Raw genomic sequence first — 52,759 nt, forward strand, 5'->3', positions numbered from 1 at the left:
GATCGCTAAGTGGAAAATGAGGTTGGCGACGGTTGCAGCCAAACTGGAAAATTAGGCTGGCGACGGGGGTGGAAAATTCGGTTGGCGACAACCCCCTTCAAACTGGCAAATTACCATGGCGCTCGACACCTTAGAGCAGTTTCAAGCCCCTTCAAGCTCCAAGTAGCTATTCGGGAATACTCCGAGATATCAACTTCAACACCCGGTTCCATGCCGAAGGGCTATAATAAGATGGTTGTTCGGTCCACCCCTTGAGAGGGAAAACCAAGCGACCTTCCTGACCGAGAATAAAAGGAGCCAGTGATGGCAGTTGGTTGGTCTAGAGACGGGGCGGTGCAGGAACAGATAGATGCCACTGTCGAATCCGCCGTCGCATTAGCTAAGAGCCGATTACCGGCTGGCGAGAGCCGGACTCATTGTGACGAATGTGAGGTTGCTATCCCGGAAGCGCGCCGAAAAGCCCTGCCGGGAGTGAGATATTGTGTTGCCTGCCAAGCAGAGCTCGAAAAGAAACTGAAGGCCGCCGCGCTCTACAATCGGAGAGGTAGCAAAGACAGTCAACTGAAGTAACAACGCGAGGTGTACAATCCCGGACGGCCCTCAAGTGTTACTTTCACATCCGCTGCCCCACTAACGTTACCTCATCTCGTCTTCTCTCAGCTAACGTGAGGGTTGCGGCGACACCAGAGCACTCCTGCAACATTAATAAGTTACATAAGTTACCAGCGTTGTCCCTCCCCGCAGTCTCTAGTACGTCCGCTTAGAAGCTCCCTTTGTCCATGTCCAGACCCTCAGTAGTCCTTTCAGGTGATGTCAAGTCCTGCCCTCTCGGAAGTTCGCGAGATGTCCGATTCCGGACCTGACCCCTCGGAAGGTTCAAGTGGCTTCGTTTTCGCAGAAGATCACGAATGGGCCGTTCCTCCTTCGGGTAAATATAACCTTCAGGGAGTATGTCGAGTCGCAGCATTTCGGCAAGCCAAAAGGCATCATGCTTATCGTCTGCATGCTTTAAACCTTTGTATTTCTGGATGGCAGATGGATTTGCCAGGTGTACGGCAAAGCCAGCTGCCATCAAACCATCAACGAGCCAATACCAGTTATAGGTCGACTCGACAACGACTCCTTGTAGGGTCCCACTGAACAACTCAAGCCGCTGAATGAGTCGGTAAGTCATTTGGCAGTTTCTCGTTGTAGATGCGTTTCCCTTTGCCATCAATGATGGCAAGATAACTGCTGGTTGAATGAAGATCGATTCCAGAGTACAGTTTCATCGGGCACCTCCTGAGGGTTACGAAATTGGCGTTTCGGTAACAGCATATCAGGAAGTTAACCGCCTCTTGCTATGCCAGGAGGTGCCTTTTAGATGATTATCAGGTCTTGCTTCTTGACCGGCTTCGGCTTCAGGATTAAGAAATATCAAGATTGAGCCCCCCCCCCAAGGCTCCCGTTAAAATGGGTCGAAGGAGAAAGGATCGCTTCCGCTACCGTCATCGTTTTCGTCATTTTCTTCGTCTTCGTCCTCGTCGTGGTCTGATTTATCGGTATCGAAATATTCCTCATCTTCGTCATCAAAATCGAAATACTTGTTGATATCCTCGTCAGAAGTGAAGATATCGTCGAGTTGGCCATTCGGATCTTTAAAATCAAAAATTGGCTTTAACTTAGCATGGATGTTGAAAAAAGAAATATTTTCAGAGAGAAGAGATGAAAAAAAAGGGTCGCTCTCTATATGTGACTGGTCTCCACCCCTTATCCATCCAGCCTTACCTGCTTCATAGGCTATCAACCAGTTATCCCCATACAAGGATTTTTGTGTTCCGTACTTATCAAAGAATCCACTTCTTATTAGCTTTAATCTATTTTTAGTTTTAAGCAGTGAAATTGCTAGAAGCAGGCAAACAGAGCTTGTATTATCTTCTAAGATGCGAAACGTATCATCATCAATATCAAGTGATAACTCTTTTAAAATCCAAAGGGCCCATGCCACCTCACTGTGTCCATCCAGAACGGAGTGCTTTTTAATCACCCCAGTACAAAACCTACTTATTGCTTTGTTGTCTATATCATAGTTGTGGTGTTTATAGGTAATCAGGATGTTAGCGATAACCTGGAGTGTGTTCGGGAATGTGTAGCCACATTTGAGTAAATATGCCTGAAATGTTTTCCAATTTTGTTTTTTGATGATTCGTGTGGACAAAACCTTAAGTGCATACTTGACTATGCTCTCATCACCTAGCTTTATTTCAAGACTGAATATGTTCTCAAAAAATTGATGAACATCATCTCTTTGAGATTTGACATCGTCTGAAATTGTTAGACCTTTTACTTTAAATTTCCACGATTCCCTGACTAGGTCCCTTATCTCTATGACCTTAGTTTTATTCGGATTGATTTGAAGTTCAAAAGAGCTAATTATTCTTGCAAGCTCGGTTAGAGCTTCCTCTGCCTCTTCACGTTTTTCAAAAAAGAAGCAGAAATCATCAACATACCTGAAACCAGCAAGCGAGCGTCCTAGCTTCTGTCTAAGTCCAATATCAATAGAAACACCGATAATTTCAGCGATAATATGAGAGGTATCTGGCCCGATAGGCAACCCAATGGTCTGAAAGTCTTGTATACGCATAGAACATACGTCAAGTACGTTGCCAAAGAAAGCGTCAGTGTAATTCTTTTGATTTTGTTTAGCAGCATCTTTACCGTGAATTGCCCATGGAATACTGTGGGTATAAATTGACGGGAAGAATCTCGAAATATCTGTCAATAACGCAAATCTGTAGCCTGTAGATTTAAGTATTTTTTGTTCATATAGTTCATTGAATTTGGTGATTTCTATAGATCTTAATCCACGTGCTAGCTTCGGACGACTAAGGGAAATCCTCCCTCTACTATAATGATTTTGTATTTTACTCCAATGCACAGCAATATTTTTCACCAAATAAATAAATGGTATAGGGTTTACGATTCCAGTTACTCTTCTGTTATAGTTGGACCTCGCTACTGAAAACGGTTCAATACGACACCTGCCTATCTTATTATAGGTAAGGTTTCTTGCTGACCATGCAGTCATAATTTCGGAATATTTATTGGCAAGGCTAGTCGTAATAAAGGCCGGAGGGAGTTGAACAGGGAAATATCCCCTTTCAAGAATGGTTTTAATTTTGTCCATGAGACCTTCTCAAATTGGTATTTAGGGTACTGTACACTTGGGAGGGGGCGAGGTGAAGGCCCAGGGTTCCCGGGCGTTTCCCTAGTAAGGATGTGACAAACGCCTTTGGGGTCCCCCCACAACCGCATCCGGAGAACACAGAGAAATCGACCGTTATGCTGGTAAATTACTCTTACTAACTCGCTCAACGTCGTGGCTAACAAGTTCAGACGCAACCTGCTGTATACTGCACGTTCGTTTCAAATTTCGGACTGGCCTTCTTTTTCATAGTGCCCTCAGCCTTCGCGTTTGCTACCGTAGCGCTAAACATCAACGTGCTACTGGATCGCTTTCTTTAAAATCTGTCCAACCGATTGCACCTTCAAATCGTTCTCTACAAGATTTAATTTGTGAAGACGAATTTCTATTGCAGTATCTGAAACACCAAACCACTTTGACAGTTGTTGTTTGAAGTCGATATAGGACCTTTGGTTGCGGAAGCTTAGATAAAACTTGCCATCTGGGTGGTGGCAGTTCATGGTCACCATCAAGCCTCGTGCGAGTTTTGTGAACTCCTCTCTTGGCAAAAGCAGTGAAGCGGCAAAAGCTTTAGCTTGTCGTTCAAGCCATGCTAGCCTTTGGTTGTGATGATTAAGGCTTCCCTCAACTTCTGCGTCGGTATCGATAATTTCACTGGCGTTTACCGACGGAACCTTGCGATGTAATACCCAATGGCCTAACTCGTGGGCTGCCGTCATTCGGAAAAGGTGTTCGTATTCTTCACTTGAGGCAAGTCCATGATCTATGAAGATTTTATTCTGTTTAGGTGACATCTTGCCGCGAATCTTCTTATCACCGATAAAACCAAGATTTTGGAGTTCGAGCTGAATGAGCCGTATCTCACTGAGGTGAGATAGTATTCCGAGGATCGGGACATTAGGACTGTGATAAGAGTAGCCGGGTTCCACCAATCGTACAATTGTCGAGGTAATACTCTCCATTCTCTCCGTTTTGATGATAGGCACACCCAGTCCATCATACTTGAATGTCGGCGTTACTGCTGCCCTCATTACTCCGCCCTCCTTGCCCCTCCACCAGTAACAGTTCCAGGTATGCTGCTGCTCACTTGTACGCCTATCTGTGGTGAGCACTCTGGTTTCGTAAAGCTCAGTGGTGCAGATTAGAACAAACCTATTGTTATTTGCAAGACAAAATGTAGGTGTAATCCCCAAGCAGTATTGGCACGCGAACAAAGTACGCAAAAAAAAGGGCGGCCTTTTGGGCCGCCCGTTTGGTTTAAGCGCTTATTTCTGCGAGAGTCGGTGGACGCAGTCTACCATGTAGATCGCGTTTTCGGGGGGGACTGTCGGGAGGATGCCGTGGCCCAGGTTGAAAATCAGGCCGGGGCGGCCGGCGTTTTCGTCGAGCACTCGCTTTACTTCGCGCTCGATGATTTCTTTCGGAGCGAACAATACGGTCGGGTCGAGGTTGCCCTGGACGGCCATGTCGCCGAGGATGTCACGGGCTTTGCCGAGGTTGATGTGCCAGTCGAGGCCCATGACGTCGCCTCCGGCTTGCTTCACGATCTCGAGCATGGTGCCGGCGCCTTTTACAAAGTGGATGACGGGGACGTTGGTCCGGTTCAGGCCATTGATCAGGCGCTGGGTATAGGGGAGGACGTAACGCTCGTAGTCGGCGGGGGAGAGCATGCCTCCCCAGGTGTCGAAGATCTGGATGGCCTGGGCACCGGCGGCGATCTGGGCGTTCAGGTACTCCATGTCCATGGTGGTGATCTTCTCCATCAGGGCGGCGTACACGTCGGGCTCGGCGTACATCATCTTCTTCAGGGCGGCGAAGTCTTTGGAGCCTTTGCCTTCAACCATGTAGCAGGCGAGGGTGAAAGGGGCGCCGCCGAAGCCGATCAGGGGAACCTTGGTGGCCAGGGCCTTGCGGATAAGCTTCACGGCCTCGAGCACGTAGGGGACGTCGGTCTCCATCTTCGGGATCTTGAGGGCTTCGACGTCGGCCATGGTGCGGATCGGCTTCTCGAAGACGGGGCCGGGGGTGAAGTCGAGTTTCATCCCCATCGGCTCGATCGGGGTCAGGATGTCGGAGAAGAGGATACCGGCATCGACGCCGAGGATGTCGACCGGCTGGACGGTTACTTCGCAGGCCAGCTCGGGGGTTTTGCAGAGTTCGAGGAAGGTGCAGGTGGAACGAACGCGCATGTAGTCGGGAAGGTAACGGCCAGCCTGACGCATCAGCCATACGGGTACTACGTCAACGGGCTTCCCCCAACAGGCGTCGAGAAATCTAGTATTCATTGAATCCTCCTTGGTAGAAACGATAACAGCGGATATAAACCAAATTCAAAACCGATAGAACACGGATGACACGGAAACTACGGATAAAGGCGGATCAAACTAACCGTAAAATCACAACCTGGAACGCGGATGACGCGGATTTTACGGATTTACGCGGATTAAACCAAGGCTTTGGGTTACACCAAAAGCTTGAGGGACAAACCTAAAGCTTTGGGGGTAACCAAAAAGCATTTAGGTTAATCCGCGTTGATCCGCTCAATCCGCGTCATCCGCGTTCTGAGTTGTTGTTTTTATTTATCCCCCTGCTCGCGCTGTACCTTGATGGGGACGTAGTTGCAGAACGGTTCTTCTTCCATGTAGTCGCCATGGACGGCATCGGCTCTCGCGCGGCAGCCGCCACAGACGTTGATGTACTCACACTGGCCACACTTGCCTTTGTAGGCTTTGAAGTTCCGCAGATCTTTGAAGATCTCGCTGTTTTCCCACAGCTCGCGGAACGGGGTGACTTTCACGTTCCCGGCGGTGCGGTGGAAGTAGCTGCAGGGCTTCAGGTTGCCGAAGCAGTCGATGAGGCAGATGGTCTGGGCGGCGATGCATCCTTTGCCGCCGCCGGTGCTGAAGGTCAAGGAGCGGCGCTCGAACTTCTCGCCTTCGGCTTTGGCTTTCTGCGGCACGATCCGGTAGTAGTGCGGCGCGCAGGTCGGACGCATGAGGATGTCGTCTTCCATCTTCTCCTGGTGGTAGTGCCAGTCGAGGATCTCTTCGTAGTCTTCCTTGGAGATCAGCTCGTTCATGATCTCTTCGCCGCGGCCGGTGGGGACGATCATGAACATGTACCAGGCGGTGGCACCGACGGACTTGGCCAGCTTGAAGGTGGCGGCGATGTCGTTCTGGTTTCTTTTGGTGAAGGAGGAGTTGATCAGGAACTTCTGGCCGTGCTTTCTGAAGAGTTCGGCGGCGCGCATGACGCCTTCGAAGGAGCCCGGGCTCTGGCGGAAGTTGTCGTGGCCCTCGGCGGTGGAGCCGTCCAGGGAGAGCGACACCATCTTGATGTCGGCTTTCTTCATCTTCTCGCAGACTTCGTCGGTGACGAGCGAGCCGTTGGTGGCCATGCACATGCGCAGGCCCAGGGAGGTGCCGTATTCGGCAAGTTCGAAGATGTCGGGTCTCATCAGCGGTTCGCCGCCGGAGAGGACCATGACGGGCTTGGAGAACTCGGAGATCTCCTTGATCAGCTTTTTGCCTTCTTCAGTGGTGAAATCCCCCTCGGACGAGGTCAGCTCGGAGGAGCAGCGGCAGTGGACGCATTTGAGGTTGCAGCGCTGGGTAGTTTCCCAGGCTATCCATTTGGGCACAAACTCTTCAGCCATCTATTTTCTCCAATGTCGTCCTGGATGGCGCGGCATGCGGCGGGGGGCTCATAGACTTGGGCAGGGAATGGTATTCACGCCAAAGGTTCTGGCTCTGCAACAGGAGCGCTCTCTCATCCGGCTCACCCCTTCTGGGTGGCTGATGACCAGGGTAGAAGTTTAAAGCAAAGATTACTATGAAAGGGGTTTATAACTCAAGAATAATCGCGGACTGGTGAGTTTACGGGTGGAAACGGGAGTATCAGGCTCTTTGAGATTGGTGGGGGAGGTGAGTGAAACTTCCCTCACCCGCCCCTTCGGGGCACCCTCTCCCCTAAAGGGGCGAGGGTATAGGTATAATTTCGTGGCTTTCGGCTATTCGGACATTTTGTCGTTGAAGGTGTACACGGCGACTGCGAAGAGGAGGGCGGCGGTTAGGACGAGGTTCAGCAGGTAGGGGAGGGGGACGGTGCCGAAGAGGAGGGCGTCGCGGGCGCCTTCGAAGATGGCGGTGGTCGGCAACAGCTTTATGAAGGGGAGGACCACTCCCGGATAGGAGGAGAGGGGGAAGAAGATGCCGGCCATGAAGATCAGGGGGACGATGATGACGGAGTTGACGCGGCCTATGTTCTCGGGCTTGTCGATGACGGTCCCGCAGATGGTGCCCAGGCAGGAGAAGGTCATGGAGGAGATGGCGATCACCAAAAGGTAGAGCGGGAGGTGGGCGTAGTCGATCCGGAAGGGGGTCATGAGGGCGATGACCAGGAAGACGACGGCGCCTTTGATGGAGCCCTGGGAGAAGCCGGAGAAGATCTTGCCGATGACGATGTCGTACACGGTGACCGGGGTGGTGCGGTATTCCTCGATGGTGCGCTGGACGCGGCGGTGGAACCACATGCTCCAGGCGGATTCGTCGAAGGCGGCGTTGACGGCGGTCATGGTGATGAGGCCGGGGGCGATGAAGAGGGAGTAGGGGACGCCGTTGACGGCGTTGATGTAGCCTTTGAGGCCGTAGCCGAAGGCGAGGTAGAGGGTGAGGGGGTAGGCGACGACGGCGATCAGCTCGGAGAGGATGCTCCGGCGTAGCACCAGCATGTCGCGGCCCCAGATTGAGATGGCTCCTTTGAACATATATCGCCTCGGTAAAACCTTTTGAACGCGGATGACGCGGATTGGGCGGATTTTCGCGGATAATGCTTTAAATCTTTCAGGGTTACCCCATCCTCACCCTGTCCCTCCCCTTGAAGGGGAGGGGACCTTGTCCCGGCTTGGTCTCTTTGGTTGTGGCTTTAACCTTAAATAGGTGTTGCAATATCCGCGTTGATCCGCTCAATCCGCGTCATCCGCGTTCTAATGCCTTTGACTTTGGGTTGAAACGAAAACCTCCCTCACCCGGCCTTCGGCCACCCTCTCCCGGAGGGCGAGGGTATATTTAATCCGCGTTCCATGGTTTTCACCTTACTCTCGTATCTTCTCTCCTGTGAGGGAGATGAAGACGTCTTCCAGGGTCGGTTCTTTTAGACAGATCTTCCGTATCTCGGCACCTGACAACGCGTCCATCAGCTGCTTTATGTAGCGCTCGCTCTCTAACGTTATCTTGTAGGTTTCTTCCACTTTTTCGACGGATCTCACGAAGGGGAGGGCGCGGATCACGGCTTCGTATTCTTCACTGTTCTCCCTGAACTCGACTTCGTACACGTGGGCCCTTGAGAAGGCTTCCTTCAGCTGGGCGGCGGTGCCGTCGGCTAAGGAGACGCCGTGGTCCATGATCATGATCCGGTCGCAGAGGCTGTCGGCTTCGTCCATGTAGTGGGTGGTCAAAAAGACGGTCATGGTCTTCCTAAGCCCCCGGATATAATCCCACACGCCGCGGCGGGATTGGGGATCGAGGCCGGTAGTGGGCTCGTCCAAAAAGAGGACGCGGGGCTCGTGCACGAGGGCGCGGGCGACGATCAGGCGGCGCTGCATCCCGCCGGAGAAGGTGTCGGGGAAGTCTTTCTGGCGCCCGGCGAGACCGGTCATCTCCAGGAGCTCGTCGATGCGCGGGTTGTACTGGGAGGAGGGCATCCCGTGCAGGCGCGCGTGGAGGATCAGGTTCTCACGGGCGGTCAGGTAGCGGTCGAGGTTGTTTTCCTGGGGGACGACGCCGATGACGCTGCGGACGTTTTTGCCGGCGGTGGTGACGCTGTGATCTTCGACGTAGGCGTCGCCTGAGCTCGGGCGCATGAGGGTGGTGAGGATCTTGATCAGGGTGGTTTTGCCGGCGCCGTTGGGGCCTAAGAGACCGAAGACGGTGCCGCGCTCGACTTCGAGGTTGAAGCGGTTGACGGCGGTGAAGTCGCCGTAGGTCTTGGTTATCTCATGAAGGCGGATGGCTGGGGGCATGGTTGAAGTTTACATGGAAATGGAGGACAAGGCGAATCGAACGCGGATGACGCGGATTGGGCGGATTTACGCGGATTAAACCTTAATCCTTTTAGGGGTACCCCATCCTCACCCTGTCCCTCCCCTTGAAGGGGAGGGGACCTTGTTCCCGGTTTTGCCTTCTTAGTTGTGGCTTTATCCTTAAAAGGTGTTGCAGTATCCGTGTAGATCCGCTCAATCCGCGTCATCCGCGTTCTAATGCCTTTGACTCTGGTTGAAACGAAAACCTCCCTCACCCGGCCTTCGGCCACCCTCTCCCGGAGGGCGAGGGGATTATTTTAATCCGCGTTCCATCGCCTTTGACTTTGCCTTTTCAGACGGGGAAGAGGAGGAAGAAGGTGCTCCCTTTCCCTTCTTCGCTTTCGACCCAGACGGCGCCCTGGTGGACTTCCATGATGCCGCGGACGATGGACAACCCCAGGCCGCTCCCTTTGCTCATGAAGGCGGTGGTGCCGGAGGTGTGGTGCTCGATCTCGCCCACGCCGTAAAACTTGTCGAAGATCCGCATCCGCTCTTCTTCGGGGATCCCGATCCCGGAGTCCTTCACCTGGAAAAGGTAGTAGTTGTCGGTCTGGGCCAGGTTGGCCGGGAAGTTGCCGTAGAAGTGCTTGAGGGTCTTCGCCATGCCCTTCACCTGGTTGGACTTGACCTGCTTCCCGCTCAAAACCACCGTCCCGCCGTCGGGGGTGAACTTGATGGCGTTCTCCAAAAGGTTCTTCACGGCCAATAACGCGAACGCCTCGTCGACCGGGACCGGGCTCTCGTCTCCGGATACGTTGACGGCGATGTGCCGCTCGGAGAGGGGAAGGATGAAGAGGTCGTGCGCCTCGCGGGCGAGCTGCACGAGGTTGACGGGGCGCTTCTGCGGGTTGCTCCCCTGGGTCTCGATCCGGGAGATGGAGAGGAGGTCCTCGACGAGCTTTCTGAGCTGCACGGCCCCTTCGTACACGGAGGCGAGGATGCTCTGCTGTTCCGGGGTCATCTGCAGGCCGGAGTACTTCAGCAGGAACTCGGCCCCCCCCATGATGGAGGTGATCGGCGTCTTCAGCTCGTGGGAGGCGATCCCGATGAAGTTGTTCTTGGCGGTGTTGAGCCTCCCGAGCTCGATGTTGGCCCTCTTCACCTTCTGCAGGTTGACCTTCAGCTCTTCCTTGCTCCGGTAGAGCTCGTCGGCCTTCTCCTTCATCTGGTCGTACAGGTTGTAGTTCTCCACGAGGACCGCGTACTGCCCGGCGATGGAGGAGAGGAGGAAGACTTCGCGGGGATTGAACACGCGCTCGGAGCGGGTCCCGACCGTCATGGCCCCGACCACTTCCTGGCCGACCATGATCGGCACGCAGCACCAGGAATGAACCCCCATCTCCTGCCCCTCGATCCGCGCCCTGGGTGGGAACCGGTCGTCGGCGCCGTTTCCTTCGAACGGCTTTCCCTTCTGGGTGAGAACGCTCCACTGGCTCGTCTTGGGAAGCGATCTCATGGCGGCGTCCATGCCGCCGGAGAGCCCCAGCGAGCCCTGCATGACCAGCCGCTCCTTGCGGTAGAGATGGATGAAGGAGAACTCCATCTGCAGCATGTTGTGCAGCTGGAAGAGGAGCTCGCCGGTCAGCTTGGCGAGCCCCTGGGTGTACTTGAGCTTGAAGGCGACCGCGTACATGGTGAGGAGCTCGCGGTCGGTGGTCCGCTTTTCCTCCTCGACCTCGCGCCTCTTGGTGATGTCCTTGATGATGAAGACGTAGCCGCTTCTGCCGTGCTCGAACTGCATCGGGTAGCTCGCCACGTTGTACCACCCCTTGAGGTTCGGGAAGGTGACGTCCTCCTCGATCTCGTTTCCCATCATGTGCACGAAGCGGAAGACCTTCTGCGCCGGTTCCCCCTCACCGAAGAAGATGGTGTCGATCCATCTCCCGAGCACCTGGCCGTAACCGCCGAAGTAGTCGCTCGCCCTGCGGTTGCACCGCTCGACGATCCCCTCGGAATCGGTGATGAAGATCAGGTCGGATACCGCGTTGAAGACCGCCTCCCACTCGGCCTTGGCCCGCACCACCTCTTCCTGGGTGATCCGGTGCACCCTCCGTTCGGACGCCTCCCTGAGTTCCCGCTCCACCACCGGGATGAGGCGGGTCAGGTTGTCCTTCATGAGGTAGTCGTGGGCGCCGGACTTCATGGCGGCGACCGCCAGGTCCTCGCCGATCTTGCCGGAGATGATGATGAAGGGGAGGTCGTGCCCGCTGTCGTGGAGCACGCGCAGGGCCCCGAGCGCGTCGAAGCCCGGGAGATGGTAATCGGAGAGGATGACGTCCCAGGTGTCCGCCTTCAGCGCTTCCCGCATCTGGGTGGAACTCTCGACCCGGCGGTGCTGGGGCTGGTATCCGCCGCGCTTGAGCTCGCGCAGAAGGAGCATGCCGTCTTCAGGGGAATCTTCGACCAGTAGGACCTTCAGGAGTTTGGACATCGTGCTGCCTTGTCTTCGTCAGTGCGGTGTGGGAAGGGTGAAATAGAAGGTGGCGCCTTGGCCGGGTGAGCTCTCCGCCCAGATCCTCCCGCCGTGGCGGCGGACGATCCGCTGGGCCACCGCAAGCCCCACGCCGCTTCCTTCGAACTCGTCGGCGCGGTGCAGCCGGTGGAACACGGAGAATAGCTTTTCCGCGTAGACCATGTCAAATCCTGCGCCGTTGTCGCGCACGAAACAGACCCTTTCCCCCTCCTTCACGGTGACCCCGAACTCGATCCGGGCGCGGTCGGTCTTGGAGGAGAACTTCCAGGCGTTGTCCAAAAGGATCTCCACCAGCTGGCGGGCGAGCCGCGGATCGGCCTGCACGTTCACCCCTTCCTCGACCTCGATCTCCACCGGGCGCTCGGGGAAGCGGTGCTTGAGCCCCAAGAGGAAGATCTGCGCCTGGACGCTCAGGTTCACCGGCTGCCGGTCGAGCTCGGCACGGGAGACCCGGGCGAGCTGCCCGACCGCCTCGAGGAGCTGCGACATCTTGGCGGCGGACTGCCCGATCCGGACCAGGTACTCGCGCGCCTGCGGGTCGAGCTGCTCCGAGAAGTCGTCCAGGATGGCCTTGGAAAAGCCGTCGATGTGGCGGATGGGGGCCTTGAGATCGTGGGAGAGGGAGTAGCAGAAGGTTTCCAGCTCGCGCTGGGAGGAGTTGAGCTCGGCGGCGCGCTCGGCCACCTGGCGCTCGAGGTCGGCGACCCGCTCCTTGCGTGCCTCGCCGATGGTGACCAGTTCTGCCGGTTCCCCGTCGAAGGTGGTGGAGTGCCAGCTGAGCTCGACGCCGAAGAGGGTGCCGTCTTTTTTCCGGTGGCGGTCCGAGGAGAAACGGTCGCCGCTACCGGGAGGAATGGCGCCGTCATCGGCGGTGAGCTGGCGCAGGGTGCGGTCCAGAAGTTCTTCGCGGCCATAGCCGTAAAGGGAGATGGCGGCGCGATTGGCAGTCAGCACCCTGCCGTTTCCCCCGCACAGTACCAGCATCGGCTGCGGGTTCCCGTCGAAAAGTTCCCTATAGCTTCCGTCGCTCTGCTTTGTCATGGTCGCCCCCGGCCATATCAGATAGAAACGATAACATGAAACACAGAGGAGGGGATCTGCCCGCCCTCAAGCGCTGTGAGCACCAGATTGCTACTCTGTCTGGAAGTTAACGTATCTGCCGTCTGCTAAAGCGTACCATAGATATTACTACACAAAGTGTGATTATGAGAATATTTTTTTAGAGGTCTCTATCTTTATGACAGAGGATGCTCTGGGGACCCCATCCTCACCCTGTCCCTCCCCTTGAAGGGGAGGGGACCTTTTGCCGGACGGGTTGGGGGAGGGGCGAGGGTATATTCTGCTTTTAGGGGTTAACTCTAAGAGCGTTATTCGCAGTCAGATCCGCGTGGGCACGGGGTGGCCACCCTACTGTTTTAAGGTTTGGCAGTATCCGCGTAGATCCGTTCAATCCGCGTCATCCGCGTTCTAATATCTTTGACTTTGGTCTCAGGCTTTTGCCCTGTAAATTTTTCGTCATCCGCGTTCTAATGCCTCTGACCTTGGTTTGGTTTATTCCTCCGGCTCCTCCGGCAGGGCGGGGAGGATGATGGTGAAGACGCTTCCCTCGCCGAGCTTGCTCTTGGCCCAGATGAAGCCGTTGTGGGCGTCCACCGCCTTGCGGCAGAAGGCCAGCCCCAGGCCGGTTCCCCGGGTCTTGCCGAGCCGCCGGTTCCTCGCCTGCACGAAACGGTCGAAGATGGTCCCCAGCGATTCCTCCGGGATCCCCACCCCGGTGTCCCGCACCTGCATCCGCACGAAGGCCCCTTCCTTCGGGAGCGCCCGCTCCTGGTAGCTCTCCGGCGGGATCTCGCCGACCACCGCCGCCACGTCTTCCACCAGATCGAGCGCCACTTCGATCTCGCCACGCTGCGGGGTGAACTTCACCGCGTTGGAGAGGAGGTTCCCCAGTACGCGGTTGATGGCGCTCCGGTCGACGGAGACCGAGGGGAGATCGACGGGCGCGGTGGCGAAGAGCTTGATCTCGCCGCGCTGGGCCACCGGCTGCGCCTTGGCCACCGCCTTGGCCGCCAGAAGGGAGAGGTTCTCCTCGCGGAACTGGAGCCGCATCTTGCCGGCCTCGAACTTGTGGATGCCGAGCAGGGTGTCGATCATCTCCACCATCTCCTCGCACGACTCCACCGCCGCCTCGAGGTACTCCACCTGCTCGCCGTTGACCGGCCCGAGCTTCGCCTCGCGCACGAGGTCGATGGAGCCGACCACCGCGGTGATGGGGGACTTGAGGTCGTGGGAGAGCATGGAGACGAAATCCTCCTTCTCCTGCTCGAGTTCCTTGAGCTTGGAGATGTCGCGGATGATCTCGACGCTCCCCACCACCTCGCCGGCGCTGTTTCGCAGGGGGGCCGCCGAGGAGAGGACCGGGATGTCCCTGGTCCCCGCCCTCATGGTGTAGGCCACGTCGAGGCAGGGCTCGCCGGTCCTGAGAACGGTCCGGCTCGGGAGCTCACCCCCCGCCACCTCGGCCCTCAGCACATCCTCGAGGATCTGGCCGGTGAGCACGCAGCCGCCGTCGCAGAGCACCTTGGCCGCCTGGCGGCTCGCGGTGATGATCCTCCCCTCGCAGTCCACCGCCAGAAGGAGGTCGGCCATCCCGTGGAGAACCGCCTGCATCTTGAGGCGCTCCTCGTCCAGCTGGCGGGCCAGGCTCTCCTTCTCCTTCCGGGTCCGGTCCTGGGCGATGGCGCGCTTGACCTTCTGGAGCATGTCCTCGGTCTCGAACGGCTTGGAGATGTAGTCGAGCGCCCCCTTCTTCATGGCGTCGACCGCGATGTCCTCGGAGCCGTGGGCGGTCATCATCACCACCGGGACCTTCTCCCCCCCGATCCTGCCGAGCACCTCGAGCCCGTCCATGCGGGGCATCTTGATGTCCAAAAGGATGAGCGAGAAGGCCTCCTTCTCCAGGGTCTCCAGCGCCTCCACCCCGTCGCGGGCCCTCACCGTCTGGTAACCCGCGTCCTCCAGCTGAAGTTTGAGGATGAGGGCGATGTCCGCCTCGTCATCCACGATGAGTATCCTATCCCTGTCCATCGGTTTCCCCCATGACCGGCACCGTGAAGCTGAAGGTGTTGCCAAACTCCTTGGCTGCCGTGTAGAAGATCCGCCCGTGATGGCGGTCCACGATTTCCTTGCAGATGGCGAGGCCCAGTCCGGTCCCCCCCTTCTGCCGCTCGGTTCCCCTGATCTGCTGGAATTTCTTGAAAAGCTTTTCGCGGTCTTTGGGCTCGATCACCTTGCCGCGGTCGGCCACCGATACCACCACGTAGTTCCCCTCCCGCTCGGCGGTCACCATCACCACCTTCCCCTCCGGCGAGAATTTCACCGCGTTGGAAAGGAGGTTGGTCATCACCTGGATGAGGCGGTCGCTGTCGCCGTAGACGTGCGGGAGGTGCTCGCCGACCGTGTTGACGATGGTGATCCCGCGGCTCATGGCGTAGGACTTGATCTCCTCGACCGCGTAGACCGCCACCTCGCCCAAGGCCAGCGGACGGAAGGTGAAGAGCATCCCGCCCGACTCGATCCCGGAGATGTCGAGGATGTCGCTGATGAGGCGGATAAGCCGCTGGGTGTTCCGGAAGCATACCGTCAAAAGCTGCCGCTCGGTATCGGTCAGCCACTTGCCGCGGTTCAAAAGGAGCTGGAGCGACCCCTTCATGGAGGTGAGCGGGGTCTTCAGCTCATGCGAGACGGTGGAGATGAAGTCGGTCTTCATCCGGTCCACCTGCTGCTCCACGCTCACGTCCCTCATGGAGATGACGATGCCGCCGAACCCCTCCTGGTCGTCGTTGAGGGAGCAGAGGTAGATCTTGAACGGTTTCCCCCGCACGGTGAGGTCCACGCTGCTCCCTCCCCATGCCTCGGGGTCGTGCAGCTCGCGGATCCTCCCGATCAGCCCCTCGAAACCGCCGAGCTGGCAGACCTTCTCGATCGCCTGCCCGATCACCCGGTGGGGGACCAGCCCGAACATCTCCTGGGCGGCCGGGTTGTAGAGCACCACCTGGTTGTCGCGGTCGGTCACCACGACCCCTTCGGCCAGGGAGGTCAGCACCGCCTCGAGCCTCCCCATCTCCATGGTGAGGGCGGAGGTACGGTCGGAGACCTTCTTCTCCAGCTGCTCGTTGAGATCCTGCAGGTCGCTGGTCTTCCTGGTGATGATCCGGTCCCGGTCCTGGAGGGCCTGGGCCATGGTGTTGAAGGAGGTGGCGAGCACCCCCACCTCGTCTGCCTGGGTCTCCTCGACCCGCTGGTCGAAATCGCCGTGCTCGATGCGGCGGGCCTTGGCGGCGAGCTCGCGAAGCGGCCCGGTCAGTTTGCGCGAGGCGATGAAGGCAAGGCCGAAGGAGGCGATGATCCCGAGGATGGCGGAGGCCATGATGTTGTCGAGGCTCTCCTGCCTGAGCTTCTTGAAGCGCTCCATGGAGACCGCCACCCCGAGCGATCCCACGAACTCGCCGCGCGAGTTGAGGAGCGGATCCACCGCGGTCTCGTACTGGACGCCGTCGATGTTGGTGTCGCCGCGGAAGATCTCCCCGCGCTCCAAGGCGTCCAGCACGCGGGGGTCGAGGTGGTAGGAGCTCGCCTGGCTCTGGGGAAGGGAGGAGGCGATCCTCATTCCCCGCTGGGTGATGGTCACCACCACGTCCGATCCGAAGACGTCCTTGAGCTCGGTGGGAAGGTTCGGATGCCGGTTCATGATGTCCCCGGTGACCACGCAACCGAGGACCTGGCCGCTGCGGTCGAGGATGGGAACCGTCACGGTGAGCACCATGGCCTCCCCCCCGGCCCGCTCGACGCCGCAAAACCCGCTCACCCCGGCCCGGCAGAGGAGGGGGGCGGGGAGGAGCTCCGTGGAAGTGATCACCTTCTTGGCCGCCATGGCCTGGTCGACCACCCCGGGGAATTCCATCGTCTGGCCGGCCGCCTTGCCGTCCATCCTGGCGAGGATCCGCTTGTTGCGGTCGAGCACCACCATGAGGTCGAGGAAAGGGAGGACGGTGTGCCATTTGTTCAGCCGCACGACCAGCGCCTGCTTATCGTGGCCGGCGAGGTGCTCCTGGAGCGTGTTGGAGAGCGAGGACTGCAAAAGGGTGTACTTGACGATGTCGGAGCGGTCGCTGAACTGGCTGCGGGCGAACTTCAGGTTGGCTTCGAGGCTCCGCTGCGACTCGTTGTGGAGCGAGGCGGAGAGGGTGTTCATGGTCGAGTAGAGGAGGGTGGAATAGGAGAGGAGAAGGATGGCGAGGATGGACAGGAGCAGCTTGGTTCGTATGCCAAAACGAGGTTGCATCGCCATCCTTTGCTTGTAAAAGAGATCGCCGAAGGCCGCCCTACATACCCTCGCCCTCCTTGTGAGAAAGGGTGGCCGAAGGCCCCTACCTTATCCCCTCGCCCCCTTGGGGGAGAGGGTGGCCGAAGGCCGGGTGAGGGCAGACTTTAGAACCTCCCTCACCCCTGCCCCTCTCCCCTAAAGGGGCGAGGGGATAGGAAAGGGCGGCCCCTCTCCCCTGGGAGAGGAAATACGGAAAGGGCCCCCCCTCTCCCGGAGGGAGAGGGAAATTGTCGAGAGGTACCGCTTTGTTACTCCGCCTTGAGGTTACGGGTCATCAGCTCCAGGACGGCTTCGCGGGCGGGCTTGTCCTCGTAGAGCATCTGGTACATCTTCTCGATGATCGGCATCTCCACCTTGAGCTTTCTCGCCAGGTTGTAGGCGGACTCGGTGGTCTTCACCCCTTCGGCCACCATCCGCATCTCGCCGAGGATCTCGGAGAGCTTTCTCCCCTGGCCGATCTGGATGCCGACGGAACGGTTACGGGAGAGGTCGCCGGTACAGGTCAGGACCAGGTCCCCCATGCCGGCCAGCCCCGCGAAGGTCGAGGCCTGGGCTCCCAGGGCGATCCCCATGCGGGTCATCTCGGCCAAGCCCCGGGTGATGAGGGCGGCCCGGGTGTTGCACCCGAAGCCCAGCCCGTCGGAGATGCCGGCGGCGATGGCGATCACGTTCTTGATGGCCCCGCCAAGCTCGACGCCGATCACGTCCTCGTTGCGGTAGACCCGGAAGAAGCTGGTGGTGAAGGCCTCCTGCACGCGGCGGGCGATCTCCTCGCTCCCGGCGGCGGCGGTCACCGCGGTCGGCATCTCCAGTGCCACCTCGCGCGCGAAGCTCGGGCCGGAAAGGGCGGCGAAGCGGGCGTAGAGCTCGGGGGGGAGGATCTCCTGGTAGATCTGCGAGACGGTGTCCAGGGTGTCGACCTCGATCCCCTTGGAGGCGGAGACGAAGACGGCGTCGGTGGGGATCAGGGAGACCGAGCCCCCCATCACCCGCCGGACCAGCTGGGAAGGGACCACGCAGAGCACCATGGTGCAGCCCAGGTACGCCTCGGCCAGCTCGTTGGTGAAGCTGAGCTTCTCGTGGAGCTTGATGCCGGGGAGGAACATGCTGTTCTCGCGGCTTGTCCGCATCTCCTCGACCAGCTCGGGCTCGTACGCCCAGAGCGTCACCTGGTGACCCTTCTTGGACAAAAGGTCGGCCAGGGTGGTCCCCCAGCTACCGGCCCCTATGACTGCTACTTTCTCGTGGTGGTGCATGGATGCCTGTCTTCTCCGAAAAAAGCTGACTGGATAAATGAAAAATCCTCCCGGTCCCCCCTTCCGCCTTCGCCGAGGCTTCAGCGGACACGTCGCAAAGGGGGCACTCCTTATCCCCTCAGGGGGGCAGGGGTGAGGGAGGTTTTAAACGCTACCCTCACCCGGCCTCCGGCCCCCCTCCCCCCCAAGGGGGCGATGGTGGGAACGGGGTCGAGTCGGAGGGGAAGGGAAGGAATCTTGTTACTGGCGCTCCTCGCGCGGCAGGAGGGTGAGCTCCTCCTGCTGGGCGAGCGCCTCGCGGGCGATCTCCAGGCTCTCGATGGCGAAGGCCCTCAGGAACGGATGGAGGTGATGGGGGAGGGGGTTGTTGTCCAGGCTCTCGGCCAGGGACACCATCCTCCCTACCAGGTTCGGCCTCCTCCCGCAGCGCTTCATCAGGTCGGCGGTCAAAAGCATCCGCTCGCGGATCAGCTCGACCTCCGGGCTCAGAAGTTCGCGGCAGAAACGCTCGAGCACCTTCTCCCGGTCGGCGCCCCCCTGGTACTCCTCGGCGTACGGCTGCACGCGCTCGCCGGCCAGGAACCAGCCGGAGAAGAAGGGGTCGCTGAAGATCTCGCGGCAGGTCTCCTCACCCTCGGCGAAGCTCAGCCGGCGGCCGTTTTCGGCGCGGCTGAAGGACGGGACGTAGGGGATCGGGGAGAGATCGGTGCCGGAGAACATCCCGCGCCTCATGTAGAAATCGGCCGGGAGGTAGCAGAGCTCCTTGCTCCAGAAGAGGGCGTCACGGATCAGGTCGATCACGTAGCCGGGATCCACCGGGTGCAGGTCGTCCTGCACGCTGAACCCTTCCACCTCGGCCTTGAATCCCTCCTCGTCGAGGTTGCCGGCCCCCCAGGCGGCCAAAAGGCCCCTTCTTTCGTGGACCTGCATGTAGAGGGCGCAGAGCTCGCCGTCGGCGGTCCAGCGGGAGATCATTAGCGAGCGGTAGCCGTCCCCGTCCGGGGGAGTGGCGTAGCCGGCGTGGTAGCCGCCGATCGGCTGGGAGGGCGGGGTCGGGATCCCGAGGAAGGAGAGCCTTCTTAAGTTTCTTTCGGTACGGTCGACGAACTGGGACGGGGCGTCGACGAGGTAGCGGGAAAGGGCGCCGGCCGCTTCCGGGTTGCGGATCCTCCCGAGGGCATCGAGCGCCGCCCGGACCAGCTCGGGGTCCTCGTGCCAGAGCACCGCCTCCAAGAGGCGGCAGGCGTGCGGGTCGCCGGAGTTGGCGAAGCGGGAGATCATTCCCCGCTGGACCTCCTCGGGGTAGGAGAGGAAGTCGTCCAGGGAGCTGACCACCCCCTCCTCGCCGGCCCGGACCGCTCCGTGGGAGGCGTTCTCGAGGGGATTGTTGATGCCGGTGAACTCGATGCCGCGGAAGGGGGGAGAGTGGACGTCGACGCCGTAACCTTCCAGCGCGATCAAGAGCGCCGTCTTCGCCTCGTCGCCCAGGTCCCGGCGCTTGATGGCGATCTGGATAAGCTCGTCGATCCAGGCGGAGGTATCGAAGAAGTCGAGCAGGAACGCGTACTTGGTGATCATCTCCCCGGAGGTCTCCCTCCAGATCTCACGCAGAAGCGGCCTCAAGGCCCGGTTACCGCCCTGACGCAGCCGGTGGCCGAACTGTTCCATCTCCTGCAGAGTCGCCCCGCATCCCCGGATCCGGTCCAGGATCTCCAGGATAGCCCGCCGCTCCCTGAGGGAGTCGTCAATCTTTGCAATCTGACCCATATCGCCCTTCAAAGACTTCATTGCATTGCTGCCGCCGTCCACTTGCCAAAAGGATCGCCCCGGTGCCGGGATAATCCGAAAAAACTTTTTACTGCCCTGCTTCTGCCGACGATGTCGCGTTTCGTTCCTCAACGCGACCTACGGTTCTCCCCTCTTTGCAAAAGGGATATTTCTAGGGATCTTTGGGTTACCCAATAAAGACTTTGTTTGATCCGCGTTCATCCGCTCAATCCGCGTCATCCGCGTTCCATTGCCTTTGACTTATTCCTCGTCGCCCGGCTCCTCCAGCGCGACGATCTCTTCCTCTTCTCCCTCGGTCTCCTCGACCTCTTCCTTCTCGGCCAGGCGGGCCACCGCGACCACCCGCTCGTCCGCCTCCATGACCATCAGGCGCACCCCCTGGGTGTTCCTGCCGATGATGGAGAAGCCGGCCACCGGCACCCTGAGGATCTTCCCCTGGTCGGTGATGAGCATGAGGTCGTTTTCGTCGGAGACCTGGTGGATGTCGACCACGTTGCCGTTACGCTCGGTGGTCTTGATGGTGATGACACCCTTGCCCCCCCTGGACTGGCAGCGGTACTCGCCGATCTCGGTCCTCTTGCCGTAGCCGTTTTCGGTGACGGTGAAGAGGGTGGAATCGGTGAAGTGCTCGTTCAGGATGGCCATCCCGATCACCACGTCGTCGTCCTCGAGCGTCATGCCGCGCACGCCGCGGGAGACGCGGCCGACCGTCCTGACCTCGTCCTCCTTGAAGCGGATCGACTTGCCGCTGGCCGAGGCGAGGAGCACGTCCTGCTTGCCGTCGGTCAAGGCCACCGAGATGAGCTTGTCCCCCTCGTCGAGGTTCAGCGCGATGATGCCCCCCAGGCGCGGGTGGGAGTACTCCATCAGGTTGGTCTTCTTCACGACGCCGTTTCTGGTCGCCATCATGATGAACTTGTCCTCGACGAACTCCTTCACCGGCATGATGGTGGTGATCTTCTCGCCGGCGGCCAGGTTCAGGAGGTTCACGATCGCCTTCCCGCGGGCGGCGCGGCCGGCCTCGGGGATCTCGTAGACCTTCAGCCAGTAGACCTTGCCGGCGTCGGTGAAGAACATCAGGTAATCCTTGGAGGAGGCGATGAAGAGCTGTTCGACGAAATCCTCTTCCTTGGTCTTCATCCCGGTCTTCCCCTTGCCGCCGCGGCGCTGGGCGCGGTAGAGGGTGACGGCGTTACGCTTGATGTAGCCGGTGTGGGAGATGGTGACCACCATGTCTTCCTCGACGATGGTGTCCTCGAGCGAGATGTCGGCGGTCTGGCTGACGATCTCGCTTCTGCGGGCATCCCCGAAGTTGTCCTTCAGCTCCAGGAGCTCCCCGGTGATGATCTTGAGGATCTCCTTCTCGGAGGCGAGGATCTCCTTCAGGCGGGCGATGTACTTCATGATCTCGCGGAGCTCTTCGAGGATCTTCTCCCTTTCGAGGCCGGTCAGGCGGTGCAGCCTCATGTCGAGGATGGCCTGGGCCTGGATGTCGGAGAGGCCGAAGCGGGTCATGAGACCCTCCTTCGCCTCGGCCGGGGAGGCGCTCGCCTTGATCAGCGCGATCACCTCGTCGAGGTTGTCGAGCGCGATCTTCAAGCCTTCCAGGATGTGGGCGCGGGCCTCGGCCTTCTTCAGGTCGAAGATGGTGCGGCGGGTGACCACTTCCTTTCTGTGCTCGACGAAGAAGTCGATGGTCTCCCTGAGGCTCAGGACGCGCGGCCGGTTGTGGACGATGGCCAGCATGATGATGCCGAAGGAGGACTGCATCTGGGTCTGCTTGTAGAGGTGGTTCAGGATGATCTGCGGGTTCTCGTCCTTCTTCAGCTCGATGACGATCCGCATCCCCTCGCGGTCGGACTCGTCGCGGAGATCCGAGATCCCCTCGATCTTCTTGTCCTTCACGAGCTCGGCGATCTTCTCGATCAGGCGGGCCTTGTTGACCTGGTAGGGGATCTCGGTGACCACGATCGACTGGCGCTCGGTCTTCTTCTGGGTCTCCACCACCGCCTTGGCGCGCATCTGGATGATGCCGCGGCCGGTCTTGTAGGCGGAGAGGATCCCCTCGCGGCCGTAGATGAAGCCGCCGGTCGGGAAGTCCGGTCCCGGGATCAGCTCGATCAGCTCCTCGAAGGTGAGCTCGGGGTTCTCGATGATCGCCACGATGCCGTCCACCACCTCGGAGAGGTTGTGGGGGGGGATGTTGGTGGCCATGCCGACCGCGATGCCGGCCGAGCCGTTGACCAGGAGGTTCGGGAACTTGGAGGGGAGGACCAGCGGCTCTTTCAGGGAGTCGTCGTAGTTCGGGCCGAACTCCACGGTCTCCTTGTCGAGGTCGTTCAAAAGCTCGTGGGCGAGCTTCTCCATCCTGATCTCGGTGTAACGCATGGCGGCCGGGCGGTCGCCGTCGATGGAGCCGAAGTTACCCTGGCCGTCGACCAGCGGGTACCTGAGCGAAAAGTCCTGGGCCATCCTGACCAGGGTATCGTAGACGGCGGTGTCGCCGTGGGGGTGGTACTTACCGATGACGTCGCCGACGACACGGGCCGATTTCTTGTACGGCTTGTTCCAGTCGTTGCTCATGTCGTACATGGCGTACAGGCAGCGCCGGTGAACCGGCTTCAACCCGTCGCGCACGTCCGGAAGCGCGCGGCCGACGATGACCGACATCGCGTAGTCCATGTACGAGCGCTTCATCTCGTCTTCGATGTTTACCGATACCTTGTTCAGCTGATTGAGAACCATGCATCCCTCTTTCTAGGCAATGACCTGACGGAAATTCAGGCAAAAGGCGGATTCCGTTGTGGTCACGGAAGTCAAAGCGCGGACAAATCGCCGAGTTGAAAGCGATTTTGCTGGAGGTTTATGACTTCAACCTCTCTGTTCGCAACTCTCATGCCGCTCTCATGACACTCACACCCAAAGCGGTGTGAAATAAACAGGTTGCGGCCGGGAATTGTGACTGGCCAACTTATCATACTTACGCAGGCAAGGAAACCACTTTCTGACAGTTCGGCGGGGAATTTCATCCAGTTGTCATGCGGCCATAAGGGAGAAGAGGGTGGGGTCACGGCGGGATAGGACGGGTCCCAAGGAGGTTATTTGGCGAGGGTGGCGGCAAGCTCGGAGTGGTAGCCGAGACGGCGGGCCACCGCCTCGTTGACCCGGATGGAGACCTTGCGCGGGGTGCGGGTGGCGAGGTCGCTGCGCCCCCCCTTGAGGATCTGCTGGGCCATTTCGCCCCCCTGTTTCCCCATCTCCACCGGGTCGACCTCCACCACCAAAAGCGCCCCGAGCCTCAGGTGGGTCGAGGTGAAGGAGACCACCGGCACCGAGTGCGCCTGGGAGAAGAGGAAGAAGGCCTCCAGGGACTCCATGGTGAGCGTGCTGGCGTCGGGGAGGAGCCAGAGGCCGTCCACGTTCCCCCGGAACTGGGTGAGGAGGTTGATGGTCTGGCGGGGATTGACCGCCTCGCGCAGGACGAGCTCCACCCCGTACTGCCTGGCCTGGGCCCGGGCCTGTTTCACGTACCACCCGGTCCGGGAGGGGTCGTAGATCACCCCGACCCGCTTGACGCCGAGGCGCCGGAAGCAGGCGAGGTACTCCTCGGGGGGAGCGAAGAGGCCGACCCCGGAGATGCCGGACTGGGTGGCCTCCTGGTTCCTGAGGCCGAGCGCCATCAGGGCGATGCATGGTTTCTGGCGCGCCCTGCGGACCGCCTGCAGCGCGCCGTCGCCGATGGTGACCACGAGGAGCGGCCGCTCCTCCCGGATCACGCGGCCGAGATCCGGGTCGGCGTAGTCGGCGAGCACCATGACGCGGGTGTCGGCCGGACAGGAAGCGCGGAACCCCTTGAGCGCGTGCTCGTACATGGCCGCGCGCTGGCTCATCACCACGAGGATCTCCCGGGCCGACGCCGGTACCGCCCAGAGGAGGAGGGCTATTAAAAAGGTCGCGCTCCTCAAAAGTTCAACCTTGCTCCCCCTTCGAACCAGCGCGGTGCGTTGGGGTAGAGGGGGGTGTACACGGTCTGGAGCGTGTCGGTCAGGTTGTGGGCGGAAATGAATAACTCGGGCGAAAGCGGGCTGGCGGGGAACGGTTTCCAGTCGAGGTGCAGGTCCCAGACCATTCCACGCGAGGCGGTAGGGAATCCCGGCGCGCCGTTCCAGACCACCCCCGTTCCGGTCAGGATCCCCCGCACCCCGGCATCCGCCTGGTCGTAACGGAGGGCCACCTTGTAGGTCTGGGTCGGCACGGTCTGCTGGGCGCTCGTCTGCAGGCGCTGGTCGTGGGTCAGATCCACGGCGTAGAGGTAGGTGTACCCTCCCGAGATGGAGAAACCGTAGAGCGGCCTGGTGCGGCTCTCCAGCTCGTAGCCGTGGATGTCCTGGTCGATGGTCTCCGCACTCGGGCCGACGGAGGAGTTGTCCCTGAGCGCATTGAAGAAGTAGGTCCCCTTGAACCAGAGGAAGGGGATGGCGTCGGTCTCGAATCCCCCTTGCACGGTCTTCACCCGCTGGACCCCTGTGTTGGAGGCCAGCTTCGGGAGTGAGAACCCCTGGGCGGCGTAGGCCCGCAGGGTGGTCTGTTCGGCCAGCTCGTAGGCAAGCCCCAGGCTCGAGCTCGTCCGATCGCCCCACGGGCCGGTCGCATCCAGACGGGCTCCCGGGAGGACGCTCACCCTCCCAAGCGACAAGGTTCCCGAGGCGTGCAGCGCATAGCTGTCCCACGTCCGCTCGTAGAAAGGGGGAGCCGGGGTCATCAGGTCGTCCTCCAGGGCGTGCACGTGGCCGTACTCCCCGCCGACCGTGAGGTTGTTGCGCCGATCCCCCCAGACGAGGTCCGCCTTGCCCCCGCGGGTGGCGTCCTGGACCGAGAACTGGTTGGTGAAGACCACCCCCGCCAGCGGGTCCCGTTTCCCCCGCCACAGGTCGTCCTCCCGGTCGGTGGCGTACCCCTGGACCTGCAGGCTCAGCTGGCCGCCGAGTGGCTGGTCGAGCCGCAGGAAACCGTAGCGGTGCCGGTTGGAGCCGTTCTCGTGGCGGATGAAGCCGCGCACCGGGACAAAGCCGTCGTCCTCCCCCTGCCAGTCGGCCACCAGCGAGAGCCCCAAGGTTACCGTCCCTTCGCCGGGGAGGGTGTAGACCCCCTTTCCGTACAGGTTTTCCAGGGCGGCCGCGGTGTTCGGGGAGAGTCCGGAGGAGCGGAGATGCCCGGCGGTCAGGTAGTAGCCGAACCGTCCGGCGCTTCCTGCCGCCTCGATCCGGGAGTCCGCGGTGAACCGGCTCCCGGTCGAGGCCGAGAGGGTGCCGGCCAGGGCGCGGTCGGGATCGGGGGACTTGGTGACGATGTTGATCACCCCTCCCAGCGCCGATCCCCAGGAACCGGAGGCGGCACCCTTGACGATCTCGATCCGTTCGATCTGCTGCACGGGAATGATTCCCGGGGAGACGATGTCCTGGTCGAAATCGTTCTGGCGGATACCGTCGATCATGACCAGGATGTCCGTGTTGAGCATTCCCTGGACGTTGAAGAAGGCGAAGGTGGTGGGGCTTCTCAGGTAATCGAGCTGGATGCCGGGGACGGTCTGGAGCACCTCGGCGAGCGTATGGGCGTTCAGGCGCGAGATGTCGTCGGCGGTGATGACGGTGACGTTCTCGGCGATCTTGGAAACGGGTCGGGTGGCGGGGGAGGGGAGAGGGGTCGTTTCGCCATCGGTGAAGATGGCCAGCGGCTGGTCGGCTTCAGGCCCGGCCGCGCGCGCCGTCGCGACCGGCAGCAGAAGAAGGAAGGCGGCCAGTAGCCATCGTCTCTTTTTGTGGAAAGGCGCAAAAAACAATACGTACCCGTTGCGTGAAACTAGGCGTCGGTGCCCATTGTAGACGCGGACTTTATCATGAAAATCTCGGCACCGTAAAGGAGGTTATGACGTAATTGCGATAATTTCCACCGGACCAAAAGGAGCCGGCTGATCGGGTACCGCCCCTGACCGGAAGGTCGCCGGGGTGGGAAGGGCGTGTGGTTTCGGGGGGATAGGAGTCGGTGGGAGGATGGTGGGCGCTGGGTATGGGAGTCCGTGAAGATGCGGGGGAGGCCGGATCCGAGAATTGAGCCGCGGGGAAGATGTCGGTCGGTTGGGTGTTTGTCCCGGATTATCGGGCAGACCGCGGAGGCGCTGATAAATGCGCGCACCTGCGTCGTTTATTAAAGTTTTTCCCCATTCGCCCGAATAACTCTGTGAGGCCGGAGAGTTTTGGCCGGCATAGCTTTTTTGGCAGTGGAGGTTTTCCATGATTCTGCGCGCGACGTTGATCGTCTCCGTGCTGCTCTTCCTGTTCGGGTGCGCCTCGCGGGTTCCGGTGGCGACCAATTTTCCGCTCACCACCCAGAAGAAGGTGAAGGCAGCCCATCACTGGGACGTGCTGGCGGATGACATCGCCCAGCAGACCCAGCTCGCCGTGCGGGACCATAAAGTCGAGCTCGGCAAAGAGCCCCTCTACGTCAAGCCGATGGAGGGGAAGGCCCCCTTCAACACCGCTTTCAGTAACCTGCTGATCACCCGGCTGGTCAACCGCGGACTGCCGGTCAGCTCGGTTCCCAAGGAGGGGTTGGCCATCTCGTACGACACGCAGCTCCTGCGCCACGACAGCAGCCGCTATACCCACATCCCCGGCACGCTCACCGCGCTGGCCGCGGGAATATGGGTCATCAGGGACACCGTCGGCGCCGCATCGTCCGCCCTCCCGGTCACCCTGGGACTCACCGGCCTGGCCGATTACGCCCTGGGACACTACGCCGGCGGCGCCACCCATACCGAGCTTATCGTCACCACCTCCATCGTCAGCGACAACCGGTACGTCTTCAGGAGATCGGACATCTACTACATCGAGGACGAGGACACGAGCCTGTTCATTGATCATCAGCAGAAGGTACCCCAGGTGAAAGTCAAGGAATTCAAGGTGGTGGGCCAATGAAAATGCGACGACTCCTGCTGACAGCGCTTCTCCTTCTCTGCTCCGGGTGCGCGACCTTCTCGGCTTGCGACCGCGATACCGAGGATCCGCTGATCTCGTCCAGCCACCGGACGGTCGACGACCTCTTGCAGAACATCCCGGCCGGCAAGGAGCTCAACCGGCGGCAGCCGATCATCGTCGCGTCGCTGGTGAACATCGACGACCTGAACAGCTCGCGGCTGGGGAGGATGGTGGCCGAACAGCTGGCCACCAGGCTGACCCAGAAAGGCTATTCGGTGGTGGAGCTGAAACTCAGGGACAGCATCTTCGTCAGGCAATCACAGGGGGAGCTGCTCCTTTCCCGGGAGATCAAGGACATCACCCTCTCCCATAAGGCCCAGGCGGTCCTGGTCGGAACCTATGCGGAATCCCGGGGAGCCGTCTACCTCACCGTCAAACTGGTGGGGGTGGGGGACAACGTAGCGATTTCGGCGGTCGATTATGCGCTGCCTCTGGGCTCCGACGTGCGCGCGATGCTCTGGAGCAACGCACAATAAGCATGAGGCCCCCCCCGTGGGTGGCCAGGGAGATAATGATGGGAAAATCTGCAACACTGATTCTGACACTGGTGCTGGTGCTCGCCTCGGTCGCCGGCGCTTCCGCCGACGAGACCAGCTACTTCTCGGTCAAGGGGGGGATGTTCCTTCCCAACGGCAAGGGTGACGCGAACGGGCAGGGCGGGCTGAAAAACCTCGATTCCGGGTACAGCGCCGAGGTAGCGGTCGGTTATCGCCCCGACACCTACGCCGCCCTGGAGCTCGGGACCGGCTTTTACACCGCTCACGGGCCGGTGACCACCGCCGATACCGGCACCACCCAGACCATCTACGGCATTCCGGTTACCGCCACCGCCAAGGGGATACTCGACACCGACCACCTGCAGATCTTCGCCGGGGCCGGTGTGGGATACTACTTCACCTTCATCGACAACAAGGTCGAGTTCTTCAACGGCGGCATCCCGACCGTGCAGGAAAGCAGCCACGGCGGCGCGCTGGGCTATCACGTGGTGGCGGGAGGGGACTGGAAGGTCACCAAAAGGTTCATGATCGGCGCCGACTACAAGTGGTTCTCCGTAAAGCCCGACCTCGAGGTGACCACCGCCCAGAACGCCAAGGTCAAGAGCAAATGGGAGATGGGTGGCTCCATCCTGAACGTCGGCTTGAAGTACGCGTTCTGATCATAGGGCATCAACCTTCGAGGAAAGGGGACCCGCCGGCCGGCGGGTCCCCTTTTTTGTTTTCCGGCGCCGGTCGCCACGCTTCTCCCCCCATCCTCACCCTGTCCCTCCCCTTGAAGGGGAGGGTACCTGGAGCAGGCCCTGTCCCAGCTTCTCTCAGCCCCAGCTTCACGCCGCCCAGCTTAGCTCCTTCTCGCACTCCTTCGCTGACTTCTCACCTCCATAAACTCTCCCTCCCCTTCAAGGGGAGGGCGGGGGTGAGGATGGGGTAGGGGTCCGTCGCGCACAACAAAGAAGGCCCCCTCCCGGGAAGGAAGGGGGCCGCTCGGAAAGGTCATGAAGAAGGGATGCCGTCCCCAGGACGCAGAGACTTCTTACTTGAGCGCGGGCACCACGCTGAGGGGGATGCTGAAGCTGTTGGTGCCGTCGAAGCCGGTGATCGCCACGTTGCCGATAGCGAAGTCGCTGGCGGTCGGGATGACCCCGGGATCGGCCACGTAGGTGATGCTGGCGAATTCACCCACCCCGAAACCCGGAGAGGAGATCAGGGCCAGTACCAGGGTGGTGGGGGAGGTCAGGTTCTTCCCGAAGGCCGCAGCCTGGGCTGCCACCCCGGAGGCCGAGGCCATCAGGGCACCGCTGGCGTCTCTCTTCACCGCCACCCCGGCGGGAAGGGTCACGGTTGCCTGCAGCGAGGTGATCGGGGCGGTCGCGGTCCCCTGGGTCGAGAGCGTCAGCACCCCGGTGAATTTCCCGACATCGGCGAGGGCCTGGGAGGCGACGGTGACCCCGGTCTGGTTGTGGACGCTGTCGCTGAGAAAACTCTGCAAGGCCGCCTGGAACTGGGCGGCCGTAGCGGCCGAGAGGCGGTTGGTGGCCGAGAGGTCATGGTCGCAGGCATCCAGTACCGCCTGCAGCGAACCGGCGGAGGCGGCCCACTTCGAGATCGCGGCCAGCATGATGGTGTAGTCCTTCTGCGCCTGGCTGGCCGTGGTCATGGCCGGGAGATTGGCCGCCACCGGTGCGACGGCCATGATGTCGATCTGGAAGAGATTGGAGATCAGGGCATTGGCCGCCTTGACGGATGCCTCGGTCAGGAAGGTGCCGGACAGGGCATGGCGTACGGCGAGCTCGGTCAGCGGCGTCACCGTCACCGCTACCGTGTCCCCCGCATTACCGACCACCGCCGCGGCCCGCAGGGTTCCCGCGCCGATGGAGAGCTGCGACCCGGTCGCCTCATCGGTATAGGTCCCGCTCACCTCCACCTCCACGATGCCGGAGTAGCTCCCCAGCTCCACGTTGAACCTGCCGGAGTTGTCGGTGCTGGTGCTCTTCAGGAGGATCCTCCCGGAGAGGTCCCCTGCCGACGACGGGGCGTAGATGTTGATGATCCCTCCCGCGATGACCCCCTTGGCAGCCACACCGGTTATCACCGTGTTCGACGGTTGCGGCGTGGTTCCGGTGGAGGTCCCGCCGGTCGAGCTTCCCCCGCCGGCGCAGCCGGCCAGAAAGGTCATGATTGCCAACGTCGTTATCTTCAGAACGCTTATCTTGCGCATGTCTCTACCATCCTTGGGAGGCTTTTTTCAGTTGATTTACCAGGCAACATTGCCAACGACCTTCTGCAGGATCATCATCGCGTCGCTGGCGTCGATCTTGCCGTCCGGAAGCGGTTTGCCGTTTTTGAAGGGGGCCAGGTCCCCGTGCCGAAGCTGCTCTGCGGTCGGCGTCACCACTCCCACCGCCATCTGCAGGCAGAGCAGAGCGTCGGCTATATCGACCTTGCCGTCCAGGTTCACATCACCGTCGGGATCGGTGGCGAAGGTCCAGGTGTAGGTCGCCAGGCTGTTGCCGGCAAAGTCCTTGATGCCGCTGGACGCGGTCACCGTGTAGGTGGTGGTGTAGGAGAGCCGCCCGGCCGGGGTGAGGGTGGCCGTGTGGGTCGCCGCGTCGTAGCCGATGGTCCCGGTGGCGCCGTGGTCGAGGTAGAAGGTGGCCGGGGTCAGGGTGGAGGGATCGATGTCCTTGCTGAAGGTGATCGTCACCAAGGTGCCGGCCACGCTGAGCCGCTTGCTCCCGTCGGCAGGGGTTACCGCGCTGACGGTCGGCGGCACCACGTCCACGCTCCAACTGTACGATTTAGGCGCGGTCTCCACGTTGCCCGCCAGGTCTTTCGCCACCACCGAGAAGGAGTGGGCACCGTTGGCGAGCCCGCTGTAGCTCTGGATGCAGGTGGTGCTGGTCGACCCGCCGTTACAGACACAGGGGGCGGTGACCCCGTCCAGGGTGCAGGTGAAGCTCGCCGGTTCGTTGGCCTGCAACGAGAACGAGGCCAGGGGAAGGTTGGAGAGCAGGGCCGGGACACCGGCGATGGTGGTGACCGGCGGGACGTTGTCGAGGGTCACCGCGGTGGTGGCCGGGATGAGCTGCGGGTTCCCCGCGTTGTCGGTGGCGGCGATCTGTACCTGGTAAAGGCCGTCGGCAAGCTGCGGGCTCGTGTAACTCCAGCTCTTGGTGGCGCTGCTGTAGCTGGCGGTCCCGGTCACCGTGCTCCCCGCAGGGCCGGAGAGGGTGACGGCGATATCCCTCACCCCGGTTCCCGAGTTGGGATCGTCAGCCGTCCCTGCCAGCATGATGAGATGCCCGGTGATGTAGGGATTGGCCAGCGGCGTCACCGTCGATACCGGCGGGGTGGTGTCGACGATCACGTTCCTGCTGATGATCGGCGACGGGTTGCCGATGACGGCTCCGGCCAGGTTGGTCGCGGTATCGAGCACGCGGGCCTGGATGGTGTAGCTGCCGTCGGCGGGGAACTGCCAGTTATAGGTCCAGTTGGTGCTGCCGGAGGCGTCCGTCCAGGCAGGGGAAGCCGGGGGAGTCGCGGTCGGGAATACCGCCACCTGGACTTTCTGCAGCGGGAGCCCTCCCGTAGCGGCCTGCGCCGTGCCGGTAATCACCCGGGGGGTGGCGCTCCCCACCAGGGCGCCGTTGGCCGGCGAGGAGAGCTGGCAATCGGGAAGCGGGTTGGCGACGATGATGTTGCCACTGGCGGGCACCGTCTGCGGGTTCCCCGCCTGGTCGATCGCCTGCACCTGCACCGAATAGGTACCGTTGAGCGGCAGTGCCCAGAGGTAGCCCCAGCTCGACCAGGGGAGGGCGGGGCTCGCGGAGCTGTCGATGGTGGGGGTTGCGCTGCCGCCGTTGATCGAAATGTTCACCACCCGGACCCCCGATATCCTGTCGGTAGCGGCGCCGGTGAAGAGGAAGCTCGAACCGGAGAGGGGAGCGAGCGGCACGTTCAGGGTCGAGGTCGGCATGTCGTTCTTGTCCACGATCCAGCTGTAGCTCTTGGTGGTCGGGGCGCTCGGGGAGGTGTTCCCCGCCGGGTCGGTCGCCTGCACCGAGAAGAGGTGGTTGCCGTCGGCCAGGTTCGAGAAGCTGATCGGGCTCGCGCAGGGAGCCGACACCCCGTCCAGGGTGCAGAGGAAGGTGGAGTTGGCCTCGTTGGCCGAAAAGGCGAAGGTGGCGTTGTTGAGCGGGGTGATCAGGGCCGGCACCGTGTCGATATTGGCGGTCGGGGGTACCGTATCGATGGTCCAGCTGTAGCTCTTGGCCGAGCTCTCCACGTTGCCGATGGTGTCGGTGGAGAGCACGGAGAAGGTGTGGTTCCCGTCGGTGAGACCCGAGTAGGAAAACGGAGAGCCGCAGGCGACGAAGGCCCCCGTGTCGATCTGGCACTGCGAGGTGGAACCGGCCTTGCTGACCGTGATGGTGAACTGGCCGGCGGCCGAGTTGTCGAGCAGCTTGGGCTTGGAGGTGATGGTGGTCACCGGCGGCGTGTTGTCCACCGTTATGTTGACGGTGGAGAGCACGGTCTGGGTGTACCCGTTGGTATCGATGGCCCGGGCGCTGATCGCGTAGGCACCGTTGGCCGGCAGGGGGGTGGCCGTCCAGCTGTAGCTCCACTGGGTCCAGGTATTGAGGGTGGCGTTCTTGGCCGCGTCGTTCCAGGTCGCGCCTCCGTCCACCGAGACCTGGACCTTGGCCAGCGTGCTGCCGCTGCCCGCAACCCCGTCGGCCTGGCTGAAGTCGAGTGCCGTACCGGTGACGGCGACCGGGTTTCTGACGGTGGCGCCTCCGGCCGGCGTGACGATGGTGGCCTGCGGCGGATAGGCCCCCTTACCGCTGAGGTACTCGAGGACCGGCTGGTTCGGTGCGTTGGAGTAGATCGACAGCGAGGCGGTCTTGGTGCCCGAGCTGGTGGGCGTGAAGTTTACGGCGACCGTGCAGTAGTCGCCCGCCTCGATGGTAAGGGTGGGGAGCGTGGTGAGGTCGCAGGGACGTCCTCCCCCGGCCACCACGGCGTAGAGCGCCTGATCGGTCCCCCCCAGGGTAAGTGCCGAGATGCGGAGCTGAAGGGTACCGCTGTTTTGCAGGGTGAGCACGGTCGACTTGGTGTCCCCCACGTTGATGGCGCCGACGTTCAGGGGGCTGGCGGCCAGCGGGGCCGCGGGGGTGGCGGTGGAGACCGGGCTCAGGTTCAGGCCGAACACCTTTTTCGCCGGGCCGGTTGCGAACACCTTCTTGGTGGCGGCGCTGGCACTGAGCGCGTTGACGGTCAGGTCGGTGAGGCCGGTGTTCATCGCGGTCCAGACGTCTCCCGAGTTGGTGGAGAAAAACACGCCGCCTCCACCGGTGCCGGCGGTCAGGAAAGAGGGGGTGCCGCCGGAATAGGTGAGCGAGCGGATGGGGAAGTTGATCCCCGAGCTGGCCGCGGTCCAGGTGGCCCCGTTGTCGGCCGACCGGAAGACGCCGGCGGAGGTCCCCGCGTAGACGTTGGCCGCATCGACGGCCAGGGAGCTGACCACCGTGCTGGTGAGCCCCGTGATGAGCTGGCTCCAGCTGCCGCCGCTGTCCGAACGGAAGACGCCGCCGCCGTTGGTGCCGGCAAAAAGCGAGCTTCCGCGCCAGGCGAGCGAGGTGATTTCCAGGTTGGTCGGCTCCCCGCCCGGGTAGGCGCTCCAGGTGCCGGCGCCGTTCCAGACGAAGACGCCGGCACCGGTTCCGGCGATGAGCGTGTAGCCGCCGCCGGTGGAAAGGGTCCTGACGTCGCGGTTGGCGAGGGTGGCGCTGATATCGGTCCAGGAGGCCCCGTCGTCGGTCGACTTGAAGACGCCGTTGCCGGTTCCCGCGTAAAGGGGTGAACCGCTCGGGTCGTAGAGAAGCGAGGTCACGAAGAGCCAGGAGGCGTTGGCATCGGGGCTCGCCGTCCAGCTGCCGCCGCTGTCGCTCGACAGGTAGATTCCGCCGCCGCCGAATCCGGCCACCATCACCGTGCTGTCGGTCGGCTTGACGGCTATGGCCCGCCCTTCCTTAAGGCCGGAAACGGCACTCCAGCTACCGCCGCTGTTGGTGCTGCGGTAGACCCCGAAGTTGGTCCCGGCGAACAGGGTCGTGCGGGTGACCGGATCGTTGGCGAGCGCCTGTACCACCGCGGGGGTGGGGAGCGAGCTGCCGGCAGCCGCCCAGCTGTTCCAGGCTCCCGAGTTGTACTGCTGCTTGTAGACGCCGTTGGCGGTGGCCGCGTAGGCCATGGTCGGGTTGGTAGGGTTGTCGACCAGGACGGCGTACGCGGTGAGGTTCCCCAGCGAGGCGTTGTCGCTGTTCCAGCTGGCTCCTCCGTCGGTGCTCGCGTAGATGCCGGATCCGTTGGTGCCGGCGAGGACGGTGGGAGAGGGGGTGGTCGCGGCCCAGGCGAGGCTCAGGGTGTCGCTCGTGGGAAGTGCCGCGGCCGCGCTCCAGCTCCCCGCCGCGTTGGTGCTCACGAAGACCCCTTGGTCGGTGGCCGCGTAGAGGCTGGCGGTGGTGGTGGGGTCGATCAGGAGCGCCCGCACGTTGAGCGAGGTGAGCCCGGTATTGGCGGAGGACCAGCTGCCGCCGCCGTCCACGCTCTTGAAGACGCCGGCCGCGGTGGCGGCGTAGAGGACCGTGGGGGTCTGCGGGTCGACCGCCAGGCCGCGCACGTCACTGCTCCCCAGCCCGGTGGAGGATGCGCTCCAGGCCAGGCCGCCGTTGCCGCTTTTGAAGACCCCGGAACTGGTAGCCGCATAGAGCTGCTGGGGGTCGACCGGGTGGACGGCCAGGGAGCGGACCGATCTGTCCAAAAGCCCGGAGTTCAGTGGGGACCAGCTGCTTCCCCCTTCCGGCATGGTGTAGATCCCTCCGCCGTCGGTCCCTGCCAGGACCGTGGGGGTCGGGGTGGTCGGGGTCACCAGCAGGGTGGTCACTTTCGCCTTGGAGGGAGCCGGGAAGGGTCCGCCGCTGCTCCAGTTGTTGAACACGGTGGCGGCCCGGGCGCTGGTGGCAGTAAAGGCCATGACGATCAAAAGGGCCACGGCTGACGGCCAGCGGCGGCTTGTACGCGAGATGAATTGTCTCATAACGATCCTTGGGACGGGGCCCCGCGAAACCGGGTGCAGGTACCGGGCGCCGGTTCCTCTTCGAGATCTCCCGGGAGACGGCGCCGTTCGGTGGGTGGGCGAAAAGTCCCCACCTGCTGGATATTTCGGTTTTTATGGGGAAAAAATGAGGAGAAAAATGGAGGGGTTTTGCCGGGGGTAAAACACAAGCCGCCCCACGAACGTGGAGCGGCTTTTTTGGTATTGGGTCTCCCCGCGTAGCGGGGGCGAATTTTTTTTTTTAGATGTCCAGGTTGGAGACGTTGAGCGCGTTTTGCTCGATGAAGTCGCGGCGCTGCTCGACCTGGTCTCCCATGAGGACCGTGAAGATCTCCTCGGCGGCCACCGCGTCCTCGATCTTCACCTGCAACAGCACCCGGTTCTCCTGGTGCATGGTGGTCTCCCAGAGCTGCTCGGGGTTCATCTCGCCGAGACCTTTGTAGCGCTGGATGTAGAGCCCCTTCTTGGCGGTCTCCAGGAAGTAGGAGAGGATGTCCTCCTGGCGGTCGGTCTCGTAGACCTGCTTCTCCTCGGCAAAGATGGTCGCCTTGCCGGTGGTGGTCTTCGAATCGCCGAAGATGGCGGCGACCTTCTTGTAGCTGTCCACCAGCATCCCGTACTCGTAGGAGTTGATCACCCCCACCACCTGATGGTCGATCCTCACCCGGAGGTTGCCGAAGCTGAAGGTGACGTTTTGCCCCTCGATCACGGTGTACTCGGTCTCCGGGAAGGCGTCCTTCAGCTTGGGGAGCTGGGCCTCGAGGTCGGAGAACTCCTCGATCCCGTTCTTGATGTTGCACTTGAGGAACATGCGCAGGAGCTGCTCGTTGATCCCCTTCTTGACCACCTTGTCGAACAGGGTGTCGTAGTCGATCAGCTGGTTCAAGATCGGGATGATCTGCTTGCCGCGGTAGACCCGCTCGTCCGAGCCGAGCTTCAGGGTCATGTCCTCGGTCCCCTCCTCGAGGAGGTAGTTCTGCAGGGCAGCCTCGTTCTTTAAGTAAAGCTCCTTCTTGCCGCGCTTGATCTTGTACAGAGGCGGCTGGGCGATGTAGAGGTAGCCGCGCTCGATCAGCTCCATCATCTGGCGGAAGAAGAAGGTGAGGAGCAGGGTGAGGATGTGGGAGCCGTCGACGTCCGCATCGGTCATGATGATGATGCGGTGGTAGCGGAGCTTGGCGATGTCGAAGTCTTCCTTGCCGATCGAGGTGCCCAGGGCCGAGATCAGGGTCCTGATCTCCTGGGAGGCGAGCATCTTGTCGAAGCGGGCCTTCTCGACGTTGAGGATCTTACCCTTCAGGGGGAGGATCGCCTGGTACTTCCGGTCGCGCCCCTGCTTGGCGGAGCCGCCTGCGGAATCACCCTCGACCAGGAACAGTTCGCAAAGCGCCGGGTCCTTCTCCTGGCAGTCGGCGAGCTTGCCGGGTAGCGTCCCCACCTCGAGGGCCCCCTTGCGGCGGGTGAGCTCGCGGGCCTTCCTGGCGGCCTCGCGGGCGCGGGCGGCATCGATCGATTTCTCGAGGATCCGCTTGGCCATGGCCGGGTTCTCCTCGAGGTAGGTGGCGAGCTTCTCGTTGACCAGGGTCTCGACGTACCCCTTCACCTCGGAGTTGCCGAGCTTGGTCTTGGTCTGCCCCTCGAACTGCGGCTGCGGGATCTTGACCGAGATGACGGCGGTGAGGCCCTCGCGGAGGTCGTCGCCGGAGATGTTCACCTTGACGTTTTTGAGGAGGTTGTTGGCGCTCGCGTAGTTGTTCATGGTGCGGGTGAGCGCCGCCTTGAAGCCGATCAGGTGGGTACCGCCTTCGTGGGTGTTGATGTTGTTGGCGAAGGAGAAGACCTTCTCGTCGTAGGAGTCGTTGTACTGCATGGCGATCTCGATATCGACGCCGCTTCGCTCACCCTTGATGTAGATCGGGTCCGGGTTGACCGAGTTCTTGCTCCGGTTCAAGTACTCGACGAAGCTCTTGATCCCCCCTTCGTAGAAGAAGTCGTGCTCCTTCTCGGTCCGCTCGTCGTGGATCTTGATCCGGACGCCGGCGTTCAGGAAGGCGAGCTCCCTCAGGCGCTGGGACAGCACGTCGAACGAGAACTCGGTGGTCTCGAAGATGGTGTCGTCCGGGAGGAAGGTGATCTTGGTCCCGCGCTTCTTGGTCTCCCCTTCCTCCTTCAGCGGGGCGAGCGGGACCCCTTTCTCGTAGCTCTGGGTGTAGATCTTCCCGTTTCGGCGGATCTCGAGATCGAGGCGGTTGGAGAGCGCGTTGACGACCGAGCTTCCGACGCCGTGGAGACCGCCGGAGACCTTGTAGGAGGAGTTGTCGAACTTGCCCCCGGCGTGCAGCACGGTCAGGACGACCTCGGCTGCCGACTTCCCTTCGGTCGGGTGCATGTCGGTCGGAATGCCGCGGCCGTTGTCCACGACGGTCACCGAGCCGTCCAGATGAATGATGACCTGGATGGAATCGCAGTAGCCGGCCAGCGCCTCGTCGATCGAGTTGTCGACCAGCTCGTACACCAGGTGATGGAGCCCCTGCGAGGCGGTCGAGCCGATGTACATGGCCGGACGCTTCCTTACCGCGGAGAGCCCTTCGAGAACCTTGATCTTATCTGCCCCGTAATCGCCTTGATCTTCTGTCATCTATCCCCTCTGCTAGTTCAGTACGGTTCCTTCCTTGATCCGGAAGGTTCGATAATTATGCATGCCCTCGTGGGAGACGTTGTCGAGCGAGGTAGTGGTGATGAACACCTGCATCTCCCGCTTGTTGAGGAACTCCATCAGGTTTGAGTTCCGCTCCCGGTCGAGCTCGCTGGTCATGTCGTCGAGTAACAGCACCGGCGGCGCCTCGAAGGTCCGGGTGATGTACTCGATCTCGGCCATCTTGAGCGCCAGCACGAAACTGCGCTGCTGCCCCTGGGAGGCGAAGTGCCGGGTGGTGCGGCCGTTCAGTCCGAAGTAGAGATCGTCCCGGTGGGGGCCGATCGCCGTGGATAAGCGGCGCCTCTCTTCGGCGGCATGCTCATTGAGGGCGGTGGCGAGCGCCTTGGCCGGGTCGGCCTGGAAGGCCTCCTCGTCCACCCCGTGGAGGCGGTACCGGATCTGCACCTCTTCGTCGTTTCCCGAGATCTGGGTGTAGAACCCCTGGAGGAGCTTTCCGATCTCGGCGAGCCAGGCCTTTCTTCTTTCGATCACCGCCAGCGCGGCCTGGATCAGCTGTTCGGTCCAGACCTCCATCCCGAAGGTCTCGTTGATCTTCAGGAGGGCGTTGCGGTTTTTCAGGATCTTCGCGTAGTCGTGGTACGCCTTTAGGTAGTCGAGATCGCAGGTGAAGACCGCGCGGTCGAGGTAGCGGCGCCTTAGGTCCGGGCCGCCCCTCACCATGGAAATCTCTTCCGGCGTGAAGACCACCACGTTGAGGTTGCCGAAGAAGTCGTCCACCCGGGTCGCGAGCTTCGCGTCGACCTTGGCTTTTTTTCCCTGCTTCTCCAGAAGAAGAGATATCTCGCGCCGGACCCGGTCCCTCTCGACCACCCCCTTGATGAGGGCGAAGTCGGCTCCGAAGGCGATCAATTCCGCGTTCTTCGCCTGCTTGAAGGACTTCATGGTGGCGAGGAGGTAGATCGATTCCAGCAGGTTGGTCTTGCCCTGGCCGTTGTTGCCGTAAAACACGTTGAACTTCTCGCCGGGCTCGAGCTCAAGGTTTTTTAGGTTGCGGAAGGAACCGAGTTTCAGCTTGATGAGTTTCATCAGGTCCCTTCAACCATAGGTGGGCCTTCCCGCATATCTCCCTTGATAATCCGCTCACGGGGACTGGCTCCGCAGGTGCCTGTCCCCCTTGGTTTCCCGGAGTTTCACGTGAAACCCCATCAACGGTAAAGCCTTGTGAAGCCAGGAGTTCCCCCCTTGTCAAAGGGGGGCTAGGGGCGATTTCTCCCCGCCCTACCGCTTACCACAACTTCTCATGATAACATGGGAGGAGCTTATTAAGGAACAAATTACTTAACGCCAATAGTTCAGGCGGCTAATGGGTTCCGAGGATCAAAGGCAAATCCCCCCTGTCCCCCCTTTGACAAGGGGGGGGGACGTTTGGCGGAGCACTTCCCAAGCGCGAGCAGCCGGCTTCCTTCTACAGGCGCATCGGCATGATGACCGCCATGAAGTCTTCGCCGTCGGCCGCCTTCATGATGACCGGGGAGAGTTCGTCCTTGAGCTTCAGCTCGACCTCGCGCTGCTCCATGACGGAGAGGACGTCGATGAGGTACTTGGCGTTGAAGCGGGCCGAGATGTCGGTACCGTCGTAGGTGACCTCGATCTCCTCGCGCGCCTCGCCGAGCTCCGGGTTGTTGGAGGAGATGATCATCTGCTCGGGATTGACGTCGATCTTGACCCCCTTGAACTTCTCGCTGGAGAGGATGGCCATCCTTTTCAGCGAGTGCAGGAACTTGTCCCGGCTGATCTGGACGATCCGGTCGTTTTGGTAGGGGATGACCTTGGTGTAGTCCGGGAACTCGCCGTCGATGAGCCGCATGACCACCACGGTGTTCCCCTTCTTGATGACCGCCGAGTTGTCCATGAAGCCGAGCATGATCTCGCCGGCCTCTTCCTCGACCATCTTCTTCAACTCGAAGATACCCTTCTTCGGGAAGATGACACCCTTGCCGAGCTCGGCCCCGATGTTGCCGGTGAACACCTTCTGGGCGACCGAGAGGCGGTGACCGTCGGTGGCGACCATCCGGATCATGGCGCTGCCGCCTTCCTCGACCGCCTTGATGAAGACGCCGTTCAGGTTGTACTTGGTCTCGTCGTAGCAGATGGCGTAGGAGGTCTTCTCGATCATGTCGGCCAGGATCTCGTTCTTGAAGACCAGGAAGTTCTCGTCCTTCACTTTCGGGAAGTAGGGGAACTCCTCGGACGACAGGCCGACGATGTTGAAGCGCGCCTTGCCGCAGATGATCTCCACCCAGTCGTTGTCCTTGGTGGAGAAGTGGATCTCCTCGTCCGGCATCTCCTTCACGATCTCGTAGAGTTTCTTGGCCGAGACGGTGATCTTCCCTTCGCGGATGACGGTGGTCGGGTAGGAGCTCTTCATGCCGACTTCGAGATCGGTAGCGGTGATGTAGAGGAGGTCGTTGTGAACTTCAAGAAGTGCATTGGAGAGGATCGGCATGGTATTTCGTTTTTCCACGATGCCCTGGATTCTCTGGAGTGCCTTCAAAAAGATCTCTTTGCTTATCCTGAATTCCATGTCTCTCCTTTCCCCCCTCGCTTCTTTTATTATGATTAATATTTCAATTCAGTAGTAGTTTATAGGTCCTGTTGAAAAGTTGATAAGGACCCTTACCTGTTGATTTGGCTTGGGTTTCTCATGAGGGAAACTCCGGGAACCAATCGGGGACTTTTGCCGGGTTCTGCACAGGTGGAGGGTCGAAGCCTTTCTCGGGCCGAGTTATCCACACTTATCCCGTGCTACATAAACAACTTTTTCTTGATGTCTTCCACAGTCGCCTTGAAATCGGCGTCGGCCGCCATCTGCTTCTCCACCTTCTTCACCGAATGGATGATGGTGGAGTGGTCCTTGCCGCCGAACTTCTCCCCGATCTCCGGGTAGGAGGCCTTGGTGAGCTCGCGGCAGATGAAGATGGCGATCTGGCGGGGAACCACCAGGGTCTTGAGGCGCTTGTCCGACTTGAGCTCGGACACCTTTATGCGGAAGTGCTCGGCCACCATCTTCTGGATCATCTCGACGGTGATGTCCTTGGTCTTCTCGACGATGATGTCCTTCATGACCTCGCGGGCCATGGAGAGGGTGATGGCCTGGCCGGTGAGGCTCGCGAAGGCCTCCAGGCGGATGAGCATCCCCTCGAGTTCGCGGATGTTGCTGGTGGCCCCTTCGGCCAGGAAGAGGGCGACGTCGTCCGGGAGGTTAACCTGGTGCATGTCGGACTTCTTCTTGAGGATGGCGACCTTGGTCTCCACCCCGGGAGGCTGGATGTCGGCGATCAGCCCCCACTCGAAACGGGACCTCAGGCGCTCCTCGAGGCCGGGGATGTCCTTGGGGAACTTGTCCGAGGTGACCACGATCTGCTTGTGGGACTCGTAGAGGGCGTTGAAGGTGTGGAAAAACTCCTCCTGGGTCGCCTCCTTGCCGGCCATGAACTGGATGTCGTCGATGAGGAGCAGGTCCATCTTGCGGAACTTGTTCCTGAACTCGTCCATCTTCTTATAGCGGAGCGAGTTGATCATCTCGTTCATGAACTTCTCGGACGAGTAGTAGCAGATCTTGGCCTTGGGGTTCTTGGCAAGGATGTCGTTGCCGATGGCGTTGACCAGGTGGGTCTTGCCGAGACCGACCCCTCCGTAGATGAAGAGCGGGTTGTAGTTGGTGGCCGGCTTGTTGGCGACCGCCTGGGAGGCGGCGTAGGCGAACTGGTTGCTCGGGCCGCAGACGAACGATTCGAAGGTGTACTTGAGATTGAGGTTGCCGGCGAGGTCGGGCTTCTTGTCGAGCTCCTTGACCTTTTCGGCCTCCTTGTCCTTAACTCTTTCCCTGGCGGCCTTGGCTTCCTTCTCGACCTTGGGTGCCGTCTTGGCTTCCGGCTTGGACTCGGCGATGTGGAACTCTATCTGGTAGTCGGTGGCAGTCACCGCGGAGATAGACTCCTTGATCATCGGGAGGTACTTGTCGGTGACCCACTTTTGAAAGAAGGAACTCGGTACTTCCAGGACTATGGTGTCGTCGGTGGCACCCATGTACTTCATGGGGTCGATCCAGGTGGTATAGGTTTGTCCGGTGAGTACTTTCTTAAGATTTGCCAGGGCTTCTAGCCAAACATTTTCCATGGAGAGAAACCTTTTTTGGGTAGCTGTTTTGCACAGTCTTATCAACAGCTGTTGAAAATAAATATCGGCGAGGATTTCAGGTGCTTATGAGGTTTTACACAGGATAAAACAGTGCTAATTTATAGCAGCGGCAGACTAGCATTGACACCCCTATTTTGCAAGGCAAAACTTGGCCAGGGAAAAACACCTTGACATGGGTAGCTCTTTGTGTTTAAGTTCACTACTTGCCTTTAAAATCACTGAATATTACCACCCTTAAGGAGTCATAGAGATGAAAAGAACGTTCCAGCCCAGCAATACCTCCCGCAAAAGGACCCACGGCTTCCTGGTCCGCATGTCCACCAAAAACGGCCGCCTCGTGATCAAGAGGAGAAGGGCCAAAGGGCGCAAGCGGCTCGCCGTGGGCATCGCCACCAAGTAACGTCTTTTCTTGTCCGGATCGTCTTTTCCCAAAGCGGAACGGCTGCGCCGACGTCCCGAGTTTCTCCAGTTCAACCAGGGTGCCTCGAAACTGCACACTCCCCATTTTCTTCTGCTCTGGAAGGAAAAGGGGGAGGGCACCCGGGTGGGCTTCACGGTAAGCAAGAAGGTCGGGACCGCCGTCGTTCGCAACTGGATCAAAAGAAGACTTCGGGAGTTCTACAGGCAGAACAAGTCTCTTTTCCTGCAGGCCGACATTAACATTGTTGCCAAAAAAGGGGCAGACGTGCTTGACTATCACCAGGTCTCGGACGAGTTAGCAGCCGCCTTCGGGCGGCTGCGTAAAAGACATGCTAACTAAGATTCTCATAGGCTTGGTTGTTCTCTATCAGAGGTACATATCCCCGTTCAAGGCCTCTTCCTGCCGTTTCTACCCCTCCTGTTCGTCTTACTCTCTACAAGCATTAGAAAAATACGGTCCACTCAAAGGGCTCTGGCTCACGGTCGCCCGGATTCTGCGTTGTCATCCATTCCACCCGGGCGGTTATGATCCGGTCAAGTAGTCCCTTCAGGAGAACTTAATGGAAAAAAGAGTCGTTGTTGCGATACTGCTCTCCATCGCGGTCTTGTATGTCTACTCCGTGATGTTCCCCGCGCCCAAGGCCGCGGTCCCCGCCGGCAACCAGCCGGCTGCCGTTTCGGCCCCCAAAGCCGGTGCCCCCGCAGCCCCTGCCGCTCCGGTAGCCCAGGCGGCCACTCCCGCCGCTGCCATGCCGGCGGCTCCGCAGGGCTCCGCCATCGCGCGCGACATCACCGTCGACACCGACCTCTATACGGCGGTCTTCTCCACCCAGGGTGCCGGCCTCAAGAAACTCGTGCTGAAGAAGTACAAGGAGACCCTCGACCCTAACGGCAAGGACATCGTGCTGGTCAACGAGACCACCCCCGACCGGTACACCTCGCTCTCCGATTCCCGCGAGTTCGGGATCACCCCCCAGACCGTCTATGGCAGCACCGGCAACGATCTCAAGCTTACCGACGGCGCCAAGGGAACTCTCGAGTTCACCACCGTCACTCCCCAGGGGGTCCATTTCCGCAAGGTCTACAGCTTTGGCGGCAATGTCTACCACATCGGCCTGAGCGAGGAAGTCCAGAACGCCGGAGCCGCCAAGATCGACGGCACCATTCACCTGCTGGCCAACGACCGGGTCATCGCCCACAAAGGTGAGAGCCGCTACGAGGTCTACGGTCCCTTCACTCTTGCTGACAACAAGGTTCAGTCCGAAAAGCTCGACAAAGTTCAGAAGAATCCGCTTCAGTTCAGTAACGGTGTCATCTGGTCCGCCTTCTCCGAGAAGTACTTCATGGACGCGGTGATTGCCGACAACGGCAGCATCGCCAATGTGAAGATCACTCATCCGACTGGCGACAGCCTCGTCCGCGATATCACTTCGCCTACCGTATCGGTAGCCCCGGGGCAGGCTGGCTCTGTCAACTACACCCTCTACTTTGGACCTAAGGACCTCGATATCCTCAAAGCCCAGGGGCATCGCCTCGACGAAGCCATCGATTACGGTTGGTTCGGCCCGATCGCCAAGCCGCTGGTCTATGCGCTCAAGTTCCTTTATAAGTACGTCGGGAACTACGGCCTGGCCATCATCATCATCACCTTCATCCTGAAGCTCCTCTTCTTCCCGCTCACCCATAAGAGCTATAAGTCGATGAAGGATATGCAGAAGCTTCAGCCGAAGATGAACGAGCTGAAAGAGAAGTACAAGAACGATCGCGATGCCATGAACAAGGCGGTGATGGAACTGTACCGGACTCACAAGGTTAACCCGATGGGTGGCTGCCTCCCGATGGTCATCCAGATCCCGGTGTTCTTCGGTCTCTACCGTGCGCTCATGTATTCCATCGAGCTTCGGCACGCACCGTTCTACTTCTGGATTACCGACCTTTCCGCCAAGGACCCGTACATGGTCACCCCGATCATCATGGGGGTCACCATGTTCATCCAGCAGAAAATGACCCCGACCAACATGGACCCGGTGCAGGCCAAGATGATGCTGGCGCTGCCGGTGGTGTTCACTTTCATGTTCCTGAACTTCCCGTCCGGTCTGGTCATCTACTGGCTGGTGAACAACGTGCTCACCATCGCCCAGCAGTACTACATCAACAAGACGGTGAACGCGTAGCCGATAGGCGAAGGCAGATCCCCCCTGTCCCCTCTTTGATAAGGGGGGGACCCACTTCCGGTGGAAAGGGATACGGGCAAAGGTAGGCGGTTAGCATGTATGTGCGTGACACGATAGCTGCAATAAGCACTCCGGTAGGAGAGGGTGGGATCGGGATAGTCAGGATCAGTGGCCCTTCCTCCCTTGAGATCGCCCAGACAATATTCAAAGCGAAGTCCAACGGTGGCCTAAAAAGCCACCGTTTTTCTTATGGCGAGATAGTGGTTCCCTCCACCGGCGAGGTGCTTGACGAGTCGATGGCGGTGTACATGAAGGCGCCCAATTCCTACACCCGTGAGGACGTGGTGGAGATCCAGTGCCATGGCGGCACCCTGGTGGTCTCCAAGATCCTGTCGCTGGCGGTGGGGGAGGGGGCCAGGCTCGCCGAACCGGGTGAGTTCACCAAGCGGGCCTTTCTCAATGGGAGGATCGATCTCGTCCAGGCCGAAGCCATCATGGACGTCATCGCCAGCAAGACGGACGCCTCCCTCTCACTGGCCCAGCACCAGCGGGAAGGTCTTCTGTCCAAGCGGATCGAGACGGTGAAGGAGGGGATTCTTTACGCGCTCGCCTATGTGGAGGCGCTGGTGGATTTCCCCGAGGACGACGTCGATGTGGCCGTCGATACCGATGTGATGGCCCGTGTGCGGCCCGCCCTGGACGAACTCGATGCCTTGATCTCGGGGTTCGAGGAGGGGAGGGTGATCCGTGACGGGGTCTCCGTCGTCATCGCCGGGAAGCCCAACGTCGGGAAGTCGAGCCTGCTTAATACCCTTCTCAAAGAGAAACGCGCCATAGTAACCTCCGTTCCCGGCACCACCAGGGATCTCATCGAGGAAGTGGTGAACCTCAACGGCCTTCCTGTCAAGCTTCTCGATACCGCCGGCATCCGGGAATCCGAGGACCAGGTCGAAAAGGAAGGTGTCAGACTTACCCTCGAAAGGATTCCGGCCGCCGACCTGGTACTTTTCGTGGTGGACGGCTCCGGTTCCTTTACCGAAGAGGATGCCGCCATCCTGGAAGCGGTCGGTTCGAAGCCGAAGATCGTCGTACTCAATAAAGGGGACCTTCCTACCGTTGCAGTCCTGCCGGATTCCATACATGCTGTGGCGGTGAACATATCGACCGCTACCGGTAGTGGTATCCCGGAGCTCAGGAAGGCCATTGCCGATGCTTTCATGCACGGAAAGGCGGTCGATGGCCGCGAATTCGTGGCGGTTTCCAAGGCCCGGCACCGGGATGCGCTACTGAAGGCCCGCTACTCGCTGGAGACCTTCGTCGGCAACCTGGAAGCCGGTTTCACGATGGAACTTCTGGCCATCGATCTCCGTGACGCCCTGGCTGCCGTCGGTGAAGTGACTGGTGAAACCACCGCCGACGACGTGTTGGATCGGATATTCTCCAGCTTCTGCATTGGGAAGTAGGAAAATGTTTCACGTGAAACATTCGGGATGGTTTGAACCCCATCCTCATCCTGACCCTTCCTTTGAAGGGAAGGGGACCTCGGTGGAATAGATACGGTGCGACCGCTATGTTTCACGTGAAACATTCTGTCTGCGCCAGGCTTCACAAATATCATTCCCCTTTGAAAGCTCTCCCTCCCCTTTGAGGGGAGGTAAGGGTGGGGGTGGGTGCTTAAAGTAAAAATTCGGAGTGCGCACTTGATAGTCTACGACAAGCAATACGATGTGATTGTGGTGGGGGCCGGCCATGCCGGTTGTGAGGCGGCACTGGCCGCTGCCCGCATGGGGAGCTCGACCCTCATGCTAACCATTAATCTGGATGCCATCGCCCTTATGTCCTGCAATCCGGCAATCGGTGGCCTGGCCAAGGGGCACCTGGTGAAGGAGATCGACGCGCTTGGCGGCGAGATGGGGCGAAATATCGATGCCACCGGCATTCAGTTCCGCGTCCTCAATACCAAGAAGGGGCCGGCCGTGCGTGCCTCCCGCGCCCAGGCGGACAAGCAGCAGTACCGGCTCCGGATGAAGCATGTCATGGAGCAGCAGGACGGCCTCGACCTGAAGCAGGGTGAGGCGACCGCCCTTTTTATCGAGGATGGGGTAATTGCCGGCGTCGACACCCGCGGCGGCGTCAGGTATGTCGGCAAGACCGTCGTTCTCACCACCGGTACCTTCATGCGCGGCCTCATTCACATCGGCCTGGTGAATTATCCTGGCGGCAGGGCAGGGGACCTCCCCTCCATCGGCCTCTCCGATTCCCTAGGCGCCTACGGTTTCGAGGTCGGCCGGCTGAAGACCGGTACCCCGGCAAGGCTCGACGGCAGGACCATCGATTTCAAGAGGCTGGAGCCGCAGTACGGTGACGAGCGTCCGATCCCGTTCTCGTTTTCCAATACCTCCATCGAACAGCCGCAGGTTCCCTGCCACATCGCTTACACCAACCCGCGCTCCCACGAGATCATCAGGAGCGGCCTGGACCGCTCCCCGCTCTACGCGGGCATCATCGAAGGTATCGGCCCCCGCTACTGCCCCTCTATCGAGGACAAGGTGGTGCGTTTTCCGGAGAAAGACCGTCACCAGACCTTCCTGGAGCCGGAGGGCCGCGACACGGTGGAGATCTACCCGAGCGGCATGTCCACCTCGCTTCCCATCGACATCCAGTGGGCCTTCTACCGGAGCATCGAGGGGCTGGAGAACGTCGAGATCATGCGTCCCGCCTACGCGATCGAGTACGACTACGTGAACCCGATCCAGCTGCACGCATCCCTGGAAACCAAGCTGGTGCGAAACCTCTATCACGCGGGCCAGATCAACGGGACTTCCGGTTACGAGGAGGCCGCGGCGCAGGGGCTCATGGCTGGCATCAACGCCGCTCTCAGGGTCCAGGGAAAGGATCCCTTGGTCCTCGGCCGCAGCGAGGCCTACATCGGGGTCATGATCGACGACCTGGTGACCTTGGGGACCAAGGAGCCGTACCGCATGTTCACCTCCCGGGCCGAATACCGGCTTCTCCTTCGCGAAGACAACGCGGATCTGCGTCTGAGGGAGAAGGGGCACGCTATCGGGCTGGTGCCGGACAACCTCTGGAACGACTTTGTCGCCAAGAAAGAACTTGTCGGGAGCGAGCTCGAGCGTCTCGGCAAGCTGCGACTGAGCCCGTCCGCCGCCGGTGAGGAGCTACTGGAGGAGTGGCAGTTGGCCGGGATGCAGAACGCGATCAGCTATGAACAGCTTCTCCGCCGTCCGGATTTCACCTGCGAAGAGCTGGCCCGCATCTATCCGGAGATCATGGAGCTCCCCGAGACCATCCGCGAACAGCTGGAAATCCAGATCAAGTACAAGGGGTACATCGACCGCCAGCTCGAGCAGGTGGACCGCTCCGCCAAGCTGGAAGGAACCCCCATCCCCGCGGATATGGATTATTCGGGAATCTCGGGTCTCTCCACCGAGGTACGGGAAAAGCTCGCCAAGTTCCGTCCCGACACGCTTGGCCAGGCATCGCGCATTCCCGGCGTTACTCCCGCGGGGATAACGATCCTTTCCATAGCGCTCAAGGCGAGGAGCGGGAAATGAACAAGCGCGCCAAGGATCTCCTAGCCAAAGGTATCGCCGAACTGGGGATTTCCCTCTCCTCCGCTCAGCTCACGGCCCTCGATCTCTTCGCGGAGGAGCTGAAAAAATGGAACCGCAAGATCAACCTCACCGCCATTTTTGATGACCAGGGGATCGCCGTTAAGCATTTCGTCGATTCGCTGACCCTGCTGAAGGTGGTTAATGGGGGCGGGAAGTTGCTCGATATCGGTTCAGGCGGCGGCTTCCCCTGCATCCCGGCGAAGATCGCGCTCCCGGATCTGGATGTGCTGTCGGTAGATTCGGTGGTGAAGAAGATCAGCTTTCAGAAGCAGGCGGCTCGCCTCCTGAAGTTTGAGCGGTTCGAGGCCCTTCATGTCAGGGCCGAAGATCTGGACGGCGACTATGCCGGAGCTTTCGACTGGGTGGTCTCCCGCGCCTTCTCGGAGATCCCGTTGTTCGTCTCCATGGCTCTCCCGGTCTTGAAGGAGACCGGCACCATCGTGGCCATGAAGGGGCGCAACGGAGCGGAGGAGGCTGCGGCCAGTGAGGGCGAGCTCGCCAGGATGGGAGCTCGCATCGAAAAGGTCATCGAGTTCCCTCTCCCGTGCTCGGACGAGCACCGCAGTCTCGTCCTGATCAGGAAAGGGTAGGGTCCGGGGGCATTCAGGCATTAAAGCGGCCCGCGGCCCGTCCGATGTAAGCAAGATGGCAAAAATTGGTTAGAAATTTATAATCTGCAAAACCACCTGGTCATAATTTTGCCGAAACAGTCTCAAATTTCCCATTGAGCCAAAAAATCAACCCACGGGTTGTCTTTGGTTGAGAAAAGCCGCTACAGGGCAAATTTGGAAGCCTATTTTTTAGGCAAATCGCACCGATCAACCGACTCTGACCATTTCACCGAACGGCGACTGCCGGGTACCTGCGAAACGAGCAAAACGCCGTTAGGACGGAAGAGCAATACTTTTGACAACCGACCGGTTTCTATGTTAGAAACAAAAACTTTTATTGTTTACGCGCCAAATTTTAGATAGCTCGAAAGGGGAAGAAGCAATGCATCATTTTCAGTACAAGGGTGACGAGCTTTACGCGGAAGAGGTCTCGCTCAAGGAGATCGTCGCCAAGGTAGGGAGCCCGGTCTACGTTTACTCCCAGGCAACCCTGGCCCGTCACTTCAAGGCCATGGACGACGCCTTTGCCTCTGTGCCGCACACCATCTGCTACTCCGTCAAGGCCAACTCCAACCTGGCCGTCCTGAAGAACTTCGTCAAGCTGGGTGGCGGGGTGGACATCGTCTCCGGCGGTGAGCTCTACCGCGCCCTGGCCGCCGGTGTCGATCCGAAGAAGGTCGTCTACTCCGGCGTCGGCAAAAGGGACGACGAGATCGAGTACGCCATCGAGAGCGGCATCCTCCTCTTCAACATCGAGTCGGAGCAGGAGCTCGACCGCATCAACGAGGTGGCAGGGCGGATCGGCAAGAAGGCCGGCATCGCCATCAGGGTCAACCCGGACGTCGACCCCGAGACCCACCCGTACATCACCACCGGCCTCAAGAAGGCCAAGTTCGGCATCAACATCGAGCGCGCCCTCGAGCAGTACGGCCGCGCGCAGAAGATGGCCAACATAGAGATCCTCGGCATCGACTGCCACATCGGCAGCCAGTTGACCAAGGTTTCCCCTTTCGTCGACGCCATCAAGAAGCTCAAGCGCCTGGTGGCCGGCCTCCGCGATATGGGGATCGACCTGAAATACCTCGACCTGGGTGGCGGTCTCGGCATCCAGTACAACGATGAGGAACCGCCGCTGCCGGCCGCTTACGGCGCATCGATCCTCGAAGAAACCAAGGAGCTTGGACTGCACCTGCTGTTCGAGCCGGGGAGGAATCTTGTAGGCAACGCCGGCATTCTTGTCGGTAAGTGCCTCTTCACTAAGAAAGGCGAGGAAAAGAACTTCGTCATCGTCGACGCCGGCATGAATGACCTGGCCCGTCCGGCTCTCTACGGCTCCTTCCACGGTGTGAAACCGGTGGTGAAGGACCAGGACGGCGTGCTGGTGGCCGACATTGTCGGCCCGATCTGCGAGTCCGGCGACTTCCTCGTCAAAGACCGCGAAATTCCGAACTTCAAGCAGGGCGACCTGATTGCCTTCATGTCCGCAGGCGCCTATGGCTTCACCATGAGCAGCAACTACAACAGCCGTCCGAGGGTGGCCGAAGTCATGGTCTCCGGCGACAAATTCGAAGTCGTCCGCGAGCGTGAAACCATGGCCGACCTCGTCAAGGGCGAGAAGATCCCGTCCTTTCTGTAGAGAGCTCAGGGGAGGGGCTGGCGTCGTCGCCTGGTGGCGGCTTCCCCCACCCCCTCACCCCTCCCTCCAAGGGAGTCGGAAAGCGTGCAAGAGTTGGATTTCAGTAGGAAGTTCGGCACCGACCCGGGCCCAAAGTGATTCATTCACCATACTAGCGGCACCATAAGGAGGTAGCCCATGTTTAAAGGAAGTATCGTAGCCATTGTCACCCCGTTCACCAACGGTGAGGTCGACGAGCAGAAGCTGCGTCAGCTGGTTGATTTCCAGATCGATAACGGCACTGACGCCATTGTCCCCTGCGGCACCACCGGCGAGGCCTCGACCCTCGACTACGACGAGCACGACCGCGTGATCGAAATCGTCGTCAACCAGGTCAACAAGCGCGTTCCGGTCATCGCCGGCACCGGCTCCAACAGCACCCGCGAGGCGATCGAGCTGACCCAGCACGCCAAGGAGCTCGGCGCCGACGGCGCCCTGCTGGTCACCCCGTACTACAACAAGCCTTCGCAGGAAGGCCTCTACCGCCATTACATGGCGGTGGCCGACGCCGTGGAACTTCCGCAGATCCTCTACAACGTTCCGGGCAGGACCGGCGTCAATCTCCTTCCGGAGACCGTGGCCCGGCTGTGCACCCACAAGAACATCGTAGCCATCAAGGAGGCCACCGGCTCCCTGCAGCAGGCCTCCGAGGTGCTGGATCTCTGCGGCGACAACATCACCGTCCTCTCCGGCGACGACTTCATCACCCTTCCGATGATGGCTTCCGGCGCCAAAGGGGTCATTTCGGTGACCGCCAACATCATGCCGAAGGAGGTCTCTTCGCTGGTCGACGCCTTCTTTGCCGGCAACATGGAGGAGGCCAGGAGGCTGCACCTGCACCTTCTGAAGATCTCCAACGCCATGTTCATCGAGAGTAACCCCGTGCCGGTCAAGACCGCTCTCTCCCTGATGGGCAAAATCAGCGCCGAGGTGCGTATGCCGCTGGCTCCGCTGACCGAGGCGAGCAACGCCAAGCTCTCGGCCATCATGAAGCAGTACGGCCTGATCTAAGAGGGGAAAAGTCATGGTTAAAATTGCTGTCTGCGGTGCAGCCGGCCGCATGGGGGGAAGGATCATCGCCGCCATCAAAGAGGCGGACGGTGTCGAGCTTTCCGGTGCCCTGGAGCGTCCCGGCCACCCGATGGTGGGGCAGGATGCCGGTTTCAACGCCGGCCTCGGGGCCATCGGGGTCGCCATCAGCGACGACCTCAACGCCGTCGTAGCCGGGTGCGACGTCCTGATCGACTTCACCACCCCGAAGGTCTCCCTCAAAAACCTGGAAGTCTGCGCACTTAACAAGAAATCCATCGTGATCGGCTCCACCGGTTTCACCCCGGAGGAGCGCGCCCTGGCCGCCGAATTGGCCAAAGACGTCCCGGTGGTCATCGCCCCCAACATGTCGGTGGGGGTCAACGTCTGCTTCAAGGTGCTGGCCGACGTGGCCAAGATCCTCGGCGAGGACTTCGACGTCGAGATCGTGGAAGCCCACCACCGCATGAAGAAGGATTCCCCCTCCGGCACCGCCGTCAGGATGGGCGAGGTGGTGGCCAGCGCGCTCGGCCGCGACTACAACAAGGTGGCCAACTACCACCGCGAGGGGATCTGCGGCGAAAGGACCCATGACGAGATCGGGATGCAGACCGTGCGCGGCGGCGACATCGTCGGCGAGCACACCGTCTACTTCATCGGCATGGGCGAGCGGGTCGAAATCACCCATCGCGCCCACACCCGCGACATGTTCTCCAGGGGGAGCGTGCGCGCCGCCAAGTGGGTGGTGACCGCCAAACCCGGCGTCTGGGACATGCAGGACGTCCTCGGGCTGCGCTAGGCCCTTTGCGGTCGGCTGAGGGTACAAGAGGAAAGGGCGGATTACTTCTGCTGAGAGGTAATGCTGCGTATGCTCACGACACAGGACATAGATAACCTTCGGGATACCATCATCGAGCGCCTGCGTCCGCAAAGGATCTTCCTCTTCGGGTCGTATGCAGATGGTCGAGCCACCGAGGAGAGCGACATCGACCTTCTAGTAGTGATGGAATCGCCTTTGTCCCATCATCAGAGAAACGTGGCGCTCAAACGCCTCTTTCCCCATCGGTGCTTCTCCCTCGATGCTTTCGTTTATACCCCGGAAGAATTTTCCAAGTACCGCGACGTTCCGGGAACTGTAGTTTATTCGGCGACTCACGACGGCAAAGTCATCTATGGATGAGGCAAATCTCGACATAGCACGGCACTGGCTGAGAAAAGCAGCCAACGACCTTCAGAATATCAGCAGTTACCTGGCTGCCCTGGAAATACCCAGGGCAGCCATTGAAGTACCCACAGACACCCTCTGTTTCCATGCCCAACAGGCCATCGAAAAGCTTTCCTGATTAGCGCCAATCTTCCGCTAGGCGTAACCACCGCTCTGGTCGGCTGCCAGTCCGGGCAGCGGCAGCAGCGAGGCGGGGAAGCATAGCAGCAAGATCGAAACGACGGTTAAAGCGGTACTGATACTCACCCAGATAACGATGGGGATACTTGTCGAAATCGAAAGAGTGGTAAGTCCCCGTGATGGCATTCTTGAGGTTG

39 protein-coding genes are annotated in these 52,759 nt (G+C 60.5%); 15 read left to right on the plus strand and 24 right to left on the minus strand.

Going from position 1 to position 52,759, the window contains the following annotated elements:
- Window positions 1-303: 303 nt before the first annotated feature.
- The gene (locus ACYVL5_RS18965) at window positions 304-570 is read left to right on the plus strand and encodes a TraR/DksA family transcriptional regulator (protein WP_460597144.1); all 267 of its coding nucleotides are present in this window, start codon (window positions 304-306) and stop codon (window positions 568-570) included.
- A gap of 190 nt (window positions 571-760) precedes the next feature.
- Here ACYVL5_RS18965 and ACYVL5_RS18970 read toward each other — a convergent pair whose 3' ends face one another.
- From ACYVL5_RS18970 to ACYVL5_RS19050, 17 genes are all read right to left on the minus strand, one after another.
- Window positions 761-1,174: an IS110 family transposase gene (locus ACYVL5_RS18970; RefSeq protein WP_460597145.1), complete on the minus strand. Its 414-nt coding sequence runs from the start codon at window positions 1,172-1,174 to the stop codon at window positions 761-763.
- Window positions 1,146-1,271, minus strand: coding sequence for a hypothetical protein (locus ACYVL5_RS18975; RefSeq protein ID WP_460597146.1), 126 nt, complete (start codon window positions 1,269-1,271; stop codon window positions 1,146-1,148). Before ACYVL5_RS18975 ends, ACYVL5_RS18970 begins: the two co-directional genes overlap by 29 nt.
- Before the next feature lie 176 nt (window positions 1,272-1,447).
- Window positions 1,448-3,166, minus strand: a complete 1,719-nt coding sequence (locus ACYVL5_RS18980) for an RNA-directed DNA polymerase (RefSeq protein WP_460597147.1) — start codon at window positions 3,164-3,166, stop codon at window positions 1,448-1,450.
- Between the two features lie 317 nt (window positions 3,167-3,483).
- Window positions 3,484-4,215, minus strand: a complete 732-nt coding sequence (locus ACYVL5_RS18985) for an ImmA/IrrE family metallo-endopeptidase (protein WP_460597148.1) — start codon at window positions 4,213-4,215, stop codon at window positions 3,484-3,486.
- A gap of 234 nt (window positions 4,216-4,449) precedes the next feature.
- Window positions 4,450-5,469, minus strand: a complete 1,020-nt coding sequence (gene hemE, locus ACYVL5_RS18990) for a uroporphyrinogen decarboxylase (RefSeq protein ID WP_460597149.1) — start codon at window positions 5,467-5,469, stop codon at window positions 4,450-4,452.
- Between the two features lie 290 nt (window positions 5,470-5,759).
- Window positions 5,760-6,839, minus strand: a complete 1,080-nt coding sequence (locus ACYVL5_RS18995; protein WP_460597150.1) for a radical SAM protein — start codon at window positions 6,837-6,839, stop codon at window positions 5,760-5,762.
- A gap of 354 nt (window positions 6,840-7,193) precedes the next feature.
- Complete coding sequence (locus ACYVL5_RS19000) at window positions 7,194-7,949, minus strand: ABC transporter permease (RefSeq protein ID WP_460597151.1); 756 nt, start codon at window positions 7,947-7,949, stop codon at window positions 7,194-7,196.
- A gap of 327 nt (window positions 7,950-8,276) precedes the next feature.
- Window positions 8,277-9,203 (minus strand): ABC transporter ATP-binding protein, encoded by a 927-nt coding sequence (locus ACYVL5_RS19005; protein ID WP_460597152.1) that lies wholly within the window; start codon window positions 9,201-9,203, stop codon window positions 8,277-8,279.
- 352 nt (window positions 9,204-9,555) lie between these two features.
- Entirely contained in the window at window positions 9,556-11,694 is a 2,139-nt protein-coding gene (locus ACYVL5_RS19010) for a hybrid sensor histidine kinase/response regulator (protein ID WP_460597153.1), read from the minus strand.
- 18 nt (window positions 11,695-11,712) lie between these two features.
- Window positions 11,713-12,777 carry an ATP-binding protein gene (locus ACYVL5_RS19015; protein ID WP_460597154.1) on the minus strand — a complete coding sequence of 355 codons (1,065 nt, stop codon included), beginning with the start codon at window positions 12,775-12,777 and terminating at the stop codon, window positions 11,713-11,715.
- Window positions 12,778-13,287: 510 nt separating this feature from the next.
- Window positions 13,288-14,823 (minus strand): hybrid sensor histidine kinase/response regulator, encoded by a 1,536-nt coding sequence (locus tag ACYVL5_RS19020; protein WP_460597155.1) that lies wholly within the window; start codon window positions 14,821-14,823, stop codon window positions 13,288-13,290.
- Window positions 14,810-17,080 (minus strand): ATP-binding protein, encoded by a 2,271-nt coding sequence (locus ACYVL5_RS19025; RefSeq protein WP_460597156.1) that lies wholly within the window; start codon window positions 17,078-17,080, stop codon window positions 14,810-14,812. The genes ACYVL5_RS19020 and ACYVL5_RS19025 overlap by 14 nt, the downstream gene beginning before the upstream one ends.
- 290 nt (window positions 17,081-17,370) lie before the next feature.
- A complete protein-coding gene (locus ACYVL5_RS19030; protein WP_460597157.1) occupies window positions 17,371-18,378 on the minus strand; it encodes an NAD(P)H-dependent glycerol-3-phosphate dehydrogenase in 1,008 nt (335 codons plus the stop codon).
- A gap of 240 nt (window positions 18,379-18,618) precedes the next feature.
- Window positions 18,619-20,145, minus strand: coding sequence for a HEAT repeat domain-containing protein (locus tag ACYVL5_RS19035; RefSeq protein ID WP_460597158.1), 1,527 nt, complete (start codon window positions 20,143-20,145; stop codon window positions 18,619-18,621).
- Between the two features lie 261 nt (window positions 20,146-20,406).
- Window positions 20,407-22,911: a DNA gyrase subunit A gene (gene gyrA / locus ACYVL5_RS19040; RefSeq protein ID WP_460597159.1), complete on the minus strand. Its 2,505-nt coding sequence runs from the start codon at window positions 22,909-22,911 to the stop codon at window positions 20,407-20,409.
- A gap of 353 nt (window positions 22,912-23,264) precedes the next feature.
- A complete protein-coding gene (locus ACYVL5_RS19045; protein ID WP_460597160.1) occupies window positions 23,265-24,131 on the minus strand; it encodes an ABC transporter substrate-binding protein in 867 nt (288 codons plus the stop codon).
- Window positions 24,128-26,005, minus strand: coding sequence for a TonB-dependent receptor plug domain-containing protein (locus ACYVL5_RS19050; protein WP_460597161.1), 1,878 nt, complete (start codon window positions 26,003-26,005; stop codon window positions 24,128-24,130). The genes ACYVL5_RS19045 and ACYVL5_RS19050 overlap by 4 nt, the downstream gene beginning before the upstream one ends.
- 451 nt (window positions 26,006-26,456) lie before the next feature.
- Here ACYVL5_RS19050 and ACYVL5_RS19055 point away from each other — a divergent pair, with 451 nt between their 5' ends.
- The 3 genes from ACYVL5_RS19055 to ACYVL5_RS19065 are packed head-to-tail and all read left to right on the plus strand — an operon-like array spanning window position 26,457 to window position 28,356.
- Window positions 26,457-27,140 (plus strand): hypothetical protein, encoded by a 684-nt coding sequence (locus ACYVL5_RS19055; protein ID WP_460597162.1) that lies wholly within the window; start codon window positions 26,457-26,459, stop codon window positions 27,138-27,140.
- The gene (locus ACYVL5_RS19060) at window positions 27,137-27,676 is read left to right on the plus strand and encodes a FlgO family outer membrane protein (protein WP_460597163.1); all 540 of its coding nucleotides are present in this window, start codon (window positions 27,137-27,139) and stop codon (window positions 27,674-27,676) included. The genes ACYVL5_RS19055 and ACYVL5_RS19060 overlap by 4 nt, the downstream gene beginning before the upstream one ends.
- A gap of 38 nt (window positions 27,677-27,714) precedes the next feature.
- Complete coding sequence (locus tag ACYVL5_RS19065; RefSeq protein WP_460597164.1) at window positions 27,715-28,356, plus strand: OmpW family outer membrane protein; 642 nt, start codon at window positions 27,715-27,717, stop codon at window positions 28,354-28,356.
- A 374-nt stretch (window positions 28,357-28,730) separates the two neighbouring features.
- Here ACYVL5_RS19065 and ACYVL5_RS19070 read toward each other — a convergent pair whose 3' ends face one another.
- The 6 genes from ACYVL5_RS19070 to dnaA all read right to left on the minus strand — a co-directional run bounded on the left by ACYVL5_RS19070 (window position 28,731) and on the right by dnaA (window position 41,652).
- On the minus strand, window positions 28,731-29,915 hold the full coding sequence (locus tag ACYVL5_RS19070) for a hypothetical protein (protein WP_460597165.1): 1,185 nt from the start codon (window positions 29,913-29,915) through the stop codon (window positions 28,731-28,733).
- Window positions 29,916-29,951: 36 nt separating this feature from the next.
- Window positions 29,952-34,796, minus strand: a complete 4,845-nt coding sequence (locus ACYVL5_RS19075; protein ID WP_460597166.1) for an Ig-like domain-containing protein — start codon at window positions 34,794-34,796, stop codon at window positions 29,952-29,954.
- A 259-nt stretch (window positions 34,797-35,055) separates the two neighbouring features.
- The gene (gene gyrB, locus ACYVL5_RS19080) at window positions 35,056-37,452 is read right to left on the minus strand and encodes a DNA gyrase subunit B (RefSeq protein ID WP_460597167.1); all 2,397 of its coding nucleotides are present in this window, start codon (window positions 37,450-37,452) and stop codon (window positions 35,056-35,058) included.
- Between the two features lie 12 nt (window positions 37,453-37,464).
- Complete coding sequence (gene recF, locus ACYVL5_RS19085) at window positions 37,465-38,559, minus strand: DNA replication/repair protein RecF (protein WP_460597168.1); 1,095 nt, start codon at window positions 38,557-38,559, stop codon at window positions 37,465-37,467.
- 379 nt (window positions 38,560-38,938) lie between these two features.
- Window positions 38,939-40,057, minus strand: coding sequence for a DNA polymerase III subunit beta (gene dnaN, locus ACYVL5_RS19090; RefSeq protein ID WP_460597169.1), 1,119 nt, complete (start codon window positions 40,055-40,057; stop codon window positions 38,939-38,941).
- Between the two features lie 221 nt (window positions 40,058-40,278).
- Complete coding sequence (gene dnaA / locus ACYVL5_RS19095; protein WP_460597170.1) at window positions 40,279-41,652, minus strand: chromosomal replication initiator protein DnaA; 1,374 nt, start codon at window positions 41,650-41,652, stop codon at window positions 40,279-40,281.
- Between the two features lie 271 nt (window positions 41,653-41,923).
- Between dnaA and rpmH the strand changes: the two genes are divergently transcribed.
- From rpmH to ACYVL5_RS19150, 11 genes are all read left to right on the plus strand, one after another.
- Window positions 41,924-42,073, plus strand: coding sequence for a 50S ribosomal protein L34 (gene rpmH, locus ACYVL5_RS19100; protein WP_183360100.1), 150 nt, complete (start codon window positions 41,924-41,926; stop codon window positions 42,071-42,073).
- A gap of 9 nt (window positions 42,074-42,082) precedes the next feature.
- On the plus strand, window positions 42,083-42,433 hold the full coding sequence (rnpA, locus tag ACYVL5_RS19105) for a ribonuclease P protein component (protein ID WP_460597171.1): 351 nt from the start codon (window positions 42,083-42,085) through the stop codon (window positions 42,431-42,433).
- Complete coding sequence (yidD, locus tag ACYVL5_RS19110; RefSeq protein ID WP_460597172.1) at window positions 42,423-42,635, plus strand: membrane protein insertion efficiency factor YidD; 213 nt, start codon at window positions 42,423-42,425, stop codon at window positions 42,633-42,635. The genes rnpA and yidD overlap by 11 nt, the downstream gene beginning before the upstream one ends.
- Before the next feature lie 18 nt (window positions 42,636-42,653).
- A complete protein-coding gene (gene yidC / locus ACYVL5_RS19115) occupies window positions 42,654-44,267 on the plus strand; it encodes a membrane protein insertase YidC (RefSeq protein ID WP_460597173.1) in 1,614 nt (537 codons plus the stop codon).
- 95 nt (window positions 44,268-44,362) lie between these two features.
- The gene (gene mnmE / locus ACYVL5_RS19120; RefSeq protein WP_460597174.1) at window positions 44,363-45,730 is read left to right on the plus strand and encodes a tRNA modification GTPase; all 1,368 of its coding nucleotides are present in this window, start codon (window positions 44,363-44,365) and stop codon (window positions 45,728-45,730) included.
- 237 nt (window positions 45,731-45,967) lie between these two features.
- The gene (gene mnmG / locus ACYVL5_RS19125; RefSeq protein ID WP_460597175.1) at window positions 45,968-47,842 is read left to right on the plus strand and encodes a tRNA uridine-5-carboxymethylaminomethyl modification enzyme MnmG/GidA; all 1,875 of its coding nucleotides are present in this window, start codon (window positions 45,968-45,970) and stop codon (window positions 47,840-47,842) included.
- Window positions 47,839-48,492 (plus strand): 16S rRNA (guanine(527)-N(7))-methyltransferase RsmG, encoded by a 654-nt coding sequence (gene rsmG, locus ACYVL5_RS19130; RefSeq protein WP_460597176.1) that lies wholly within the window; start codon window positions 47,839-47,841, stop codon window positions 48,490-48,492. The genes mnmG and rsmG overlap by 4 nt, the downstream gene beginning before the upstream one ends.
- Before the next feature lie 403 nt (window positions 48,493-48,895).
- Window positions 48,896-50,149 carry a diaminopimelate decarboxylase family protein gene (gene lysA, locus ACYVL5_RS19135; protein WP_460597177.1) on the plus strand — a complete coding sequence of 418 codons (1,254 nt, stop codon included), beginning with the start codon at window positions 48,896-48,898 and terminating at the stop codon, window positions 50,147-50,149.
- 177 nt (window positions 50,150-50,326) lie between these two features.
- Complete coding sequence (dapA, locus tag ACYVL5_RS19140) at window positions 50,327-51,199, plus strand: 4-hydroxy-tetrahydrodipicolinate synthase family protein (protein WP_460597178.1); 873 nt, start codon at window positions 50,327-50,329, stop codon at window positions 51,197-51,199.
- 13 nt (window positions 51,200-51,212) lie between these two features.
- Complete coding sequence (gene dapB, locus ACYVL5_RS19145) at window positions 51,213-52,016, plus strand: 4-hydroxy-tetrahydrodipicolinate reductase (RefSeq protein ID WP_460597179.1); 804 nt, start codon at window positions 51,213-51,215, stop codon at window positions 52,014-52,016.
- Window positions 52,017-52,076: 60 nt separating this feature from the next.
- Window positions 52,077-52,397: a nucleotidyltransferase domain-containing protein gene (locus ACYVL5_RS19150; RefSeq protein WP_460597180.1), complete on the plus strand. Its 321-nt coding sequence runs from the start codon at window positions 52,077-52,079 to the stop codon at window positions 52,395-52,397.
- 163 nt (window positions 52,398-52,560) lie between these two features.
- Here ACYVL5_RS19150 and ACYVL5_RS19155 read toward each other — a convergent pair.
- Window positions 52,561-52,759: transposase (locus tag ACYVL5_RS19155; protein ID WP_460597181.1), on the minus strand; the 199-nt coding region annotated here is incomplete at its 5' end.

The sequence above is a fragment of the Geomonas sp. Red276 genome, from assembly GCF_054784495.1.

What these genes read in the sequence shown, in the direction of transcription:
- ACYVL5_RS18965 (WP_460597144.1), top strand. Translation starts at nt 304, where the DNA reads ATGGCAGTTGGTTGGTCTAGAGACGGGGCGGTGCAGGAACAGATAGAT.
- ACYVL5_RS18970 (WP_460597145.1), bottom strand. Translation starts at nt 1,174, where the DNA reads ATGACTTACCGACTCATTCAGCGGCTTGAGTTGTTCAGTGGGACCCTA.
- ACYVL5_RS18975 (WP_460597146.1), bottom strand. Translation starts at nt 1,271, where the DNA reads ATGAAACTGTACTCTGGAATCGATCTTCATTCAACCAGCAGTTATCTT.
- ACYVL5_RS18980 (WP_460597147.1), bottom strand. Translation starts at nt 3,166, where the DNA reads ATGGACAAAATTAAAACCATTCTTGAAAGGGGATATTTCCCTGTTCAA.
- ACYVL5_RS18985 (WP_460597148.1), bottom strand. Translation starts at nt 4,215, where the DNA reads ATGAGGGCAGCAGTAACGCCGACATTCAAGTATGATGGACTGGGTGTG.
- hemE (WP_460597149.1), bottom strand. Translation starts at nt 5,469, where the DNA reads ATGAATACTAGATTTCTCGACGCCTGTTGGGGGAAGCCCGTTGACGTA.
- ACYVL5_RS18995 (WP_460597150.1), bottom strand. Translation starts at nt 6,839, where the DNA reads ATGGCTGAAGAGTTTGTGCCCAAATGGATAGCCTGGGAAACTACCCAG.
- ACYVL5_RS19000 (WP_460597151.1), bottom strand. Translation starts at nt 7,949, where the DNA reads ATGTTCAAAGGAGCCATCTCAATCTGGGGCCGCGACATGCTGGTGCTA.
- ACYVL5_RS19005 (WP_460597152.1), bottom strand. Translation starts at nt 9,203, where the DNA reads ATGCCCCCAGCCATCCGCCTTCATGAGATAACCAAGACCTACGGCGAC.
- ACYVL5_RS19010 (WP_460597153.1), bottom strand. Translation starts at nt 11,694, where the DNA reads ATGTCCAAACTCCTGAAGGTCCTACTGGTCGAAGATTCCCCTGAAGAC.
- ACYVL5_RS19015 (WP_460597154.1), bottom strand. Translation starts at nt 12,777, where the DNA reads ATGACAAAGCAGAGCGACGGAAGCTATAGGGAACTTTTCGACGGGAAC.
- ACYVL5_RS19020 (WP_460597155.1), bottom strand. Translation starts at nt 14,823, where the DNA reads ATGGACAGGGATAGGATACTCATCGTGGATGACGAGGCGGACATCGCC.
- ACYVL5_RS19025 (WP_460597156.1), bottom strand. Translation starts at nt 17,080, where the DNA reads ATGCAACCTCGTTTTGGCATACGAACCAAGCTGCTCCTGTCCATCCTC.
- ACYVL5_RS19030 (WP_460597157.1), bottom strand. Translation starts at nt 18,378, where the DNA reads ATGCACCACCACGAGAAAGTAGCAGTCATAGGGGCCGGTAGCTGGGGG.
- ACYVL5_RS19035 (WP_460597158.1), bottom strand. Translation starts at nt 20,145, where the DNA reads ATGGGTCAGATTGCAAAGATTGACGACTCCCTCAGGGAGCGGCGGGCT.
- gyrA (WP_460597159.1), bottom strand. Translation starts at nt 22,911, where the DNA reads ATGGTTCTCAATCAGCTGAACAAGGTATCGGTAAACATCGAAGACGAG.
- ACYVL5_RS19055 (WP_460597162.1), top strand. Translation starts at nt 26,457, where the DNA reads ATGATTCTGCGCGCGACGTTGATCGTCTCCGTGCTGCTCTTCCTGTTC.
- ACYVL5_RS19060 (WP_460597163.1), top strand. Translation starts at nt 27,137, where the DNA reads ATGAAAATGCGACGACTCCTGCTGACAGCGCTTCTCCTTCTCTGCTCC.
- ACYVL5_RS19065 (WP_460597164.1), top strand. Translation starts at nt 27,715, where the DNA reads ATGGGAAAATCTGCAACACTGATTCTGACACTGGTGCTGGTGCTCGCC.
- ACYVL5_RS19070 (WP_460597165.1), bottom strand. Translation starts at nt 29,915, where the DNA reads ATGCGCAAGATAAGCGTTCTGAAGATAACGACGTTGGCAATCATGACC.
- ACYVL5_RS19075 (WP_460597166.1), bottom strand. Translation starts at nt 34,796, where the DNA reads ATGAGACAATTCATCTCGCGTACAAGCCGCCGCTGGCCGTCAGCCGTG.
- gyrB (WP_460597167.1), bottom strand. Translation starts at nt 37,452, where the DNA reads ATGACAGAAGATCAAGGCGATTACGGGGCAGATAAGATCAAGGTTCTC.
- recF (WP_460597168.1), bottom strand. Translation starts at nt 38,559, where the DNA reads ATGAAACTCATCAAGCTGAAACTCGGTTCCTTCCGCAACCTAAAAAAC.
- dnaN (WP_460597169.1), bottom strand. Translation starts at nt 40,057, where the DNA reads ATGGAATTCAGGATAAGCAAAGAGATCTTTTTGAAGGCACTCCAGAGA.
- dnaA (WP_460597170.1), bottom strand. Translation starts at nt 41,652, where the DNA reads ATGGAAAATGTTTGGCTAGAAGCCCTGGCAAATCTTAAGAAAGTACTC.
- rpmH (WP_183360100.1), top strand. Translation starts at nt 41,924, where the DNA reads ATGAAAAGAACGTTCCAGCCCAGCAATACCTCCCGCAAAAGGACCCAC.
- yidD (WP_460597172.1), top strand. Translation starts at nt 42,423, where the DNA reads ATGCTAACTAAGATTCTCATAGGCTTGGTTGTTCTCTATCAGAGGTAC.
- yidC (WP_460597173.1), top strand. Translation starts at nt 42,654, where the DNA reads ATGGAAAAAAGAGTCGTTGTTGCGATACTGCTCTCCATCGCGGTCTTG.
- mnmE (WP_460597174.1), top strand. Translation starts at nt 44,363, where the DNA reads ATGTATGTGCGTGACACGATAGCTGCAATAAGCACTCCGGTAGGAGAG.
- rsmG (WP_460597176.1), top strand. Translation starts at nt 47,839, where the DNA reads ATGAACAAGCGCGCCAAGGATCTCCTAGCCAAAGGTATCGCCGAACTG.
- lysA (WP_460597177.1), top strand. Translation starts at nt 48,896, where the DNA reads ATGCATCATTTTCAGTACAAGGGTGACGAGCTTTACGCGGAAGAGGTC.
- dapA (WP_460597178.1), top strand. Translation starts at nt 50,327, where the DNA reads ATGTTTAAAGGAAGTATCGTAGCCATTGTCACCCCGTTCACCAACGGT.
- dapB (WP_460597179.1), top strand. Translation starts at nt 51,213, where the DNA reads ATGGTTAAAATTGCTGTCTGCGGTGCAGCCGGCCGCATGGGGGGAAGG.
- ACYVL5_RS19150 (WP_460597180.1), top strand. Translation starts at nt 52,077, where the DNA reads ATGCTGCGTATGCTCACGACACAGGACATAGATAACCTTCGGGATACC.